Source organism: Bradyrhizobium sp. 62B, assembly GCF_030272265.2.
Lineage (GTDB): Bacteria > Pseudomonadota > Alphaproteobacteria > Rhizobiales > Xanthobacteraceae > Bradyrhizobium.
Window position 1 is genome coordinate 2560376 of the sequence record NZ_CP092841.2, and the last position, 57671, is coordinate 2618046.

Below are 57671 nucleotides of genomic sequence, written 5' to 3' on the forward strand. Positions count from 1 at the left end.
GGTCGCGTCCGCCGCATCCTGCGCCAGCGCCCCGAGAAGGACATTCCGCCGGGGGCGCGCATCGACAGCACCGAGGTTGAAGAAACCGTGGCGCTGATCGATTTCGTCGCGACCTGCCGCAATTATGCGAGCGAGCTTGCGATCAACGAGGTGACGTTGCGCACCTATTCCGATCTCCAGCAATACGTCGAACGCTCGACCGAGCAACTGGTGCAGTCGTTGCGCGCCGCCGATCACAAGGTCCGCACCTACAGGCAACAGCAGGTCGACGCCGCGATTCGCTTCTGCCAGGTGCTGTTTGGCGACGACTACGCCTCGCTGATGAGTCGGGCCGCGCAGAATGCCGCGACGGGCGAGCGCAAATCGTCGCGCGCAAGCTGATTCAAGCGCATCTTATTGTGATCACAATTTGTGGTTGACGGTGCCGGTGGCGCGCCGTACGGTCCCCGTGCAACTCTGGGGAACTTCTATTTGTGGGCGCATGAAACCCGTTATCAGCTCGATCGAAATTGAGAACCGCATCATTGTTGCCAAGTATCAAAGACTGATGGTCGGCGCCAAGGTGGTGCTGGTCGAGAAGGCAAGCGGTCGGCAATTGTCCGAGACCATCACCAGGGTTGCATCTCCGGTTCCGGTCGGCGCGCTGCGCATCAGACTGCCGGAGGCCGTCAAGCCGGGAACATACTTCCTGAAGGCCTTCAACGGGCACGGTGAGGACGCCGCGCAAAGTGCGGATTTCGAGATCAGCTAAGCCGTTGGTCTTCCACCGTTTCGAGACCGTGCGCGGTCGCGCCGAATTGACAATTGTCAATTGCCGCATCGTCCGGCCGTGGTGTAAAGCCACCTATGGGCGCGGTTCGTGCGCTGCCGGAAGCTTGCCAGATGACGCTATGGTTCGTGTTCGCGCTGATGACGGTCGCGGCGATTTTCGCCGTGCTTTGGCCGCTTGGCCGCAAGGGACGCGCGCAAGATCAAGGTAGCGAGGTCGCGGTCTACAAGGACCAGCTGGCCGAGGTCGAGCGTGATCTCGCCGCAGGCTTGATTCCGGCCCCGGACGCCGAGGCTGCGCGCGTCGAGATCAGCCGCAGGCTGCTTGCCGCGGCCGCCAGCGAGCCCGCGGTGGCACCGACGTCGAATCTGAAATGGCGCCGCGCCGCGGCCGTAGCGGCGCTCGCCGGCCTGCCGCTCGTTGCGATCGCCGTCTACATGCCGCTCGGCTCGCCCAGGCTCCAGGACTTCCCGCTGGCACAACGCGAGCGCGCGCCGGGCAAGGCGCAGTCGCTCGAGAATCTCGTCGAGCAGGTCCAGCAGCATCTGGAGAAGAATCCCACCGACGGGCGCGGCTGGAACGTGCTGGCGCCGGTGCTGCAGCGGCTCGGCCGTTTCGACGATGCAGTGCGCGCCTATCGCAGCTCGCTCACCTACAATGGCGAGAGCGCGGAGCGCCGGGCCGATCTCGGCGAGGCGCTCTCGGCCGCCGCCGGCGGCGTGGTGACCGCCGAGGCCAAGTCCGAATTCGACCGTGCCCACGCTCTGGACGCCGACGATCCCAAGGCGAACTACTTCCTGGGCCTTGCCGCCGAGCAGGACGGCCGCAAGGACGATGCTGCCAATATCTGGCGCGCGCTGCTCGCGAAAGCGCCCGCGGATGCGCCGTGGCGTGCCCTGGTGCAGACCTCGCTGGCGCGGGTCGGCGGCGGCGGCACGATGCCCACGCTGCCCGACGAGACGATTGCCGCTTCCAAGGACATGGCCGAAGGCGATCGCAACGCGATGGTGCGCGGCATGGTCGAGCGCCTCGCCACCCGGTTGAAGCAGAACGGCGACGACGTCGAGAGCTGGCTGCGCCTGGTGCGCGCCTATCTCGTGATGGGCGAGCGGGACAAGGCGATGGGGGCATCAGTCGATGCCCGGCAGGCGGTCGCCAGCGATGCCGAGCGGCTTCGCCAGCTCAACGAAGGCCTCAAGACGCTCGGGCTCGGCGGATGACGATGTCGGGACGAGAGCAGCGGAGAACGGATACGCCATGACGCGCAAGCAGCGACGTATGACCATCATCGGCGGCTCGCTCGCCGTGCTCGCGCTCGCGGCCGCGCTGGTGCTCAACGCCCTTCGCGACTCCATCGTGTTCTTCTCGACGCCAACCATGGTCGCCGAGAAGCACGTCGAGCCGGGCAAGCGGTTTCGTCTCGGCGGGCTGGTGCAGCCCGGCTCGCTGCAGCGCGGGGACAATCTCGCGGTGAGTTTCGAGGTCGCCGACGGCAACGCCAAGCTGCCGGTGGCCTACAAGGGCATCCTGCCCGACTTGTTCCGCGAGGGGCAGGGCGTCGTCGCCGAAGGCGCGCTCGACGCCAATGGCGTGTTCAAGGCCGATACCGTGCTTGCCAAGCACGACGAGACCTACATGCCCAAGGATGTTGCCGATGCCCTGAAGAAGCAGGGGCACTGGAAGGACGATTACGGCGGCAAGCCTTCCGATGGCGGCAAGACGTCTGATGCAGGCAAGCCCGCGGCGACGACCGCGCAACGCAATCCGCAGGGAGCAGTGCGGTGATCGCAGAATCCGGACATTACGCGCTGGTGCTGGCGCTTGGGCTCGCACTGATCCAATCCGTCGTGCCCCTGATCGGCGCGCGCCTGCACGACGTCGCGCTCATGAACGTGGCGCGCTCCGCGGCGCTGGCGCAACTGCTGTTCGTCGGCGCCTCGTTCACAGCGCTCGTGATGCTGCACGTGAACTCGGATTTCTCCGTTGCCAACGTCTACGAGAATTCCCACTCGATGAAGCCGCTGCTCTACAAGATCACCGGCGTGTGGGGAAACCATGAAGGCTCGATGCTCCTGTGGGTGTCGATCCTGGCCTTGTTCGGCGGGCTCGTCGCCGCCTTCGGCAACAATCTGCCGCTGTCGCTGCGCGCACATGTGCTCGCCGTCCAGGCCTGGGTCGCCAGCGCCTTCTATCTCTTCATCCTCGTAACCTCGAACCCCTTCCTGCGCATCGCGAGCCCGCCGATCGAGGGACGCGATCTCAATCCGGTGCTCCAGGACATCGGGCTCGCCGTTCATCCGCCGATGCTCTATCTCGGCTATGTCGGCTTCTCGATCTCGTTCTCCTTCGCCATCGCGGCGCTGATGGAGGGGCGGATCGACGCGGCCTGGGCGCGCTGGGTGCGGCCGTGGACGCTGGTCGCGTGGATCTTCCTGACGCTCGGCATCGCCATGGGCTCGTACTGGGCCTATTACGAGCTCGGCTGGGGCGGCTGGTGGTTCTGGGATCCGGTCGAGAACGCCTCGCTGATGCCGTGGCTCTCCGGCACGGCGCTGCTCCATTCGGCGCTGGTGATGGAGAAGCGCAACGCGCTGAAGGTCTGGACCATCCTGCTCTCGATCCTGACCTTCTCGCTGTCGCTGCTCGGCACCTTCCTGGTGCGTTCGGGCGTCATCACCTCGGTGCACGCCTTCGCCACCGACCCCACCCGCGGCGTGTTCATCCTGCTGATCCTCTGCCTGTTCATCGGCGGCAGTCTGTCGCTGTTCGCGGGCCGTGCCACCTCGTTGAAGCAGGGCGGCCTGTTCGCGCCGATCTCGCGCGAGGGCGCGCTGGTCCTGAACAATTTGCTGCTTACGGTCGCCTGCGCCGTCGTGCTGTTCGGCACGCTCTATCCGCTGGCGATGGAGATGCTCGCCGACTTCAAGATGTCGGTCGGTGCGCCGTTCTACAACCTGACCTTCGCGCCGCTGTTCGCCCTGTTGCTGCTTGCCGTGCCGTTCGGGCCGATGCTGGCTTGGAAGCGCGGCGACCTGCTCGGCGTGACGCAGCGTCTGCTGGCTGCAGGCGTTGCCGGGCTCGTTGCGGTCGCCGTCGCCTGGGGCTGGGCAACGGGCGGCAGCACGCTGGCGCCGCTCGCGATCGGGCTTGGCATCTTCGTCATCGCCGGCGCCATCACCGACATCGTCGAGCGAACCGGCCTCGTGCGGCTGCCGTTCGCAACGGTGCTGCACCGGGCCCGCGGCCTGCCGCGCTCGGCCTGGGGCACGGCGTTTGCGCATGCCGGCCTCGGTGTCGCACTGATCGGGATCGTCTGCGAGACCACCTGGAACAGCGAACACATCGCGACGATGAAACAGAACGACGTCGCTCACATCGCCGGCTTCGACGTCAAGCTCGACGGTCTCCTGCAGCGTCAGGGTCCGAACTTTCGCGAGATGATCGCGCAGTTCAACGTCAGCCGCGACGGCGCCCCGCTCAGCGTCATGACGCCGTCCAAGCGCAGCTTCACCACCCGCGGCTCCTCGACCACCGAGGCCGCGCTGCTGACGCGGGGCGCCAGCCAGCTCTACATTTCGCTCGGCGACGCCAATGCCGAGGGCGCCATCGCCGTACGCATCTACTACAAGCCGATGGTGCTCATGATCTGGTGGGGGCCGGTGCTGATGGCGTTCGGCGGCGTGCTGTCGCTGTCCGACCGGCGCCTGCGGGTCGGCGCGCCGAAGCCGGCGCGGGCCAAGCAGCGCCTCCAGCCGGCGGAGTGATCCGATGCGCCGGATGATGGCTGCGTTCGCCGTGCTGATGCTGCTGGCTTTGCCTGCGGCCCACGCGGTGCAGCCCGACGAGATCATGGCGGATCCCGCCAAGGAAGCCCGTGCGCGCGAGCTGTCGCGCGAACTGCGCTGCATGGTCTGCCAGAACCAGTCGATCGACGATTCCGATGCGCCGCTGGCGCGCGACCTGCGGCTCCTGGTGCGCGAGCGCATCGGCGCCGGCGACAGCAATTCGCAGGTGCTCGACTTCCTGGTCGCGCGCTACGGCGAGTTCGTGCTGCTGAAGCCGCGCTTCGAGCGTCAGACCCTGGTGCTGTGGCTGCTCGGGCCGCTGCTGCTGATGGGGGGCGGCGTGGCACTGTGGCTGCAAATCCGACGTCGCGCGCGTGATGGTGCCGATTTACCAGCGCCGCCGCTCACGCCCGATGAACAGGCACGGGTCGCGGCCTTGATGTCCGACGAAGCCAAATCTCCCTAGCAACTCGCGCGCCCTGGTTACGTAATGCTACGTAGACGGGCGGCCCGCCGCCGCGCGGTTCATGGTATTTTGACCTTTGTCTGGAAGCTTGTCGCGAGCTTTGATTCCAGACTCCGAGTCCCCGATGTTCGCGAACAGCAATCTGACGATCCGCTTCCTGGTCGGCGCCGTCGTCGCTGCATTATTGTTTCTGCTGGGCATCGGTGGCGGCACCGGCTTCATCGCGGTGCTCTATCTCAACAACGAGATCACCAGCCTGTCCGCGGACTTCGCGGCGCTGAGCGGTCCTGCGCGCGATCACGCCATGCAGATCTATCAGCAGGCGCAGACCGCGTTCTCGTTTTTCCTGGCCGCCTGCGGCGTGATCGCAATCGTCGCCTTCGCGATCTGCCTCACCACCTGGTTCGCCGTCCGCAACGGCATCCTCAATCCCCTGGCGGCGATCGTCCATGCGATGCGCGAGGTCGCCGACCAGAAGTTCGAGACATCAGTCCCGGGGCTCGGCCGCACCAACGAGATCGGCCTGCTGGCCGGCGCGCTGGAGGTCTTCAAGACCAACGGCATCGAGCGGCGCCATCTCACCGAACGGCAGCTGCACGAAGCGCAGCACCAGGCCGAGCGATCGCAATTCCTGGACGACCGGATCAAGCGCTTCAATGATCTCGTTGCCAGCGTCGTCGACAGCGTGGCGTCGTCGGCGGTGCATCTGAAGAGCAACGCCGAGACGCTGTCGCGAACGGCCAACGACACCAGCACCAAGGCCAATGCGGTGGCGAGCGCCGCGAGCCAGGCCAGCGCCAGCGTGCAGACGGTGGCAGGCTCTGCCGGGGAGATGACGAATTCGATCGGCACGATCAGCCGCCGCGTCACGGACGCGACCCAGCGCGCCGAAGGTGCGGCGTCGCAGGCGGAGAAGAGCCGTGACACTATCCACACGCTGTCCGATGCCGCCGACAAGATCGGCGAGGTCGTCCAGCTCGTGCAGGCGATCGCGTCGCAGACCAATCTCCTGGCGCTGAACGCCACCATCGAGGCGGCGCGGGCAGGGGAGGCCGGCAAGGGATTTGCGGTGGTCGCCTCCGAGGTGAAGAATCTGGCGCATCAGACCAGCAAGGCGACGGAGGAGATCACCTCCCATGTCGCCAGCATTCAGGGCATCACAGCCGAGACCCGCGGCGCGATCGACGCCATCTCCAAGACGCTGTCTGAGATCTCGTCGATCATGTCCGGCATCGAGATTGACACCGCCCAGCAGCGTAACGCGACCCAGGAGATCACGCGCAGCGCCCAGGACGCCGCGCGCGGGACCCTCGACGTTTCCAACCATATCGTCCAGATTACCTCGACTTCCGCGGAAACCGGCCGAATGGCCTCCGAGGCCAGGGATTCGGCGGTCGATCTGTCGCAGCAGGCCGAGACCCTGAAGCGCGAAGTCGACGAGTTCATCGTCAGCGTCAGGGCAAGCTAAGCGCGCAAACAAAAAGGAGCCTTTCGCGCCATCACGGGAACTTGGTTAAGTTCCTGGTGATTCATAATTTTTCGTCTGCGCCGAACTGCCGCATCCCCGTTCCCCGTTCATTACAAAAGTTTAACCCCGCCGCCAGCGCACGGTAAGGCGGGAGCCCCCATCTTCAGGTCCGTAAGGTGCCGCCCTCAGGCATCACATGGATTTCAAGGCCCTGGAGATCTCTGCATGACCGACCGTATCGACCTCTCGAACCTTCCGTCCTATCGGCAGCCGCGCCGGTCGGTGTTCTCCGCGCGCAAATTCGCGCTGATGGCCTCGGTCGTCGCCGGTCTCGGCGCGGCGGTCTACGGCTTCAGCCCGTCGACGTCGCCGGCCGATCTGTTCTCGAGCCCGGCGCATGCGCAGGTCAACAACGAGGTCCGCAAGGTCGAACGTCCCATCGGCTTTGCCGACATCGTCGAGCGCGTGAAGCCGTCGGTGATCTCGGTGAAGGTCAACATCAAGGAGAAGACCGCGAGCAACGACGATGGCGACGATTCTTCCTCGCCGTTCCAGCCGGGCTCGCCGATGGAGCGATTCTTCCGCCGCTTCGGCGGTCCGGACGGTTTCCCCCCGGGCCTCAAAGGGGGTGGCCGTGGTCGCGTGGTGCAGGGCCAGGGCTCCGGCTTCTTCATCTCGGCTGACGGCTTTGCCGTGACCAACAACCACGTGGTCGACGGCGCCGACAAGGTCGAGGTCACCACCGACGACGGGAAGACCTACACCGCCAAGGTGATCGGTACCGACCAGCGCACGGACCTCGCCTTGATCAAGGTCGAGGGCAGCTCGAACTTCCCGTTCGCCAAGCTCGCCGACAGCAAACCGCGGATCGGCGACTGGGTGCTCGCAGTCGGCAATCCCTTCGGTCTCGGCGGCACCGTGACCGCCGGCATCGTTTCGGCGAGCGGCCGCGACATCGGCAATGGTCCCTATGACGATTTCATCCAGATCGACGCGCCCGTGAACAAGGGCAATTCCGGCGGTCCGGCCTTCGACACCAATGGCGAGGTGATGGGCGTCAACACCGCGATCTACTCGCCGTCCGGCGGCAGCGTCGGCATCGCGTTCTCCATTCCGGCGAGCACCGTGAAGAGCGTGGTCGCCCAGCTCAAGGACAAGGGCTCGGTCAGCCGCGGCTGGATCGGCGTGCAGATTCAGCCCGTCACGTCTGACATCGCCGACAGCCTCGGTATGAAGAAGGCCGAAGGCGCGCTGGTGGCGGAGCCGCAGGCGAACGGTCCGGCCGCGAAGGCCGGCATCGAATCCGGCGACGTGATCACGTCGGTCAACGGCGAGACCGTCAAGGACGCCCGCGAGCTCGCCCGCACAATCGGCGGCATGGCGCCCGGCGCGACCGTGAAGCTCAACGTGCTGCACAAGGGCCAGGACAAGGTCATCAACCTCACCCTCGGCCAGTTGCCGAACACGGTCGAGGCCAAGGCCGACAATGACAACGACAGCGGCAAGGGTGCGAGCAAGGGCACCGATGTGCCCAAGCTCGGCATGACCGTTGCGCCCGCCAATTCCGTGGCCGGCGCGGGCAAGGAAGGCGTCGTGGTCACCGAGGTCGATCCGAAGAGCGCCGCGGCCGAACGCGGCTTCAAGGAAGGCGACGTGATTCTCGAAGTCGGCGGCAAGAGCGTCGCCACCGCCGGCGAAGTCCGCGATGCCATCACCGCGGCGCGGGCCGACAACAAGAACAGCGTCCTGATGCGCGTGAAGAGCGGCGGCCAGTCGCGCTTCGTCGCGGTGCCCCTCGCCAAGGGGTAAGCCTTCAGGAGCTTTTGAGATGAAGGGTGTCGCCGGCATCAGTCGCCCCCGCCGTCGGCGCCCTTCGGGGAAGCAGCGTAACGTCAGCTTCCCCTTGCTACCTTCCGGTGGAAAAACGCCCCCCTCCGTCGGAAGGCCTAGGGCGGTGGAGTCCCCCCAGCTTCACCGCCCGCCTTTTTCCCGATGCCAGAGTCTCCCACTCGGCTTGCATGCGATTGCCGCTCGCGCCATGTTTAGAGAAGGTTGACCTCCTTGACCGCCGCCGAACGCACGATGCGCCTCCTCATCATCGAAGACGACCGCGAATCCGCCGACTACCTCGTGAAGGCGTTTCGCGAAGTCGGCCATATTGCCGACCACGCCGCCGACGGCGAGGAGGGCCTCGCCATGGCCGAGAGCGGCGATTATGACGTGCTGGTGGTCGACCGCATGCTGCCCAAGCGCGACGGCCTGTCTGTCATCGGCGCGCTGCGCGACAAAGGCAACACCACGCCGGTACTGATTCTCTCCGCGCTCGGGCAGGTCGACGACCGCATCAAGGGCCTGCGCGCCGGCGGCGACGATTATCTGCCAAAGCCCTATTCCTTCGCCGAGCTGCTGGCCCGGGTCGAGGTGCTGTCGCGCCGCCGCGGCGGGCCGGCCGAGGACACGCTCTACCGCGTCGGCGATCTCGAACTCGACCGGCTCTCGCATCGCGTCGCCCGCGGCAAGGATGAGCTGACGCTGCAGCCGCGCGAATTCCGCCTGCTCGAATATCTCATGAAGCATGCCGGCCAGGTGGTGACGCGGACCATGCTCCTGGAGAACGTCTGGGACTATCATTTCGATCCGCAGACCAACGTGATCGACGTGCACATTTCGCGGCTGCGCTCCAAGATCGACAAGGGATTCGAGCGGCCGCTGCTGCACACGATCCGCGGCGCCGGGTACATGATCCGTGACGGCATTCGGTAAACTCGTCCGCACCACGGCATTCCGGCTGACGCTGGTCTATCTGCTGCTGTTCGCGATGTTCGCGGCCTCGCTGCTGGCTTATTTCGCCTGGAATACGCGGCGGCTGATCACCGAGGAGATCACGCAGACGGTCAATGCCGAGACCTCGGAGATCTCCGAGATCTACGGCCGCCGGGGCCTGCGGGCTCTCGTGCTGGCGATCGAATACCGGGCGCTGCGGCCGGGCGCCAACCTTTATCTCGTGACCACGCCGACCGGGCAGGCGATCGCCGGCAATGTCGGCTCCCTGGCGCCCGGCGTGATGGCGACGCGCGGCTGGTCGGAGACCGCCTACCGGCGGATCGAGGACGCCGACGACCGCGACCATCGTGCGCTGGTGCGTGTCACCGAACTCGAGAACGGCTTCCGCCTCCTGATCGGCCGCGACCTTGCCGAGCGGCGGCGGCTGTTCGGCATCGTCGCCAAGGCCGCGCAATGGTCCGTCCTGATCGTCGTGGTGCTCGGCCTCGGCGGCGGCGTTTTCGTGGCGCGCCGCGTGCTCCGGCGCATCGACGCGATGACCGGGACCGCGCAACGCATCATGACCGGCGATCTCAGCGAGCGCCTGCCGGTCGGGCGCAGCGGCGACGAGCTCGATCGCCTCGCCGAGAACCTCAATGCCATGCTGGAGCGGATCGAGGCGCTGATGGCGGGACTGAAGGAGGTCTCCGACAACATCGCCCACGACCTCAAGACGCCGCTGACGCGCCTGCGCAACCGGGCCGAGGAGGCGCTCGCGAAATCGGGCTGCGAGGCCGATTACCGGGCGGCGCTGGAGCGCACCATCGAGGAATCCGACGGTCTGATCCGCACCTTCAACGCGCTGCTGATGATCGCGCGCGCCGAGTCCGGACAGGCGCGCGGCAACATGGATGATTTCGACGCGGCCGAGGTCGCGGGTGGCATCCACGAGCTCTATGAGCCGCTCGCCGAGGACGACGGCATGACCTTGAAGGTCAAGGCCGACCCGACGCCTGTTCATGCCAACCGCGAATTGATCAGCCAGGCGCTCGCCAATCTGGTCGAGAACGCGATCAAATACGGCAAGCCGGTCGCGCAGGCCGGCGGAACCGTGGTCAGCATGGAGGCCCGGCCGATCCTGATCGAGGCGAGGCGCGACGGCGACAAGGTGCTGCTCAGCGTCACCGATCGCGGTCCCGGGATACCCGAGGCCGACCGCGCGCATGCCGTCGAACGATTCGTCCGCCTGGAAGCGAGCCGCACGCTGCCGGGCTCCGGCCTCGGTCTCAGCCTCGCTGCGGCGGTCGCGACATTGCATGGCGGCGAGTTGAGATTGGACGACGCCCAGCCCGGCCTCGTCGCCACGCTGGTGCTGCCGGCGCGCCTCGGTGCTGGCGACAGGGTTGCTCCGCCAATACCGGATGTGCCACAGAAGGTGGCATGAACCACTCCGCGCCGGGAAACGCGGACAAGCATGGTGAGAAGCTGGCCGCGCGCTTCGCGGAGGCTCCCCATATTGCCGCTTCCACAACCGACGAACGACGTTTCGAAAGCTGGCTGAGCGAGCTCGAGCCGGCCCAATCGGCCCGTCTCGAAACGCTGCTGGCTCATCCCTTTGCCCGGGACATCCTGGCCGGTATCGCGGAATTCTCGCCTTATCTGTTCGATCTGGTGCGCGCCGATGCCTTGCGCCTGATCCGGCTGCTCGAATGCGATCCGGATGCGCATCTGACGGAACTCATCGCGGACGCCAGGGAGGCGGTGCTCGCGGCGGCGGATGAGGCCGAGGTGATGCGGCTGCTTCGCCGCATGAAAGCGGAAGCCGCGCTGCTGACGGCCCTGTGCGACATCGGCGGGGTCTGGCCGGTGATGCGGGTGACGGCGGCGCTGACCGATGTCGCGGTGTCCTCGGTGCAGGCGGCGCTCCAATACCTGCTGCGGCAGGAAGCCGCACGTGGCAAGATCGCGCCACCCAATCCCGAGGCGCCCGAGGAGGGCTGCGGGCTGATCGTGCTCGCCATGGGCAAGATGGGCGCGGGCGAGCTGAACTATTCCAGCGACATCGATCTCATCGTGTTCTTCGATCCCGATGCGACGACGCTGGTCGCGGACATCGAGCCGCAGCCGTTCTTCGTCCGCGTCACGCAAGGCATGGCGCGCATCCTGCAGCAGCGCACCTATGACGGCTATGTGTTCCGCGTCGATCTGCGCCTGCGGCCCGATCCGTCCTCGACGCAGGTCGCGATCTCGCGCGATGCCGCGCTGAATTATTATGAGCGGGAAGGGCGCACCTGGGAGCGCGCTGCCATGATCAAGGCGCGTGCCTGCGCCGGCGATGCCAAGGCGGGCGAGGCGCTGCTGGCCGAGATCGCGCCGTTCGTCTGGCGCAAGCATCTCGACTTCGCCGCGCTCGCCGACGTCCACGACATGAAGCGGCAGATGCAGACCTATCGCGGCCAGAGCGAGGTCGCGGTCGAGGGGCACAACGTCAAGGTCGGCCGCGGCGGCATCCGCGAGATCGAGTTCTTCGCACAGACCCAGCAATTGATCGCCGGCGGCCGCCATCCGGAATTGCGGGTGCGGCCGACGCTGAGGGCGCTCGACATTCTCGCGTCGAGCAACTGGATCACCTCTGCTGCGCGCGACGAGCTGACGACGGCCTACGAATTCCTGCGCCGGGTCGAGCATCGCCTCCAGATGATCGCCGACGAGCAGACCCATGCGCTGCCCGAAGACAAGGACGCGGTCGAGCGCTTTGCGCGCTTCTTCGGCTATCGGGATCGCGAAGCCTTTGCGGGCGACCTGCTGGGGCAGCTCAAGATCGTGCAGGGGCACTACGAAAAGCTGTTCGAGGGCGACGATCCGACCGGCACGGCCAAGCTGCCGGCGCTCGACTACAGCGCCGGTCCCGACGATCCGCGCATGCTGCAGCACCTCGCAGCGCTCGGCTTCAAGAAGCCTGCCGCAGTGGCGCAAACCGTGCGCGACTGGGTCACCGGCGACTATCGCGTGTTCCGCAATGACGCCACGCGGAATGCCTTCGTCGAATTCGTGCCGGCGTTGATCGACGGGCTTGCCCATGCCGAGGAGCCGGATCGCGCCGTCGTGGCGTTCGATCAATTCCTGGGCGCACTGCAGCGCGGCGGCCGGCTGTTCACGCTGCTTGGCCAGAACCGCGAGCTCGTCGCGCTGGTGGCGCTGGTGCTGGGCGCGGCGCCGCGGTTAGGCGAGATGCTGGCGCGGCAACCGCAGCTGATGGATGGCCTGATCGATCCGCGCTTCTTCGGCGCCATGCCGGACCGGCAGGAATTGTCGGGACGGCTGGCTGCGACCGTGCAGGATGCCGGCTCCTACGAAGAGTTTCTCGATCGCCTGCGCCTGTTCGGGCAGGAGAGCCTGTTCCTGATCGGCACGCGGATTCTCTCCGGCACCGTCTCGGCGCAGCAGGCGAGCACCGCCTTTGCCGACGTCGCCGAAGGCATCGTCCACACCGTGCATGGCCTCGTGGCCGACCGCTTCGCCGCCCAGCACGGCCGCATCAAGGGGCAGGAGACCGCGATCATCGCGATGGGCCGGCTCGGCAGCCGCGAGATGACCGCGTCCTCCGATCTCGACCTGATCCTGCTCTACGATTTCGACGCCGACAATCCGGACTCCGATGGGCCGAAATCGCTGCAGGGTGCGCATTATTTCGCACGGCTGACCCAGCGCCTGATCAGCGCCTTCACGACGCGCACCAATTACGGCGTGCTCTACGAGATCGACATGCGGCTGCGACCCTCGGGACGCGCCGGCCCCGTGGCCTCGAGCCTCGTCTCATTCGCCGATTACCAGGCCAACGAGGCCTGGACCTGGGAGCATATGGCGCTGACGCGCGCCCGCGTGGTGTCGGCTTCGCCGGAATTCCGGCAACGGATCGAGCGCGTCATCCGCGACGTCCTGACCCGCCACCGCGATCCCGTCATCACCGCCAACGACGTCGCCGACATGCGGCGCGCCATCGCCCAGGAGAAGGGCGAGGCCGATTGCTGGGATCTCAAGCATGCCGCCGGCGGCATGGTCGACATCGATTTCATCGCGCAATTTCTCCAGCTCGTGCACGCGCACGACAAGCCGGAGATCCTCGACGTCAGCACCATGCAGGTGCTCGACAATGCCTGCAGGCTCGGCGTGCTCCCGCAATCGGAGACCGGGATATTGCGTGCCGCCGCGCGGCTCTATCACGACCTGACGCAGATCCTGCGGCTGTGCGTCAGCGACCGCTTCAAGCCCGAAACCGCCGGCAACGATCTGCAGCGCGTGATGGCGCGGGCCGGCGACGCGCCGGATTTCTCGTCGCTGGAGGCGCGCGTGAAGGAGACGCAGAGCGAGGTGCGGCGGGTGTTCAGGGCGCTGCTGGAAGGGGCGTAGCCTGCTTCAGCGAGGCGAGCGCCTCGCGCACGTCGGGCTCCAGGCCCGCGCCGCCGGCGTCGAGATGGGCGAAGATCGCGCGCTTCATCCGGGGATCCCAGAACTTCTTGATGTGCTCGGCGATCCCCGGCACGGCCTTGCCGTGGCCCTGGCTGCGGAAGAACGTGCCGATCTGGTTGGCCATGTAGATCAGGCGGTCAGGCGACATCGGCAACCTCCGTGGCATGGCGAGCCGCGACCCGGCTGCCGTGCGTGAAAATTTCGAATCCGTCCTGCCGGGCGATCGCGACCAGCGTGATGCCGGCGGTTTCCGCGGTGCGCGCCGCGAGCGCGGTCGGCGCGGAGACCGCGATCATCACCGGTGCGCCGATCGCGGCGGCCTTCTGCACCATCTCGACCGAGACGCGGCTCGTCAGCAGCACCATGCCGCCGGCGGCGTCGGTGCGGCTGCGCGCCAGCGAGCCGGCGAGCTTGTCCAGCGCGTTGTGGCGGCCGACGTCCTCGCGCAACGCGACGATGTTGCCGGCGGGAGACCAGAATGCGGCGGCGTGCACCGCGCGGGTTTGCAGGTTGATCGACTGCAAGGGCGCGATGGCCTGCATTGCCGCCATGATCTCTTCCGGCGTGAAGCGCTGGCCCTGCGACACGACCGCCGCAGGCCGCACGGCTTCGGCAATGGACTCGATGCCGCAGATGCCGCAGCCGGTCGGCCCGGCAACGTGGCGACGGCGCTCGCTGATGAGCGCGGCATCCTCGGGCGCCAGCCACATCCTGAGCTCGATGCCGTCGTCCAGGCGAACCACTTCGAGCGAGCGGATATCGTCGACCGACTTGACGATGCCCTCGCTGAGGCTGAAGCCGACCGCGAAGTCTTCCAGGTTCTGCGGCGTCCCCATCATGACGGCGTAGGTGCCGCCATTGTAGGTCAGCGCCAGCGGCGTCTCCTCCGGAATGAAACGCGTTCCTTCGGACGCCACGCCGTTGCGCCAGATTCCGCGATCGATCGCCTGAACCGCGACGTGCATGCCGTTACTCCGCGGCCTCGGCCGGCGCGATGCGACGCGACTGCCGCGCCTGCGCGTCATAGGCTTTCTGCCAGTCCGACGGGCCGTTCGAGGGCGAGACCTCGACCGCCGTGACCTTGTATTCGGGACAATTGGTCGCCCAGTCCGAATAGTCGGTCGTGATGACGTTGGCCTGCGTGTCCGGGTGGTGGAAAGTGGTGTAGACGACGCCGGGCGCGACGCGGTCGGTGATCTCCGCGCGTAGCGTGGTCTCGCCGGCACGGCTCTTGAGCCGCACCCAATCGCCGTCGCGCACGCCGCGCTGCTCGGCGTCGTGCGGATGGATCTCGAGGCGATCCTCGGCATGCCAGACCACGTTCTCGGTACGCCTCGTCTGCGCGCCGACATTGTACTGGCTGAGGATGCGGCCCGTCGTGAGCAGCAGCGGATAACGCGGGCCGGTGCGCTCGTCGGTCGCGACATATTCGGTGACGACGAACTTGCCCTTGCCGCGAACGAAGCCGTCGATATGCATCACCGGCGTGCCTTCGGGCGCCTTCTCGTTGCAGGGCCACTGCACCGAGCCGAGCTCGTCGAGCTTGGCGTAGGAGACGCCGGCGAAGGTCGGCGTCAGCGCCGCGATCTCGTCCATGATCTCGGAGGGGTGGCTATAGTTCATCTCGAAACCCATCGCCTTGGCGAGGCCGATCGTGACCTCCCAGTCGGCCATGCCGTTCTTCGGTGTCATCACCTTGCGCACGCGCTGGATGCGGCGCTCGGCGTTGGTGAAAGTGCCGTCCTTCTCGAGGAAGCTCGAGCCGGGCAGGAAGACGTGGGCGTAGTTCGCGGTCTCGTTGAGGAAGAGGTCGTGAACGATGACGCATTCCATCGCCGACAGCGCCGCGACCACGTGGCTGGTGTTGGGGTCGGACTGGAGGATGTCCTCGCCCTGCACGTAGATCCCCATGAACGTGCCTTCGACCGCGGCGTCGAACATGTTGGGAATGCGCAAGCCCGGCTCGGGGTTGAGTTTGACGTTCCACAGCGCCTCGAACTGGTCGCGCACGGCATCGCCGGAGATGTGGCGATAGCCGGGCAGCTCGTGCGGGAACGAGCCCATGTCGCACGAACCCTGCACGTTGTTCTGGCCGCGCAGCGGGTTCACCCCGACGCCGGGGCGGCCGATATTGCCGGTGACCATCGCGAGGTTCGCGATCGCGATCACGGTGGTCGAGCCCTGGCTGTGCTCGGTGACGCCGAGACCGTAATAGATCGCACCGTTGCCGCCGGTGGCGTAGGTGCGGGCGGCTTCGCGCAGGTCCTTCGGATCGACGCCGGTGAGGATGGCGGTGGCTTCGGGGCTGTTCTTGGGCTGCGCGACGAAGGCCGCCCATTCCTCGAACTCGCTCCAGTCGCAGCGCTCGCGCACGAAGGTTTCGTTGACGAGGCCTTCGGTGACGATGACATGCGCCAGCGCTGTTATAACCGCGACGTTGGTGCCGGGCATCAGGGGCAAGTGCAGCGCCTTCACATGCGGCGATTCCACCATCTCGGTGCGGCGCGGATCGATCACGATCAGCTTGGCGCCCTGGCGCAGCCGCTTCTTCAGCCGCGAAGCGAACACCGGGTGAGCAGACGCCGGATTGGCGCCGATGACCACGACGACATCGGTGTCCTCGACCGAGTCGAAATCCTGCGTGCCTGCGGAAGTGCCGAAGGTGGTGGCAAGGCCATAGCCGGTCGGGGAGTGGCAAACGCGGGCGCAGGTGTCGACATTGTTGTTGCCGAAGCCGGCGCGGATCAGCTTCTGCACCAGATAGGTCTCTTCGTTGGTGCAGCGGGACGAGGTGATGCCGCCGATGGCATCGCGGCCGTACTTCGTCTGGATGCCGCGCATCCTGGTCGCGGCGAACGAGAACGCCTCGTCCCAGGACACTTCCTTCCAGGGATCCTCGATCCGGTTGCGGATCATCGGCTTGAGAATGCGTTCCCCGTGGTTGGTGTAGCCCCAGGCGAAGCGGCCCTTGACGCAGGAATGACCGCGATTGGCCTTGCCGTCCTTGTAGGGCACCATGCGCACGACTTCCTCGCCGCGCATCTCGGCCTTGAAAGTGCAGCCGACGCCGCAATAGGCGCAGGTGGTGACGACGGAGTGCTCGGGTTGGCCGATCTCGATCACGGATTTTTCGGTCAGCGTCGCGGTCGGGCAGGCCTGCACGCAGGCGCCGCAGGAGACGCATTCCGAGCCGAGGAAGCTCTCGCTCATGCCAGGCGAGACGCGGCTGTCGAAACCACGGCCGGAGATGGTCAGCGCGAAGGTGCCTTGCACCTCCTCGCAGGCGCGGACGCAGCGCGAGCAGACGATGCACTTGGAGGGATCATAAGTGAAGTACGGGTTGGACTCGTCCTTCGGCATCCAATGGTCGTTGTCGCAGCCATGGGATTTGGCGAAAACATGGTTCTCGCCCTCATAGCCGTAGCGCACGTCGCGCAAACCCACCGCGCCGGCCATGTCCTGCAATTCGCAGTCGCCGTTGGCGCCGCAGGTCAGGCAGTCGAGCGGGTGGTCGGAGATGTAGAGCTCCATCACGCCCTTGCGCAGCTTCTTCAGCCGCTCGGTCTGGGTGTGCACGACGAGGCCGTTCATCACCGGCGTGGTGCAGGACGCCGGCGTTCCGGCGCGGCCCTCGATTTCGACGAGGCAGAGACGGCAGGAGCCGAACGCGTCGACCATATCGGTCGCGCAGAGTTTCGGGATCTGGTGACCGGCATCCATCGCGGCGCGCATGATCGAGGTGCCCTCGGGCACCGTGACCTCATTGCCGTCGATGGTCAGCGTCACCATCGTTTCCGACTTCGAGCGCGGCGTGCCGTAGTCGATTTCTTCGATCAGAGACATCGTCGTTCTCCTATTCCGCGGCCTGAAGCGTGGTCGGTGCCGGGATGAAGTCCTCCCGGAAGTGCTTCAATGCGCTCAGCACGGGGTACGGCGTGAAACCGCCGAGTGCGCAGAGCGAGCCGAATTTCATGGTGTTGCAGAGGTCTTCGACCAGCGCGAGGTTTTCATGGACGCGCTCGCCGTTGATGATCTTCTCGATGGTCTCGACGCCGCGGGTCGAGCCGATCCGGCAGGGCGTGCACTTGCCGCAGGATTCGACGGCGCAGAACTCCATGGCGAAGCGCGCCTGCCTGCGCATGTCGACGCTGTCGTCGAACACGACGATGCCGCCATGGCCGATCAGGCCGTCGCGGGCGGCAAACGCCTCGTAGTCGAACGGCGTGTCGAACAGCGCGCGGGGGAAATAGGCGCCTAAGGGCCCGCCGACCTGCACGGCGCGAACCGGGCGGCCGGTGAAGGTGCCGCCGCCGATATCGTCGACGAGCTCGCCGAGCGTCACGCCGAACGCCGTCTCGAACAGCCCGCCATGGCGGATGTTGCCGGCAAGCTGGATCGGCATGGTGCCGCGCGAACGGCCCATGCCGTAATCCGCATAGGCCTTGGCGCCTTCGGCGAGGACGAAGGGGATAGCCGCGAACGACAGCACGTTGTTGATGACGGTCGGCTTGCCGAACAGGCCGTGATGCGCCGGCAGCGGCGGCTTGGCGCGCACGATGCCGCGCCGGCCTTCGAGGCTTTCCAGCAGCGAGGTTTCCTCGCCGCAAACGTAAGCGCCGGCGCCGACGCGGACTTCGAGATCGAAGCTGGAGGTGGAACCGCTTATCCTGTCGCCGAGATAGCCGCCTCGCTTGGCGGCTGCGATAGCCGCATTCATCGCCTCGACCGCGTGCGGGTATTCGCTGCGGATATAGATGTAGCCCTTGGTCGCGCCGACGGTGAGGCCGGCGATGGTCATGCCCTCGATCACCAGCAAAGGATCGCCTTCCATGATCATGCGGTCGGCGAAGGTGCCGCTGTCGCCTTCATCGGCGTTGCAGACGATGAACTTGCGGTCGGCCTTGGCCTGCGCGACGGTCTTCCACTTGATGCCGGTCGGGAAGCCCGCGCCGCCGCGGCCGCGCAGGCCCGATGCCGTGACTTCGCTCAGGATCGCATCGGGTCCGAGCGAGAGGGCGCGCTCAAAGCCCTTGTAGCCGCCATGGGCGCGGTAGTCGTCGAGCGAGCGCGGATCGATCACGCCGCAGCGGGCGAAGGTGAGGCGGGTCTGGCGCTTCAGCCAGGGAATCTCGTCGGTTGCCCCCAGCCGCAACACATGCGGCGTGTTGCTGGCGAGCGCGTCGAGCAGCGAGGGCACGTCGGCTTCCGTGACCGAACCGAAGGCGATCCGGCCCTGCGGGGTCGCCACCTCGACCAGCGGCTCGAGCCAATACATCCCGCGCGAGCCGGTCCTGACGATCTCGATTCCTACGCCGCGCTTGCTTGCTGCCTGCTTCAGCGCCAGGGCAACTTCGTCGGCGCCGACGGCGACTGCGCCGGCGTCACGTGAGACGAACAGACGCAAGCTCATCGCTGGGCCTCCGCAACGAGGGCATCGAGGCGCTTTTGATCGAGCCGGCCGATCAGGCGGCCGTCGAGCATCGCGGACGGAGCGGTCGCGCACAGGCCGAGGCAGTAGATCGGCTCCAGCGTGACGCGATCGTCGGCCGTGGTGTTGCCAAGCGACACGCCGAGCTTTGCTTCTGCGCGCGCGGCCAGCGCATCGCCGCCCGCGGCCTGGCAGGCCTCCGCGCGGCACAGCTTCAGCACGCGGCGGCCGGCCGGCTTGTGGCGGAAGTCGTGGTAGAACGTGAACACGCCATGCACTTCGGCGCGCGACAGATTGAGCGCCTGCGCCACCATCGGGATAGCGGCCTCCGGCACATAGCCGAAGGCTTCCTGCAACGCATGCAGGATGACGAGCGTCGCGCCCTCTTGGTTGGCATGTTCGGCGATGATCTCGCCGCCGCGCGTCTCGTTCCAAGGCTCAAAAAGCGCTGTCATTCTTCGTTCTCAACCTGAGCGTTTCCTCAGCGCAAACTAGTTGGAATCATTCGAAGATCAATAAAGCCGTCCCGTGCTGCGATTGCGAATTCAGATCGATTTGCAACCGCAATCGATCGATACGAATTGGTAATGAAAACTGGATCGGCTGCCGGTTTTCGCGTGTTGGTGCAGGCCAGGCGTGCTAGCTTGCATGCCACGATGGATCCGAGGGGACTGGCGGTTGATCGACAAGCTTGAACTATTGCTGGCGCTGGCGAAGGAGCGGCATTTCGGACGCGCAGCGGAGGTTTGCGGCGTGACGCAGCCGACGATGTCGACCGGGCTGAAACAGCTCGAGGAGATCCTCGGCGTGATGCTGGTCCAGCGCGGGTCGCGCTTCCAGGGCTTTACGCCGGAAGGCGAGCGGGCGCTCGACTGGGCGCGGCGGATCGTGGGCGATGCCCGCGCGATGCGCGAGGAGATCAACGGGCTGAAGCACCAGCTCTCCGGCGAGATCCGCATCGCGGCGATCCCGACCGTGCTCGGCATGGTGGCCGCGCTGACGACGCCGTTCCGTGCCAAGCATCCGGAAGTGCGCTTCCGCATCCAGTCCACCACCTCGTCCGAGGTGCTCGGGCTGCTGGAAAATCTCGAGGTCGATGCAGGGCTGACCTATATCGAGAACGAGCCGATCGGAAAGGTGCGGACCATTCCGCTCTACAACGAGAGCTATCGTCTTCTGACCGCGCCGGATGCGATGTTCGGCGACCGCGAGACGGTGACCTGGACCGAGGTCGGGCAGGTGCCGCTCTGCCTGCTGACGCCCGACATGCAGAACCGCCGCATCATCGACCGCGCGCTACGTTCCGTCGGCGCGGAGGCGACGCCGACGCTGACCTCGAACTCGCTGCTGGTGCTGTTCACGCATGTCAAGACGGGGCGCTGGGCGAGCGTGATGCCGGCCAAGCTCGCCGAGACGCTCGGTCTGTCCGACACGGTGCGCTCGATCCCGATCGTCGATCCCGACGTCAATTACAGCATCGGCATGGTCATCCCGCAGCGCGATCCGATGACGCCGCTGATCGCGGCGCTCGTCAATGTCGCACGGGAAGTGGCGCCGTCGCTGCAATTGTAGAGCAGAGTGCAGTTGAGTTGAATTAAGCGGCCGCGCGCTCGGTGCACCTCTCCCGCTTGCGGGAGAGGTAGGCGCAACGCGCCGGGTGAGGGTTCTCTCCTCTTGGGGGTTCTCGATTGCGGAGATACCCTCTCCCCAACCCTCCCCCGCAAGCGGGGGAGGGAGCGCACTTCCCTCGTTGCAGCTGTAGGGCCTCAGGCCGCGGCCGATATCCCGGACGCCGCCTTGATCGCGTCGCGCGGCAGGGTCACGCGCACGACGGTGCCGACCTCGAGCTTGGAGCGCAGCCGCATCGAGCCGCCGTGGAGCTGGGCCAGCGAGCGGGCGATCGCAAGGCCGAGGCCCGAGCCGTGATAGGTCTTGGTGAGCTGGCTCTCCACCTGCTCGAACGGGCGGCCGAGCCGTGCCAGCGAATGTGGCGCGATGCCGATGCCGGTGTCGGCGATCATCAGCACGATCCGGTCGTCGAGCTGCCGGCTGCGCACCACGACGCGCCCGCCGTCGGGCGTGAACTTCACCGCATTGGAGAGCAGGTTGACGATGATCTGCTTGGTGGCGCGGCGGTCGGCGACGACGGCGATGGATTTGGCGATGTCGGCGTCGAGGGTGATGTGCTTGTCCTGGGCCCGGCCGGTAACCACCCGCAGGGATTCCGCCAGCGTCCGCGACAGGTCGAGCTGTTCCATGTCGAGCTTCATGCGGCCGGCCTCGATCTTCGACATGTCGAGGATGTCGTTGATGACCTCGAGCAGATAGTGGCCGCTGGTCAGGATGTCCTGGCAATATTCCTGGTACTTCTCGCTGCCGAGCTCGCCGAACATGCCCGAGCCCATGATCTCGGAGAAGCCGATGATGGCGTTGAGCGGCGTGCGCAGCTCGTGGCTCATATTGGCGAGGAATTTCGACTTGGTCTGGTTGGCTTCCTCGGCGCGGGTCTTTTCGCGCTGGTATTTCTCGGCGAGGTCGGCGAGCTCGACCGCCTGGCGCTCCAGCGCGGCCTGCGAACGCTTCAGGTCGATGACGGTGGCGCGCAGGCGCAGGTCGTTGTCGACCAGCTTCTGCTCGTGTTCCTTGATGCGGGTGATGTCGGTGCCGACCGAGACGTAGCCGCCGTCCTTGGTGCGGCGCTCGCTGATGTGCAGCCAGCTGCCGTCGTCGAGCTGCGCCTCGAAGGTGCGCGCGCCGGGCCCTTGGGCGGCGGTCTCGTTGTGGCGGGTGCGCACCTCCGGCATGCGGCCGACCTCCAGCACGGTCTCGTAGGAGGTGCCGGGAATGACGGCGGTCTCGGGCAGCTTGTGCAGGCGCTGGAAGTGCGAATTGCAGAGCACGAGGCGGTCGCTCGCGTCCCAAAGCACGAAGGCTTCCGGGATCGTCTCGATGGCGTCGCGCAGGCGAAGGTCGGCTTCCACCGTCTTCTCGGCGAGGCTCTTCTGCTCGGTGATGTCGACGGCGATCCCGATCAGGTGCACGCTGGAATCGGTGGCGCCGCGGGTCTTCTCGCAGCGGACGCGCAGCCAGATCCAGTGGCCGTCGACGTGCTGCATGCGAAAGGTCTGGTCGATGTGGTCGATCTTCTCGGAGATGAGCTGGTCGGCGATCGCGAACAGGTCGATGTCGTCGGACTTCACCAGCGCATTGACCTCGCCGAAGGTGAGCAGCTCGTTGCGGCCGTCGAGGCCGAGCATCGAGAACATCGACTGCGACCAGAAGATCCGGCCGCGCGACAGGTCCCAGTCCCACAGCCCGCAGCGGCCGCGGTTGAGCGCGGTGTCAATGCGTCCGCGCACGGCGTCGTTGATGAGGTCGCCCTCGCGGGCGCGGGTGGACTGCCAGTGGAAGGCGAAGCCGAGGATCAGGACGACGAATCCGGTCGTCGCCGACAGCGTCACCGAGAGCGCGGCGTCCGAGCCCCAGATCGGCTCGTTGCGCTCCTGGATCACGGTGACGAAACCGGGCATCGACTTGATCTGCCGAGAGGTCGCCATCGCGGCGTTGCCGTTCGGCAGCGTCATGTCGGAGATATTGCCGTCGCGTGTCGGCGCCGCGAGCAATTGTGCCGTCGTGATGGCATCGAGCAGACGGTCGTTGCCCGAGGGGGCGCTGTCGACCGGAACGCGGGCGAGGACGCGTCGGTCGATGCCGGCCGACGTGACGATGACGTGGCGGCCCGAGGCCGTGCCCCAGGACGGGATCAGGTCCGGCAGCAGCGTCGGCAGGCTCTCGATGTTCTTCAGCCGCTCCTGCCGCACGGAGGTGAGGCGGTCGATGCGCTCGGCCAGCAGATCGGCGAGCGCCGAGATGTCGTGGCGGATCACCAGCCGCTTCTGACGCGTCTGGTCGACGACCTGAACGAACGCGCCGAGACAGATCGTGATCAGGAAAGCGATGATCAGCGTCGGCACGGCGCGACGAAGCGCCGGCTCCGCGATCAAGAGCCGATGATAGGCAGGTTTCGCGATCGATTGCGCCAATCCTTTGATCGAATCGGATTGGACGCACGCGTTCGCGGCGTCTGCACGCGACATGCCTTCGGCCCCCTGAAAACCAGCTTGCAACTGAAGTCCGGAAGCAGCCCCACATCGCTTCCGAATCACAGCGATTTGAATCCAGTTTTCGCGGGCTGTCGAGAGTCAACGAATCGTTAACGCGAAATTATTCTTATCCAACGCGAGATTTGTGCATCGCGCGTCCGCAAACTCACGGGCGGGAGGAGTCCGAAACGGGAACGTGTGACTCCTCGCGCATTCTTCGTGTCGTGCGCCTTGTCACGCGCGCGGCGGTTCGGCGTGACTGATGACGCGCTTGACGCTCGGGAACGCGCGCCGCAACGCGCGCTCGATCGCATCGACCTGCTCGTGCACCTTGATCACGCTCATCGAGGGTGTCGCGCGGCAGTGGAAGTTGACGATCTCGCCGGCATCGGTGTTGCGGACACGGACATTGTGGATGTCGTGGATCTCGCCGCCGGCGGCATAGTCCGCCAGCGCGGTGGCGATCGTCCGCACCCGCTCCGGCGCGGCATCGATGCCGAACGGAAGTTCCGGTTCCAGCGGCTCGATATGGACGTCGACCTCGACGTCCTCGCCGAACTCCACCTGGATGTTGCGCTCCAGCGTGTTGGCGATGTCGTGGGCGGCGTCGAGCTGCATGCCGCCATCGACCTCGAGGTCGATGCTGACGATCAGCTTGCCGCCGAGATCGTGCACCGTGACGTGGTGGATGGCGAGCCCCGAATTGCGCGCGATGACCATGATGCGGTCGCGCACGGTCTCGTTGTCGCGCGCCACGGGCACCGCAGCGAAAGTGAGGTCGGCATCACCGAAGGTCTTGGTGACGGCGGCCTGCGCGTTGCGCTTGATGTCCTCGACACGGTCGATCGGATAGGTCCGCGGCACCTTGGCGATGGTGTCGATGAAGGTCGTCGCCCCGACCATGCGTACGCGCAGGCGCTCGACGGCGATCACCCCGGGCACGCCGCAGATCGCGGCCGTGGCCTTTTCCTGCGCACCCTCGGGAGCGCGGTCGACCAGCGTCTGCACGGTCGAGCCGGCCATGCGCAGGCCGAGAGCCGCGATCATCACGGCGACCGCCGCCGCCGCCGCGGCATCGCCCCACCAGAAGCCGAGGGCGGCGAGGATCAGGCCCGCGATCACGGCGAACGAGCCCATCACGTCGGAAGCAAAGTGCAGCGCGTCGGCCGCGAGCGCCTGGCTCCGCGTCGCGCGCGCGGCGCGGTGCAGGGCTCGGGCGCGCCAGAGATTGACGATGATGTCGATCACCAGCACGACGAACGGCACGGCCGAAATGGTTGGCGGCGGCGCCCCCTCGCGGAGCCGGCTATACGCCTCGACCAGGATGCCGCCGGCGAGCACGTAGAGCAGGGCGGTGACGCCGAGCGCGGAGATGCTCTCCAGCTTGCCATGGCCGTAATGGTGCTCATCGTCCGCCGGCTTGTCGGACACCCGCACCACCGCCCAGGTGATGATGGTCGCGACCAGGTCGATCGAGGAATGCAGGGCCTCGGAGATCAGCGCGAGCGAGCCGATCGCGATTCCGACCACGAACTTGGCCGCCGCCATGGCGCCGCTGGCAAAGATCGAGATCGCCGCGACCGAGGTCTTGTCGTGCTGGGAGGTCATGGCGGGGGATTTAGCAGCCCGGGGCCGAACATCAAGCGGCGATCCACAGGAGTAGTCGCGAGTGAGTTGCAGGAGCGGGGCGATGTCATTCCGGGTTCGGTCCCGCGGACCGCCCCGGAATGACTTTCCTCACACCGTCACCACGATCTTCCCCAGATGCCTGTTCGCCTCCATGTGCTCGAACGCCCGGTCGATGTCGTCGAAGGAAAATACCTTGTCGATCGGCAGCTGCAGCTTTCGCGACTCCACCGCGCCCCAGATGTCCTTGCGGACCTCCGCGAAGATCTCGCGGACCTCCTCGATGGTGCGGGTGCGGAAGGTGACGCCGACATAGTCGATGCGGCGCGCTGCATGCAGGTCGAAGTTGAAATCGGCATGGGTGCCGCCGAGCCGGCCGACATTGACGATGCGGCCCTTCACCCTGGTCGCGGCGAGGTTCTGGTTGGCGACCTTGCCCGAGACCTGGTCGATGATGAGATCGACGCCTTCGCCGTTCGTCGCCTTCAGCACTTCGTCGACCCATTTGGGATCGGATGAGTCGACCGCGAGGTCGGCGCCATAGTCCTTCAGCCGGCCGCGCCGGGTGGCATCGGTGGAGGAGCCGATCACGAGCTTTGCGCCCTTGAGCCTGGCGATCTGCATCGCCATCAGGCCGACGCCGGAGCTGGCGCCCTGGATCAGCACGCTCTGGCCTGGCTTGACCCCACCGACAGTGACCACGGCGTTGTGCATGGTCGCGAGCGCGACGGGCAGGGTGGCCGCCTCCTCGAAATTCATGTTCGAGGGCGCGTGGAACAGCCGGCCGTGATCGGCCAGCGTGTATTCGGCGAAGGCCGCGCCGCCCGAGCCCATGACGCGGTCGCCGATCTTGACGCCCTTCGCATCCGGCCCGAGCTCGGCGACCTCGCCCGCCCATTCCATCCCGAGCACGGTGCCGACGCCGCCGGCCGCGCCATGGGCGTGGCCCTTGCGCATGCCGGTGTCGGCGCGGTTGAGGCCGCAGGCGCGGACCTTGACGAGAACCTGCGTGCCTTTCGGCTTGGGTTGAGCGACGTCGGAAATCCGAGCGCCTTCAGGGCCGTAGACATAGGCTTTCATGAAATCCTCTCGCCTCCTGAAGTGATTATTCCGCTGCTTCGCGTTGCGGCTGAACGATCATGCCTTCGAGCCGGCTGCGAATGATCGCCTCCGCCTCGCGCACGATGCGGGAGATCAGCTCGGCGCAGCTCGGGATGTCCTGGATCAGGCCCTGAACCTGGCCGGCCGACCAGATGCCTTCATCGGAATTGCCCGTCGCATAGACCATCTTGCCGCGGGCACCGGCGACGAGCTCGCGGATGTCCTCGAATTTTGCGCCTTCCTTCTCCATCGCGACCACCCTGGTCGAGATCTCGTTCTTGGCGACGCGCGAGGTGTTGCGCATGGTGCGGAAGATCAGCTCGGTCTCGCGCTCGTCATTGGCGACGATCTTCTCCTTGATGAGCTGGTGGATCGGGCTTTCCTTGGTGGCCATGAAACGCGTGCCCATGTTGATGCCGTCGGCGCCCAGCGCCAGCGCGGCGACGAGGCCGCGGGCATCGGCAAAGCCGCCGGAGGCGATCATCGGGATCTTGATCTTGTTGGCGGCGGCCGGGATCAGGATCAGGCCGGGCGTGTCGTCCTCGCCGGGATGGCCGGCGCATTCGAAACCGTCGATCGAGATGGCATCGACGCCCATGCGTTCGGCTGAGAGCGCGTGACGCACGCTGGTGCATTTGTGCACGACCTTGACGCCGTGCTTCCTGAACTCGTCGACATGCTCCTGCGGCTTGTTGCCGGCAGTCTCGACCACCTTGATGCCGCTCTCGATGATGGCGGCGCGGTATTCGGCATAGGGCGGCGGCTTGATCGCCGGCAGGATGGTGAGGTTGACGCCGAACGGCTTGTCGGTGAGGTCGCGGCAGCGCGCGATCTCCTTCCTGAGATCCTCCGGCGTCGGTTGGGTCAGCGCCGTGATGAAGCCGAGCGCGCCGGCATTGGCAACGGCGGCGACCAGCTCGGCACGCCCGACCCACTGCATGCCGCCCTGGACGATCGGGTGCTCGACCCCGACGAGTTCAGTGAACCGTGTCTGCAGCATGATAAGTTTCCCCCAGCGATGGCCCGCAGGCTCTGTTGTCGGTTGATGCCGCAAGGATGCCGCCGGGGGTGGGAAAAGTCTATCAGCCGAGCGTGCGGTGGAGGCGGGGCGGCATGCGGGGGACGAGGAGATTCCGCGAGGCGGATAATTGGGGTGTGCCGCCTTTGCAGGAGCGTCCGCCAAGGCGACGCTGAGGCTGCTTTCTGGATTGATTCGTCGCTACGCTCCTCGCAAGGAGGGGAAAGCTACTCCGCCGACAGCCGCACCATCTGGCGGCCACCGTTCATTTCCTTGAGGCGGTTGACGAAGTTTTCCGGGCGCTGCCAGCGGTTGGGGACCTCGAGGCCCATGAACTCGGCGATGTCGCCGATGAAGCCGGTGCAGTTGGCGGTCTCGGCGTTCCAGACCGGCGAGTTCGTCTGCAATTTCTTGATATAGGCGAACACGCGCTTGGCGTCGGCCTCGTTCAGATAGACGCGGTAGCTGGCGGTCAGATATTCCGGATCGAGGTCGCCATAGCTCGCGCCGGTTTCCGACGGCACGAAGGTGATGTGGCCGAGCACGTAAGCGAGCGTGTCGCCGGCGGGCGTCAGCCCTGCGACCTCGACGGCCTTCTCGCTGGTCTTGCCGTACCAGACGAAGGCATGGCCCCAGCTCGCGGCCGTGCGGGCGCGGAAGTCGACGTAATAGGGACCTTTCTCCGCGCGCGCGAGCGAGCGCCGCGTCGATGGCGGCGCCGGCCGTGACGTGGAGTCGGTCGTGGCAAGCGCATTGGCATCTGCAGCGCGCTTGTTGGCTTCGTGGGCCGAAGCCGAGGGCATCAGGCAGGCGATCATCGCCGCGAGAGCGAGCCCGGCAAGAATGCAGGATCCCGATCGATCAGGTTTGTTCGTCACGCTGTGCCCCTCGACTGTCGGCCGCTAACGCTGGTCTTGCGCGCTAAAGCGTCAGTAGCGCGCCGCAACCGGGCCCGGTGCCTTGCCGATCGGGGCCTTTCCAACCGGGCTCTTGCCAATCGGCATCTTGCCGATCGGCGCCTGCTCGGAATAGACCGGCACGGGCTGGCGGCGCGGCAGATCCGCAGCGTTCGCGGCCGTCACCAGAGCAAGCGTGGCACCCAGAGCAATTACAATCTTCTTCACAGTGATACCCCTCGAAGGTTTGGCACAAACACGGCCATGCCGTGCCCCCAGACACGCCTCACAAAAGGGCGTCCGAATGCGACCAAGTTGCGGCGCGCGCGGGGCATGTCAGCGGCATATGTCTGACGCGCAAAGATGTGATGTGTCTGGATGTTTCGGGACGGCGTGAAGCGCCTCACCCGATCCGATTGAGGCCATTCCTGATCGTCGCGAAGATGCCGCCGATGTCCTTGCGCAGGGCGTCGAGCGCGTTGAAATTGTCGAAGATGCGGGCGAGGCGGTCTTCGACCTCGCGCTTGCTCCGGGTCAGGGTCTCGACGCGCGAGGCCAGCGTCACATCGCCGTTGGCCTCGATCTCGCTGACGGTCTTGGCGAGGAGATCGCGGGTGGCGCCGACCTCCGCGATCATGGCCTCGATGCCGAACACCGGCGCCTTGAGCGGGACGAGGTCGGCCTGCGACTTCGACAGCTCCGTCTTGAAGGCGTTCAGCGTCGCCAGTGTCTCCTGCAAGGCAGCCAGACGCTGGCGTGACTGGAGGACGAATTCGTTCAGCGCGTTCTGGCGGTCTGCGAGGGTCTTGCCGTCGGAATCGGTTTCGACGTCGGCGAGCGCGCGTTCGAGCTGGGCCTGGCGCTGGCCGAGCTCCTCGAAATCGAGCCGGATGCTTTTCAGGATGTCGAAGCTGTCGTCGATGCGGGCGAGGCGCTGCTCGATCTCGATCTTGTTCTTCGAGAGTGTTTCGACGCGCGTCGCGAGCGGCGTCTCGCCGCCGGTCTCGAGCTCGTCGATGGTCTTGGCGAGACGGTCGTGGCTGAGGCTGAGCTCGCCGATCAAGGCGTTGATGCCGGCATCCGAGGACCGCAGCGGCGCCAGCTCGGCGTGGGATTTCGCCAGATCCTCCTTGTGCCGGTTGAGGGTCGCGAATGTGTCCTGGACCGCGTTCACCCGCCCCAGAAGCGCCGACACGTCGCGCGCGATATCCCGCTGCCGGTCGGCGAGGTTGTTCTTGCGGTCGTCGGTCTCGAGGTCGTGCAGCGAGCGTTCGAGCTGGTTCTGGCGGTCACGGATCTTGGTGAAGACGGGCTCGACCGCGCGGCGCTGATCGGCGACCTTGCCGACCATCTCGCGCAGTGCCTGCTGGCGGCGGCGGATCTCGGCGAGCTGGTCGTGCATGTCGGTGGATTCGTTGCGGCCCTGCTGCAGCAGCGCGCGCTGCTCGGTCTCGCCGAGCTTGTCGTGGAGGGCGGAGACCGCTTCCCGGGGATCGTTCTCGATCAAATGCTGGACGGTGGCGTCGAGATGGTTCTGCAGGGCGTGGGCGACGACGACGTCCTCGCGGGTCTTCTTGAGACGGTCACGTAGCGTCTTCAGCCTGCGGTCCTGGCGTGACAGCCGCCAGGCAGACGCGCCGATCAGGGTCAGCGTCCCCGCCAGGATCGCGCCGACAGTGATGCGTTGCGGCATGGGAAGCCCCGCGAACCAGGCGGGCAGATAGGCAAAGTCGTAACCAAACGTCTGCTGGGCGAGAAACGCGATGACGGCCAGCAGCACCAACCAGGCAATCAGGAAAAACAGCCACATCGTGAATTCCTCACGCCGGCACACATTTTCGCCATGATTGCTATTGGAGAGCCGAACACCGCGCAAGGGGCTGTCGGAGGTGCATGATGCCTCAGGACGCGCGATCCACTGCTGATTGAGGGAAAGACGGCACGGCGGGTGCCGGGTTTTCCCGCAGCCGTGGGGGCTCCGCCCCGGAATGACGGAGCGAGCATTTCTGTAGCCCGTATGGGCGCATGCGGGAGCATCGCGCGCGGAGCCGGACTACGCTCCATTCCACGCAGACTTCGTCACTCGCCTCAGCCGCCGACGCGACGCGGAGCGCTCATTTGCCGAGGAAGCTCGCGCGTATCTTGTCGGCGAACCAGACGACGAAGATCGCGCCGAATGCGAGCGCAAAGTACAGAGCCGTCCACAAAAGTGCATTATTGGCATTTGTCATGGCGTCCTCCCTGGCATGAGACATCGATCTCTTGCCGGAAAGGATAGTGGCGGCCGGGACGGCGCGATTTGCGCAGGATCAATTTTGCCGCGCTGCGGCGACGATGGCGATAGCCTGTAGCCCGGATGGAGCGAAGCGCAATCCGGGACCTGTGCATGACGATGGACTGCCGGATTACGCTTCGCTCCATCCGGGCTACTCCATCCGGGCTACGGCATCGCAGCTACAGCCGAAACTCGTTGGTGAGCTCGCCGATGCCGTCGATCGCGACGGTCACAATGTTCATCTCTTCCTTCATCACGCCGACGCCGACCGAGGTGCCGACGGCGACGAGGTCGCCGGGGAGCAGGGTCATGTCATGGGAGATTTTGCTGACCAGATCCTGCGCCGAGAAGATCATGTCGGAGATCGGGTAGTTCTGCCGCTCCGCGCCATTGAGGATGGTACGGACCGTGAGCTTCGCCGGATCGAGGCCGGTTGCGATCACGGGGCCGAACGGGCCGTAATCGTCGATGCCCTTGGCGCGGGCCCATTGCGGGAAGGTAGGGTCGCTGGTCAGGATGTCGTTGGCGGTGATGTCGTTGACGCAGGTATAGCCGAAGATGAAGCTGTCGGCTTCTGCCGGCGAGACGCGCGCGCAGGTCTTGCCGATGACGATGCCGAGCTCGCCCTCGTAGGTGGTCTTGCCGTCGTAATAAGAGGGACGGCGGATCACGGCGCCCGGCGTCGTGATGCTCGTGGTTGCCTTGAGGAGATAGAGCGGCTCCGGCGGCTCTGGCTGGTTCAGCTTGGCGGCGAGCGCGTGGAAATTATTCCAGAGCGCGACGATCTTGCTGGGCGCGCAGGGCGCGAGCAGCTCGACCTCCGACAGCGCCAGCGTCCTGGCCGTGGCGGCGTTGCGGCCGAACATCTCGCCCTCATGCACGCTGATGCCCGATGAGGTCAGGGTGCCGAAACCGGTCGTGCCATTATTCCGGAAGCGCAGCCACTTCTTGATCTCGCCAGCCATCATGCCACCGCCAGTGCGCGGGGATCTGCCGGCGTCGAGACGCCGTCATAGAGCCCGGCGATGCGGGCGCGCTGGGTCACCATCGCCAGCACCGAGTCGAGTGCGGGCGTCGGGATGCCGGTGAGGCGGCCCATCTCCTGCACGACGGTGACGAGCGGGTCGATCTCCATCGGGCGGCCGCGCTCGAGATCCTGGAGCATCGAGGTCTTGTGGGCGCCGACCTTGCGGGCGCCCTCGATGCGGCGCTCGACGTCGACGCGGAACTTGACCCCGAACGTCTCGGCGATCGCCTGCGTCTCCACCATGATCGCGCGCGACAGCGCACGCGTGGACGGATCGGTGCAGATCACGTCGAGCGTTGCGTGCGTGAGCGCGCTGATCGGGTTGAAGCAGACATTGCCCCAGAGCTTCAGCCAGATCTCGTCGCGGATGCGATCGAGCACCGGGGCCTTCAGCCCGGCGGCGACGAACAGATCGGCAAGGCGCTGCACGTCTGGTGTGATCTCGCCGGAGGGCTCGCCGAGCGGGAAATTGTTGCCGTAGACGTGACGGATCACGCCGGGCGCCTCGATCTCGGTGGCGGGATAGACGATGCAGCCGATGGCGCGCTCGGCGCCCAGCTCGCGCCACTGCCGCCCGCCGGGATCGATGCTCTCCAGCGTCGAGTTCTCGTATCGGCCGCCGTGCTTGTGGAAGTACCAATAGGGAATGCCGTTGACGGCGGTGACGATGCGGGTGTGCGGCCCGAGCAGCGGCTGCATCTTCTCGATCACGCCCGTGATCGAATGCGCCTTCAGCGTGATGATGATGTAGTCCTGCACGCCGAGCTCATTGGGGTCGTCGGTGCAGCGCGGATGCACGGTGTACTTCTCTTCGCCCGCGAGCAGCGTCAGGCCGTGCTCGCGCATGGCGGCGAGGTGTGCGCCGCGTGCGATGAGGCTGACATCGGCGCCTGCGCGTGCGAGCTGAACCCCGAGATATCCGCCGATCGCGCCGGCGCCGTAGATACAGATCTTCATGAAATCCTCGCGGAGGGAGCCGAAGTCCGATTTTTGGGACGAAAGATCCGGTCCGGCTCGGAAGGATCCGAGCCGGGGCCGGTAGTCGCAGGGGAAGGGTCGTATCGTTTAGGCGGCCGCTTGCGGCGTGCCGTTGAGGGCCTCGTCGATGGCAGCTGCGATGTCGCGCATGCTGATGACGGAGACGAGGCTGTAATCGTCGATCACCGGCAGGTGGCGGATGTGGTGCCGGTTCATCAGGTGGCGGACGTCATCGATCGTGTCGCTCGAGGTGCAGGACACCAGCTGCTGCACCGAGACGAGCTGCGAGACCTTGACGTTGACGGCGTTCGCGCCGTGCTCGGCGACGGCGCGCACCACGTCGCGCTCGGTGAACATGCCGACCGCGGTGTTACCCTCGGAGCGGACCACGTCCTTGACCACCAGTGCGCTGATGTTGTTGGCGCGCATCAGCTTGGCGGCGATACCCACCGTTTCGTTCATTCGCACCGTGACAACGCGCGGCGTCTTCTTGCGCAGAATGTCTCCGACCAGCATTGCAACCTCCCTGGGTGAATGTTGGGAGAAGTGTGGTATACATAATGCCAATCGTCAAGCGCTGGATTTGGCCGATCCGAAAAATCTTGCGACAGCGATACTGACGTTTGCCGTCGGGACAAAAAGAGAAGGGGCGCATCGCTGCGCCCCTTCTCGTTGTTGCGAATATGCGGCGGCTACGCCGTCTCGGTCTTTGCACTTGTCTTGGCACTGCCGGTCGCGGTCTCGGTGCTCTCGGCTTCCTTGCCGAGGATGAAGGAGCGGCGCAGCGGCTTGATCACGAACAGCGCCATCAGCGCTGCCGTCGCATTCAAGGCCACTGCGACCACGAACACGGCCTTCCAGCCATAGGCCGCCGAGATCACGCTTGCGAGCGGAACGAGCAGGGAGGCGGTGCCCTTCGCGGTGTAGAGCATGCCGTTATTGGTGGTTGCGAATTTCGAGCCGAAGGTGTCGCCGCAGGTCGCGGGGAACAGCGAGTAAATCTCGCCGAACACGCCGAAGTAAACCGCGGTCGCCAGCACGAAGACGAGCGGGATATGACCGTAGGCCGATAGCGTCAGCAGCATCAAGGCGGCGGTGCCGAACGCGATGAACATGGTGTGCTCGCGGCCGATCGTATCGGAGACGAAGCCGAAGAACGGGCGGCCGAAACCGTCGAAGATGCGGTCGAGCGAGATCGCGAAGGTCAGTGCCGCCATCTGGAAGCCCGCGAGCGTGACTGGCGTGCTCGCGATCTTGAAGTCGTGCGCGATCGGGGCGATCTGCGCCGCGGTCATCAACCCGCCCGAGGCGACCATGACGAAGACGAGATACATCACCCAGAAAATAGGCGTCCGCAGCACTTGCGGCGGGGTGAAGTCGATCTTGGTCTGCGGCAAATTGAGCTGCTTCTTCTTCGGCGGGATCGAGAGCCGCGGCGGCTGGATGAAGAAGGCGAGCACGAACACGATCACGCCTTGGCCGATGCCGAAGGTGAGGAAGGCGTGCTGATAGCCGCTGGATGCGATCATGGCTGCGATCGGCACCACGGTGAGCGCAGCGCCCGCACCGAAGCCCGCGGCGGTCGCGCCGGCGGCAAGGCCGCGGCGATCGGGAAACCATTTCAGCGCGTTGCCGACGCAGGTGCCGTACACCGCGCCAGCGCCCATGCCGCCGATGACCGCAGCCGCGTAGAGCAGCGTGAGCGAGTCGGCATAGGAGTTGAGGATCCAGGACAGCGCGATCATCACGCCGCCGAACATGATGACGATGCGCGGGCCGTATTTGTCGACGAACCATGCCTCGACCGGCACCAGCCAGGTCTCGGTGACGACGAAGATGGTGAAAGCAAGCTGGATCGCGGCGCGTCCCCAATGATGGGCGGCATCGATCGGATCGACGAACAGCGTCCAGCCATATTGCAGATTGGCGATCATCGCCATGCAGACGATGCCCATGGCGAGCTGGAACCAACGGAAACCGGTGCGAAGAGGCGCGGCCGTGACGGCGCCATCCGTGCTGGAAATCATCAAGAACCTCCCAACGCGCCTGATTGATTGCGACTGTGGATTGCAAGATGACCCAGTGTCGCAAATGTTGTGGCTTATCGTCGCAAGCGCGGGGGAGAGCTTGGTATACCATATTCCAGAAAGCAAGTGCTAACTGCGGCGGATTGTCACAAATATTCGGTTCCAGCGGGGAGCGGGCGCCGCAAGCTTTCCCCAAACGAAAACGCCCGGCCGCAAGGCCGGGCGTCTGCTCGATGAAGCTGTGGTGGGGCGTCAGGCGACCGTCGATTTTGCGACGACGACCTTGCGCCAGGGCTTGAGCACCGCGATCGCCAGCAGCGAGGCCAGGATGTTGGCGCCGGCTGCGATGATGAACACGCTGTCCCAGGTGCCCGACGATTGCTGCATGTAGTTTGCGATCGGTACCAGCAGCGCGGCAGTGCCCTTGGCGGTGTAGAGCAGGCCGGCGTTGGTGGTCGCGAACTTGGCGCCGAATGTGTCGGTGCAGGTCGAGGGGAACAGCGAGTAGATCTCACCCCAGGCGAAGAACACGAAGCCCGAGAGCAGCACGAACCAGATCGGATCGTGACCCCAGAGGTAGAGCATCCAGATGCCGAAGCCTTCCATGCCGAAGGCGATGAACATCGTGTTCTCGCGGCCGATCATGTCGGAGATCCAGCCGAAGAACGGACGCGTCAGGCCGTTGAGCACGCGGTCGATCGTGGCCGCGAAGGTCACTGCCGTCATCGTCACCGCCATCAGCGTGACCGGCACGTTGTCGACCTTCCAGTCGGCCGCGATCGGCTTCAGGTTGGCCGTCACCATCAGGCCGCCGGCGCCGACGATCACGAACATGAAGTACATCAGCCAGAAGATCGGCTGACGCAGAACTTCGGTCGGCTGGTAGTTGCGGCGGGTCTGCAGCAGATTGGCGTTCGCCACCACGTTCGGCACCTGGCCCGCCTTCGGCGACAGCAGGAAGAAGGCGAGGATGCAGATGATGATGCCTTGGCCGAGGCCGAAATAGAGGAAGGTGGTCTGGAAGCCACTGTCCTTGATCATGGCCTGGATCGGCGCGACCGTCAGCGCAGAGCCTGCACCGAAACCTGCCGCTGTGATGCCCGCGGCGAGGCCGCGCTTGTCCGGAAACCACTTCAGCGCGTTGCCGACGCAGGTGCCGTAGACGCCGCCGGCCCCGATGCCCGCGACGATCATGCCGAGGTAATAGCCGTTGAGCGTGGTGGCCTGTGCGTTGATCGCCCAGCCGATGGCGCAGAGCACGCCGCCGACCAGCACGACGATTCGCGGACCGTATTTATCGACGAACCATCCTTCGATCGGCACCAGCCAGGTCTCGAACAGCACGAAGAGGGTAAAGGCCCATTGGATCGACGCGCGATCCCAGCCGAACTTCTTCTGGATGTCGGGGACGAAGAACGTCCAGCCGTATTGATAGTTGGCGATCATCACCATCGCGCCTACACCGATCGCCAGTTGCGCCCAGCGATACGTGTCGCTAACGCGCGCGGTAGTAGGGGCGGTTGCCTGCACCATGTCCGTCATAAAGCCTCCCGTGGCGCCTCTAATTTTTCTGCGAGCGCTGGAGAGGCATTCTTGTATGCATTATGCCAAGCTTCAAGCGCTGGTCCGGCCACCGTGCGCAAATGTCGCAGCCTTGTTCAGCGGCAACTGTGACTCGGAACAGCACAAGTAGAAATGGCCCCGTCGTGCGGGGCCATTCATCAAAAGTAGCATGTGGATCGTTCTGAAACCGTCGCGCTGCATGGCAGCGCGGGAAGTAACGGCTTACAGGCCGAAGCGCGGCAGGTCGCCGTTGTGGTTCGAGATCTCGGCGCTCGCCATCAGGAAGCTGTCGATCGCGGCCATCAGACGGGCGAACAGCGAGGCGGAGGGGGCGAAAGCAACGGAAGCGGTCTTGGACATTGGATTCCCTTTCTCGAGACGGCAGTCTTGCGTCTCATGTCTGGGAACAATCTATGTATACCAGATGCCACTGTCCATGCGTTTGTTTGCATGGCAGCATGTAATGCGCCGCATTGCAGCATAATGCCAGGTTAATGCGGCCGGTTCGAGCATAAAATTGCCCATCTTGAGCCGTTGAGCGGGCCCTATCATTGCCGAAAGGCGCGAAAGCCTGGGCGGAATCCTGGAATCTCGTCGCGGTGGGCGCCAGGCTCCGGCCGCACTGCAGCGGACGGGCTTGGCAGGACAAGTCAAAGCGGCTAGTGGTCCGCCCCCTTATCCAATCAACCGTCAGAGTGGTTCATGTCGAGCGCCTCGCCCGCCGTCTCGATCGGCATCGATTTTGGGACCAGCAATACGGTCGTCGCGCTCGCGGCGGACGACCGCCGGGTCGAGGCCATCCGGTTCGACCATGGCGGCCAGCGCCACAGCACCTATGTCTCGGCGCTGTGCTTCTGGGAGGACCGGCCGGGCGCCGGGGCCCAGGCCGAGGGCGGCCCGTGGGCGATCGAGACGTTCCTCGAAGGCCGCCACGTCTACCGGTTCCTCCAGTCGTTCAAGACTTTTGCCGCCAGCAGCAGCTTCCAGACCACGCAAGTGTTCCGGCAGCGCTTCAAGTTCGAGGACATCCTGGCGGCATTCCTGCGCACGCTGGCGCGCCATGGCGGTGAGAAGTTCGGCTTCGAGGCGTCCAACATCACGGTTGGCCGGCCCGTGCGCTTTGCCGGCGGCAATCCGGACGAGGCGCTGGCAATGCAGCGCTACCGTGCCGCCTTCGAGCGCCTCGGCGCCGGCCACGCGCGCTATGTTTACGAGCCGGTAGGCGCCGCGTTCTCCTTCGCCCGAAAGCTCGAGCGCGATGCCACCGTGCTGGTTGCGGATTTCGGCGGCGGCACCAGCGATTTCTCCGTGATGCGCTTTTCGCGCAAAGGCGGTGCCCTTCGCGCCGAGCCGCTCGGCCATGCCGGCATCGGGATTGCCGGCGACACGTTCGACTACCGCATCGTCGATCACGTGGTCTCGCCGCGCCTGGGCAAGGGCTCCAGCTTCCGCTCCTTCGACAAGGTGCTGCCGATCCCCAGCGGTCATTACACCAACCTGGCCCGCTGGCACCAGCTGGCGATGATGAAGAGCAATGGCGATCTGCGCGAGCTCCGGGAGCTTGCGCGCACCGCGCTGAAGCCTGAACTGCTCGAGGATTTCATCACCATCGTCGATCTCGACCTCGGCTTTGCGCTGTACCGCGCAGTGTCCGACGCCAAGGTTGCGCTCTCAGTGCAGGACGAGGTGGATTTCCGTTTCAGAGGCGGCGGCGTCGATATCGGATCGACCGTCACGCGAAAGAATTTCGAATCCTGGATCGCCGACGACATCGCTCGCCTCGGCGCCACCGTCGACAAGGTGCTGGGCGAAGCCGGCATCACCGCGCGCGAGGCCGAGAAGGTGTTCCTGACCGGCGGCACCTCGTTCGTGCCGGCGGTGCGAAAATTGTTCGCCGAACGCTTCGGCAACGAACGGCTGATGTCGGGCGACCAGTTCGAGTCGATCGCCTACGGGCTCGCGCTGATCGGGCACAGTCCCGAGCCGGATCGCTGGACCGCCGATGGCGGGATCGGGAAGAAGGCGGGCGCATAGCGCTCGCTCCCATTCTCCGCCATTGCGGGCGCAGCGCCGTAGGGTGGGCAATGCGAAGCGTGCCCACGTCCTGTACGCGACCAAAGACGAATGGCGGGCGCGGCGCCAGTGCGCCTTGCCCACCCTACCATACTGATGTCGCCGCTACTGATTGATCTCGGGCTCGACGAGCTTCGCCAGATTGCGCAGCGATTCCTGCCAGCCGAGATAGCAGGCCTCCGGCGGGATGACGTCGGGAATGCCGGCCTGCGTGATGTCGATCTCGGTGCCGACCGAAACTTTCTTCAGGATCACGGTGACCTGGATTTCGCCGGGCAGGTTGGGATCGTCGAACTTGTCCGTGTAGCGCAGGCGCTCGCCGGGCACGAGCTCGAGATATTCGCCGCCGAACGAGTGGCTGTTGCCCGTCGTGAAGTTCCGGAACGACATCTTGAACGTGCCGCCCACCTTGGGCTCGAAATGATGCACGGTGCAGGTGAAGCCGTTCGGCGGCAGCCATTTCGCCAACGCGTCCGCTTCCAGGAAGGCGCGATAGACCTTCTGCGGGCTGGTGGCGAGAACGCGGTGCAGGCGGATCGTGCTGGGCATGGTTGGCATCCTCATTGATTGATGGGCCCGAGATTGGCGTCTATGGCCCCTTCATGTCACGAGGACGAACGGGACACCGCCGATCCGACACGAGGTCTCGAGTTTTTTGGCGGGTGACCGGCCGCCGGCAATCTGCATCCGCTTCAAAACCGAAGCCACAATTCCGCTGTCCTTCTTCGTTCAACTCTAGCGCGAAACCAGGGGACTTCCGTTGCGCAGGATGCTTTGGGCTTTTGCCGTCATCTTCTGCTGTTTCACGTCGACCGCGGAGGCTGCGGGCATTCAGCTCCTTGAATCCGGCCCGGCGCTGTCGGGCGCGATCTGGTATCCGTGCGCGGCCGAGCCGGCGCATGTGGCGTTGGGCAGCCTTGCGGTCGGCGCCGATTTCGACCTGAAGGGGGCGAGGGATTGTCCTGTCACCGGCGCGAAACTCCCGCTCATCATCTTTTCGCACGGTCGGGGCGGCTGGTTCGGCCAGCATCACGACACCGCGGAGGCGCTGGCTGATGCGGGCTTCGTCGTTGCGGCCATCAACCATCCCGGTGACACCGCAAACGATTCCTCGCGGCGCGATACGCTGTCCCTCTGGGGCTCGCGTCCGGCGGATATCGTTCGTTTGCTCGATTTCATGCTGAAGAACTGGAAGGACCGGGCGGTGATCGATCCCGCCCAGGTTGGGTTCTTTGGTTTCTCGAGTGGCGGTGCGACCGGCTTCGTGCTGATGGGGACCAAGCCGGATTTCGCGAGGATCGCCAGCTTCTGCAAGGAGACGAGCGGCGCTTGCGCGCAGCTTCACAATGGCGAGACGCCGCCCGAGCCGATCCAGGATGCGCGCATCCGCACCGCTGTCATCGTTGATCCCGCGCCAGGCACCCTGACGCGGGAGAATCTCGCCGTCGTCAAGGTGCCGTTCCAGTTCTGGCGCTCGCAGTTCGGTGGCCCCGGTGTCGGCGACGGCTCGGGCACGGAGCGCGTCGCGCAGGGATTGCCGGGCAAGCCGGAGATTCATGTCGTGCCGGCCGGCCATTTTGCGTTCCTCGCGCCGTGTTCGGCCGAGCTCGCGGCAGCCGTCCCCCGCATCTGTACCGACACGCCGGCCGGGTTCGACCGGGTGGGCTTTCACCGCGAGTTCAATGCAGCGGTGGTGAAGTATTTTCGCGATCAGCTCGGAGAGCACTAAGCTCGAAATCGGGATCGAACAAAAAGGCCGCCGAATCCGGCGGCCTTCGTCATTCGCTGTTGTGTCCGCTTACTCCGCGGCCTGCTTCTGCGGCGGGTCGAGCGCGCCGGACTTGTGGATCTCGGCGACCTGGTGGTCGCTGAAGCCGAGCACCGAGCGCAGGATCTCGTCGGTGTGCTCGCCGAGCAGCGGGGAGCGCTCCACCTCGCTCGGTGAATCCGACAGCTTGATCGGGTTGCCGACCGAGATGTACTTGCCGCGGGTGGGGTGATCGACCTCGACCACGGTCCCGGTCGCGCGCAGCGACTGGTCTTCGGCGATTTCCTTCATCGACAGGATCGGGCCGCAGGGGATGTCGTCCTTGTTGAGGATTTCCATCGCCTCGAACTTGGTCTTGGTCATCGTCCACTGCTCGATGCGGGCGAAGATCTCGTTGAGGCGCGGCAGGCGGGCCGCAGGCTTCGCGTAGTTCGGATCGGTCTTCCAGGTGGGCTCGCCGATCACGTCGCAGATCTTCTCCCAGACCGGAGCCTGGGTGATGAAGTAGATGTAGGCGTTGGGATCGGTCTCCCAGCCCTTGCACTTCAGGATGCGGCCGGGCTGGCCACCGCCCGAGTCGTTGCCGGCGCGCGGCACGGCATCGCCGAACGGAATGCCTTCGCCGAACTGGCTGTATTCCTTGAGCGGGCCGTGGGCAAGGCGCTGCTGGTCGCGCAGCTTGACGCGGGCGAGGTTGAGCACGCCGTCCTGCATCGCGGCGGTGACGCGCTGGCCCTTGCCCGAATGCGTGCGCTGATAGAGCGCGGTGACGATGCCCAGCGCCAGGTGCAGGCCGGTGCCGGAATCGCCGATCTGCGCGCCGGTGACGAGCGGCAGGCCGTCGCGGAAGCCCGTGGTCGAGGCGGCGCCACCGGTGCACTGCGCGACGTTCTCATAGACCTTGCAGTCTTCGTACGGTCCGGGGCCAAAACCCTTGATCGAGGCGACGATCATCTTCGGGTTGATCGCCTGGATCTTCTCCCAGGGAAAGCCCATGCGGTCGAGCACGCCGGGGCCGAAATTCTCGACCAGCACGTCGCACTTCTTGATCAACTCGGTGAGGACTTCCTTGCCCTTGGGGTTCTTGGTGTCGAGCGTGATCGAGCGCTTGTTGTGGTTGAGCATGGTGAAATACAGGCTGTCCACGTTCGGGATGTCCTGCAGCTGGCCGCGGGTGATGTCACCCACGCCCGGACGTTCCACTTTGATCACGTCGGCGCCGAACCACGCCAGGAGCTGCGTGCAGGTCGGCCCGGACTGGACGTGAGTGAAATCGAGAATGCGAACGCCCGTGAGCGCTTTGGTCATCTTGTTGCTCCGTACTCTGTGTCTGCCCCTGCACCCGGCAGGGAATAAAGGGTTGAGGGGTGGACTTACTTCTTCTTCTGCAGAACGCTCTGCGGATTGAGGTTGCCGATGCGGCCGCTTTCCGAGCCGGCGGCCGGATCGATCACCGCGTTGATGAGCGTCGGCTTGCCGGACTTCATGGCCTCGTTGACGGCGCGCTTCAGCTCGTCGGGCGAGGTCGCGTTGACGCCGACGCCGCCAAAGGCTTCCATCATCTTGTCGTAGCGCGCGCCCTTGACGAACACTGTGGTCGCCGGATCGGAATTGGCGCCGTTGACGTCGGTGCCGCGATAGATGCCGTCATTGTTGAAGATGACGACGCAGATCGGCAGGTTGTAGCGGCAGATGGTCTCGACCTCCATGCCGGAGAAGCCGAAGGCCGAGTCGCCTTCCACGGCCAGCACGGGATGGCCGGTCTCGAGCGCGGCCGCGATCGCCTGGCCCATGCCGATGCCCATCACGCCCCAGGTGCCGACGTCGAGACGCTTGCGCGGCCGGTACATGTCGATGACGCCGCGGGCGAGATCGAGCGTGTTGGCGCCCTCGTTGACGAGGATCGCCTCGGGGTGCTCCTTGATGACGTTCTTCAGCACGCCGAGCGCGCCGTGATAGTCCATCGGCGATTTGTTGTTCATGAGCTTCGGCGCCATCTTGGCGACGTTCTCTTCGCGCTTGGACGAGATCGCCTTGGTCCAATCGGCGGGCGGTGCGGTCCAGCCAGTTCCCATCGCCTGGTTGAAGGCGGAGACGACCGAGCCGATGTCGCCGACCACGGGCGCGACGATCTCGACATTGGAGTCCATCTCACGCGGCTCGATGTCGACCTGGATGAACTTCTTCGGGGATTCGCCCCAGCTCTTGCCCTTGCCGTGCGAGAGCAGCCAGTTCAGCCGCGCGCCGATCAGCATGACGACGTCGGATTCCTTCAGCACCGTCGAGCGGGCCGCGCCGGCGCACTGCGGATGGGTGTCTGGGAGCAGGCCCTTGGCCATGCTCATGGGGAGGAACGGCACGCCGCTCTTCTCGACGAAATTCTTGATCTCTTCGTCGGCCTGCGCGTAGGCCGCACCCTTGCCGAGGATGATGAGCGGACGCTTGGCGCTCTTGAGCACGTCGAGCGCACGCTTGACCGAAGCGGGCGAGGGGATCTGCGCGGGCGCCGCGTCGATCACCTTGACCAGCGACTTCTGGCCGGCATCGGCGCTCATGACCTGGCCGAACAGTTTTGCGGGGAGGTCGAGATAGACGCCGCCCGGACGGCCCGAGACCGCAGCGCGGATCGCGCGGGCGAAACCGATGCCGATGTCCTGGGCGTGCAGCACGCGATAGGCCGCCTTGCACAACGGCTTGGCGATCGCGAGCTGGTCCATTTCCTCGTAGTCGCCCTGCTGCAGGTCGACGATCTCGCGCTCGGAGGAGCCCGAGACCAGGATCATCGGGTAGCAGTTGGTGGTGGCGTGCGCGAGCGCAGTCAGACCGTTGAGGAAGCCGGGCGCGGAGACCGTGAGGCAGACGCCGGGCTTCTTGGTGAGATAGCCGGCGATGCCTGCGGCGTAACCGGCGTTCTGCTCGTGGCGGAAGGAAATCACGCGAATGCCTTCGGCTTGCGCCATGCGGCCCAAATCCGTGATCGGGATGCCCGGCACATTATAGATAGTGTTGATGCCGTTCAGCTTGAGCGCGTCGATGACGAGATGGAAGCCATCCGTCAGTTCCTGCTCGGTGCCCGGTGCCTCGGACTTGGTCGCGGTATTCAGCATGGGCCTTCTCTCCCTGGTCTCAAGTAGCGGGGCGAATTGTTCGCCCTTCTGGTGAACCTTGCTAGGTGAACAGTTACGTGAACAATTCCTGGCCATGCGCTTCGACGTAAGCGGCAAGGCCGAGGGTGTGGTCGCGGGCGCGCTTCTCCGCAAGTTCGGTATCGCGCGCTTCGAGTGCTTCGATCATCGCGAGATGCTCGGGGAGCGAGGTCGCGGTGCGGTCCTTGCGTCCGATGGTCAGCTGGCGATAGCCGCGCACGTGCAGCAGCAGGTCATTCGTGAGATCGACCAGCACCGGCGATTCCGACAGCGAGATCAGCGCCTGGTGGAAGGCGATGTTGGCGCGCGAATATTCCTCGACATGATCCTCGGGCAGGCGGTCCTTGCCGAAGTCCTTGAAATAGTCGCGCAGCGCCGTGATGTCCTTCTTGCGCGCGGTGGTGGTGATGAGGCGCGCGGCCATGCTCTCCAGCGCCGCCCAGGCGCGGATCATGTCGACGATCTCGCTCTTGGTCCGGCGCACCACCATGATGCCGCGGCGCGGAACCGTCTTCACGAAACCGTCCTGCTCGAGCATCGCGATGGCTTCGCGGATCGGGGTGCGGCTGACACCCAGGCGTTCGGACAGCGCGCGCTCGTCCAGCATCACCGGCTCGGGCGTCGAATAGATGTCCATCTTGAGGATGGCTTCCTTCAAGGCGTCATACGCCTTGTTCTTGAAGCTACTCTCCGGGGCAATACGAACGATTGCGATGTCTGCCTCGGCCATGTTCGGCAACGCCTTGGTTGGTTTCCGTAGTGACACGACGAATCTCCTCCAGTGGGAGTCGTCTTTTACAGGAATATTAACGGGAAAGTTTTTGGCATACCACATGCCAGAATGTCAAGGCGGCTATTTTTTGCGGCGTTCTAGGCCATGCTGCAGCTTGACAAGTTGGCTTCTGGCATACCAAATGCCATCGCCAGCCATTTTTGATCCAAAGCGGCGGAGTAGTCTTGGGCTTTATGCCGCTCCGGCCCGCGACATGGAACAGAGCGCGGCGAATGGCAAGCATCACGGGCAGCCGCAAATACGCGCGCGCTTTGAAAAGAACGAACTGAGGTCAAGGGAGAAGCCACATGTCCAATTCCAAAGAAGCCGTCCGCAAGGTGCTTGACCAGGTCAAGGCGGACAACCGCACCAGCCTGACGGCCCCGGAAGGCAAGCTGGTCTGCGACGCCTACGGCATTTCGGTTCCGAAGGAGGGCGTGGCCAAGTCGGCGGGCGAGGCCGGCAAGATGGCCTCCTCGATGGGCTTCCCGGTCGTGATGAAGATCGTCTCGCCGGACATTCTCCACAAGACCGAAGCCGGCGGCGTCATCGTCGGCCTCAAGACGGCTGAGGACGCCGAAAAGGCCTACGAGACCATTCTGTCCAACGCCAGGAAGTACAAGGCTGATGCCAAGATCGAGGGCGTCCAGGTGCAGCAGATGCTGGCCGGCGGCACCGAAGTCATCGTCGGCTCGATCACCGACGGCTCGTTCGGCAAGCTGGTCGCCTTCGGCCTCGGCGGCGTGTTGGTCGAGGTGCTCAAGGACATCACCTTCCGCCTCGCGCCCGCGACCAAGGAAGACGCGCTCTCGATGCTCGACGGCATCCAGGCCCACGAGATTTTGAAGGGTGTGCGCGGTGGCGAAGCGGTGAACCGTACGGCGCTGGCCGATGTCATCGTCAAGGTTTCGCAGCTCGTCACCGATTTCCCAGAGATCGTCGAGCTCGACCTCAACCCGGTGTTCGCGACGGCGAAGAGCGCGATCGCGGCCGACGTCCGTATCGTTGTCGACTTCGCCTATGTTCCGAAGCCGAAGCCGCGCCCGACCGAAGAGATCGTCGCGGCGATGAGCCGCATCATGCAGCCGAAGGCCGTCGCCGTGGTCGGCGCCTCCGCCGAGGACGGCAAGATCGGCAACTCCGTGATGAAGAACCTCATCAACGGCGGCTACAAGGGCGACATCTATCCGATCCACCCCAAGGCCGCCGAGATCCTCGGCTACAAGGCCTACAAGAGCGTCAAGGACGTGCCCGGCGTGATCGACACCGCCGTGTTCGCGATCCCTGCCAAGTTCGTCGCGGCGGCGCTGACCGAATGCGGCGAGAAGAAAATCCCGGGCGCGGTGCTGATCCCGTCGGGCTTCGCGGAAGCCGGCGCGCCGGAGCTGCAGGCCGAGATCGTCGAGGTCGGCAAGAAGTACGACATCCGCCTGATGGGGCCGAACATCTACGGCTTCTATTATACGCCGGCCAATCTCTGCGCGACTTTCTGCACGGCCTACGACGTCAAGGGCCACGCGGCGCTGTCGTCGCAGTCGGGCGGCATCGGCATGGCCATCATCGGCTTCTCGCGTTCGGCGAAGATGGGCGTTTCGGCCATCGTCGGCCTCGGCAACAAGTCCGATATCGACGAGGACGATCTGCTCGCCTTCTTCGAGCAGGATCCGAACACGAACCTGATCGCGCAGCACTGCGAAGACCTCAAGGACGGTCGCGCCTTTGCGGAAGCGGCAAAGCGCGTCTCCAAGAAGAAGCCGGTCGTCGTGCTCAAGGCCGGCCGCACGTCGGCCGGCGCCAAGGCGGCCTCGTCGCACACCGGCGCGCTTGCCGGCAACGACAAGATCTACGAGGACGTGCTGGCGCAGTCGGGCGTGATCCGGGCCCGCAGCTTGCGGCAATTGCTCGAATTCGCCCGCGGCGTGCCGGTGCTGCCGACGCCGAAGGGCGAGAACGTGCTGATCATCACCGGTGCCGGCGGCTCGGGCGTGCTGCTGTCGGACTCCTGCGTCGACAACGGCCTGTCGCTGATGTCGATGCCGCCGGATCTCGATGCGGCCTTCCGCAAGTTCATCCCGCCGTTCGGCGCGGCCGGAAATCCTGTGGATATCACCGGCGGCGAGCCGCCGATCACCTACGTCAACACGGTCAAGCTCGGCCTCTCCGATGAGCGCATCCACTCGCTGATCCTCGGCTACTGGCACACTATCGTCACCCCGCCGATGGTGTTCGCCCGCAATATGGTCGAGGTGAAGAAGGAGATGGAGGCCAAGGGCTTCGTGAAGCCAATCGTCGCCTCGCTCGCGGGCGACGTCGAGGTCGAGGAAGCCGCCGAATATCTCTACCAGAACGGCATCCCGGCCTATGCCTATTCGACCGAGCTGCCGGTCGAGGTCCTCGGCGCCAAGTACAAGTGGGCGCGCGGGGCAGGGCTGCTCTGACGATCTTCGCCTCTCCCCGCTTGCGGGGAGAGGCCGGAATTTGCGCAGCAAATTCCAGGTGAGGGGTACTCTCCGCGAGTTTATCTGCCACTGTCCTTGCGGAGACTCCCTCACCCTGACCCTCTCTGAGCGAGCGAAGCTCGTCTCGGCCCCACAAGCGGGAAGAGGGGAAAGAAGAGATGCAGGTCGCGATGAGCAAGAACGTGATCCGGCGCAAATCACTTGAGCCTCGATCGTCATCGGAGGCTGACCATGACGCACGCGACGGCGGCGTGCAGTCGGTCGACCGCGCACTGTCGATCCTGGAAACACTGGCCGAGGACGACGAAGGCTACCGCCTCAGCGATCTCGCCATCCGCACCGGCCTGTCGGCCTCGACCGTGCACCGCTTGCTGGCGACACTGGAAAGCCGCCGCTTCGTCCAGTTCGACCGTGCAGCATCCAAATGGCACGTCGGCTCGCGCGCCTTCACGGTCGGCGCAAGCTTTGCGCGGCGGCGCAATTTCTCCACGCAGGCAATTCCCTACTTGCGCAAGCTGCGCGATCTCACCCGCGAGACCGCCAATCTCGCCGTCGTCGACGACGAATTCATCATCGTGCTGACCCGGATGGAGAGCCGCGAGATCATGCGCTCGCTGACCCAGGTCGGCGGCCGCGTCGCCATGGTGACATCAGGTGTCGGCAAGGCGGTGCTCGCGACCTATTCGGACGAGGACGTCGGCGCCGTCATCCGCCATCACGGCATGCCCCGCCTGACCGAGAAATCGATCGTGCGCCCGAGTGACCTGTTCAAGGAGCTCGAAAAGATCCGCAAGCAGGGGTTTGCGCTCGACGATGAAGAGGCCTGCATGGGCCTGCGCTGCATTGCTGCGGTGGTATACAACGACTGCGCCGAGCCGCTGGCGGCGATTTCGGTCTCAGGCATGACCAGCCGCCTGACCGACGACAGATTGCCGGAAGTGGGCCAAATCGTGCGCGACGTCGCCGGCGAGCTGACCCTTGCGCTCGGCGGGGTGATGCCGACGCCCCGCTAATTGGAAAATCCGGGCACTGTCGCTGGACAGCATCGGTCGTTTTGGCTGATATGCGACCAAACGACACAATGCGGCAAACGTCCGCATGAGCCTGGAGATGCCCAATGTTTCGATTTTCCACGCGCCTTGCCGGCGCAGCCGTCGCGCTGACCCTTGCGGCAGCGACGCCTTCTCTTGCCCAGCAGCTCGAACTCAAGCTGATGGCGCCGGCGGCCCCGGGCGGCGGCTGGGACCAGACCGCGCGCTCGATGCAGCAGGCGCTGGTGGCTTCGGGCGTTGCGCGCAGTGTGCAGGTCACCAATGTTCCCGGTGCGGGCGGCAGCGTCGGCATCGCCCAGTTCGTCAATGGCGCCAAGGGCGACGGCAACCAGATGATGGTCAACGGCTTCGTCATGGTGGGCGCGCTCGCCATGAACAAGTCGCCGGTGACGCTGGAACAGGTGACGCCGATCGCGCGTCTCACCGAAGAAATCCAGGTGATCGTGGTGCCCGCGAATTCGCCAATCAAGACCGCGCAGGATCTCGCTGCCGCGGTGAAGGCCGATATCGCCAAGGTGACCTTCGCCGGCGGCTCTGCCGGCGGCGTCGATCATGTGATGGCGGCACTGTTCGCCGGGGCCGTCGGCGCCGACGCCAAGAAGATCAACTACATCCCGTTCTCCGGCGGCGGCGAGTCGCTCGCTGCGATCCTCGGCGGCAAGGTCACCGCGGGCATTTCGGGCCTCAGCGAATATGAAGGGCAGATCAAGTCCGGCAAGTTGCGCGCGATCGGCGTGACCTCGGAGAAGCGCATCCCGGGCAGCGACATCCCGACCTTCAAGGAGCAGGGCATCGACCTCGTGATTGCCAATTGGCGCTCGGTGGTCGCGCCTCCCGGCATCACGCCGGAGCAGAAGAAGACCTTGAGCGACGCAGTCGAGAAGATGGTGAAGTCGGATGCCTGGAAGGAGATCCTCAAGCAGAAGGGCTGGGAGGATGCCTATCTCGGCGGCGACGCCTTCGCCGACTTCCTGAAGAAGGAAACCGTGCGGGTCACCGACGTGCTGAAATCGGTCGGCCTGGTCAAGTCATGACCTCGGGCGGTCCCACCCAGCCGCCGCGGCGCGTCGATCGCGCCGGTATCGTCATCGCTGCGCTGCTCGCCGTGCTCGCCGCGGTGCTGGTCTGGGACGCGCGCGGCCTGTCATCCACCGCGATGTACGGCATGGGGCCGGAGGCGACGCCGGTCGTGATCGCCTGCGGCCTTGCGCTGCTCGCGATCGGCAATTTCATCGACGCGGTGCGCGGCAATCTGCCGGCGCGCGAGAGCACCGATCCGGTTCCGGTGTTTCTGATCCTCGTCGGCCTGGCGCTGTTGATCGCCATCATCGGCTTCGGCGGCGGCTTCATCCTTGCGACCTCGGCGCTGTTCGTGACGACGTCGGCGGCCTTCGGACGCCGTGCCATCCTCGTCGACAGCATCATCGCCGTTGTGATGTCGACCCTCATCTATCTCGCATTCGACCGATTGTTGACGTTGAGCCTTCCGACCGGCCCGCTGGAGCGACTGCTGTGATGGACACTTTTGCGGCGCTGGGGCACGGCATGGTCGTCGCCATTCAGCCGATCAACCTGCTCTATGCGCTGATCGGCGTGTTCCTCGGCACGGCCGTCGGCGTGCTGCCCGGCATCGGCCCCGCGCTGACGGTCGCGCTGTTGCTGCCGGTGACCTACAAGCTCGATCCCGGCGGCTCGCTGATCATGTTCGCGGGCATCTATTACGGCGGCATGTATGGCGGCTCGACCACCGCGATCCTGATCAACACGCCCGGCGAGAGCGCTTCCATGGCGACCGCGCTCGAGGGCAACAAGATGGCCAAGGCCGGCCGCGGCGGGCCGGCGCTTGCGACCTCCGCGATCGGCTCCTTTGTAGCCGGAACCATTGCCACCATCGGTCTTGCCTTCCTCGCGCCGTGGCTGGTCGATTTCGCCGTGCGCTTCGGCCCCGAGGACTATTTCGCGCTGATGTGCGTCGCTTTCGTCACGGTGTCGGCGACCTTCGGCGATTCCCCGATCCGCGGCCTGACCAGCCTGTTCATCGGTCTGACGCTCGGCCTCGTCGGCATCGACAAGCTGACGGGACAGGCGCGGCTTGCATTCGGCGTTCCTGAATTGCTCGACGGCGTCGAGGTGACGACGCTGGCGGTCGGGCTGTTCGCAGTCGGCGAGGCGCTCTATGTCGCGTCGCGCCGCCACCACAGCGAGGAGAAGCTGGAGGCGGTGCGTGGCTCGCTGTGGATGACAAAGGAAGATTGGAAGCGCTCGTGGAAGCCCTGGCTGCGCGGCACCATGTTCGGCTTCCCGATCGGCGCGCTGCCCGCGGGCGGCGCGGAAATCCCGACCTTCCTGTCTTATTCGACCGAGAAGCGCCTCACGAAGTACCCCGAAGAATTCGGCAAGGGGGCGATCGAAGGCGTCGCGGGGCCGGAAGCCGCCAACAACGCCTCCGCGGCCGGCACGCTGGTTCCGCTCTTGACGTTGGGGCTGCCGACCTCGGCGACGGCCGCGATGATGCTGGCGGGCTTCCAGCAATACGGCCTCAACCCGGGCCCGCTGCTGTTCGCCGAGCGGCCGGACCTCGTGTGGGGCCTGATCGCCAGCCTGTTCATCGCCAACCTGATGCTGCTGGTGCTGAATCTGCCGCTGGTCGGGCTCTGGGTGCGGTTGCTCGCAATCCCGCAGCCCTGGCTTTATGCCGGCATCCTCGTGTTCGCGACCATGGGCACCATCGCGGCAAAGCCGTCGGTGGTGGAATTGTCGATGCTATCAGGCTTCGGCGTGCTCGGCTTCTTGATGCGCCGGTTCGATTTTCCGATCGCTCCCGTCGTGGTCGGCCTGATCCTCGGCCCGATCGCCGAGAGCCAGCTGCGTCGCGCGCTCGCGATCAGCCTCGGCGATCCCATGACGCTGCTGCAGAGCCCGATCTCGGCGACGCTGCTCGGCCTCGCGCTGGTTGCGCTGCTGGCCCCATTCGTGCTGAAGGGGCTGGGGCGGTTCAAGGCGAACGAGGACTGACCGTCCTGGCGCACTTGTCGTCTCGTGTCGCGGCCATTCGTGGAGAACTGTCATGCCTTCCGAGCTCCGCTCGCCGCGTCTTGCGGTTTTGATCGACGCCGACAATGCCTCCGCGAAGATTGCGGACGGACTGTTCGAGGAGATTGCCAAGATCGGCGAGGCCAGCGTTCGCCGTATCTACGGCGACTTCTCCAACGCGCGATCCAGGGGCTGGGCCGACATCCTGTCGAAGCACGCCATCATCCCACAGCAGCAGTTCGCCTATACCACCGGGAAGAATGCGTCAGACATCACGCTGGTCATCGACGCGATGGACCTGCTTCACAGCGGCCGGTTCGACGGCTTCTGCCTGGTGTCATCCGATAGCGACTTTACCCGCCTCGCGGCCCGCATCCGGGAGCAGGGCGTCGATGTCTTTGGGTTCGGCGAACAGAAGACACCGGAGAGCTTCAGACAGGCCTGCCGAAGGTTCGTCTACACCGAGAACCTCCTTGCCGGCACCGCGACCACCCAGGACGCAGCCTCGAAGTCTGCGCCGCTTCTGCCGCCCGATGCGGCCACGCCCATCATCAAGAAGGTCATCACCCAGATGGAAAGCGAGGACGGCTGGGTCGCGCTCCGTGAACTCGGGCAGCGGCTTGCCAACCTGGCTTCCGATTTCGATCCGAGAACGTTCGGTTTTCGCAAGCTGAGCGACCTCGTCCGAAAGACCAATTCGTTCGAGATCGATGAGACAAACGGGCGGTCGGTGCGGATCAGGGTCAAGGTTGCCGCGCCAGCGCCGACAGTACAGAAGTCGCGCAGGCGTCCAAGGTCGAGGGCGGCAGGCGGTTCGACGCCTAAGGCGTAAGCAGAGCGTGCCGCTATATTTGAGTTTGCCCGGTTTGGCGTAGGGCGTAACTATCGTTCGGCCGTAACGCCAAGCGAGGGTTCCCATGACCAAACTCACGCGCTTTTCCGTCGCGCCGCTGCACAGCATGACCCAGCGTCTGGCCGATGTGGCCTCGGCGCGCGTCGCGCCTGATCTCGTCATCACCGGTGCGCAGGTGCTCTCGACTTATTCGGAGCGCATCCATGGGAACCGCGAGGTCTGGATATCAGGCGGCCGCATTGCGGCGGTGAAGCTGGCCGGCGTGGCGAAGAAGATCTGGAGCGGCGCTGCGACTTACGACGCCGCCGGCGGCATCGTCGCGCCGGGTCTGGTCGATCCGCACATCCACATCGAATCGTCGATGGTGACGGCCTGTGCCTACGCGGAAGCGGCGCTGCTGAACGGCACCACCACGATCTTCTGCGACAGCCACGAGATCGGCAACGTCATGGATGTTGCCGGCGTCGAGGCGATGCTGGAGGACGCGCGGCAGGCGCCGCTCTCGATCTTCCTGACGGTGCCTTCGACGGTCCCTGCGACCTCGGCCGAGCTGGAGACCGCTGGCGGCGATCTCACACCGGACAAGATCGCCGGCCTGTTCGATCGCTGGCCGGAGGCCGTGGCGCTCGGCGAGAAGATGGATTTTGTGCCTGTTGCGATGGGCGACGAGCGCAGCCACGCCATCCTCGCGGCCGCCTTGAAGCGTGGCCGTCCCGTCTCTGGCCACGTCTACGGCCGCGAATTCGTCGCGGCCTATGCGGCGTCAGGCGTCACCGACACCCACGAAGCGATCGACCGCGACATCGCGGACGATCTGCTCGACGCCGGCGTCTGGGTATTTTTACGCGGCGGCCCGCCGACGACGCCCTGGCATTCGCTGCCGCAGGCGATCCGCACCATCACCGAGCTCGGAGCCTCGCACAAGCGCACGGCGGTGTGCACCGACGACCGCGACGCCGACGATCTCCTGCTGTTCGGTCTCGACTGGGTGGTGCGCGAAGCGGTGAAGGCGGGGATGTCGCCGGAGCAGGCCTGGTCGATGGGCTCGCTGCATGGCGCGACGCGCTTCGCCATGGATGGCGACATCGGAGGGCTCGGTGGCGGGCGCCGCGCCGATCTCGTGCTGATGGACGATCAGCTCAAGCCGCAATGCACCTGGTATGGCGGCGAGCTCGTGGTCGAGCATGGCAAGATCACCGATAGCCTCGATCGGGCGCTGTCGCAGCGCTATCAATATCCCAAAGCGGCTTACGCGACGGTGAAGCTGCCGGAGAAGCTGAAGCTGACGCCGGAGCTGCCGGCGAAGGCCTGTACGGTCAACGCGATCAAGACCGCGCTGCCCGGCATCACGCTGATCCACGAGAAGGTCAAGATCGAGCCGGCCAAGGACTGGCCGGCGCTGTTTGAGCGCCATGGCCTCTGCTTCGTCGCGGTGGTCGAGCGCCACGGCAAGTCGGCTGGCAACGTCGCGCACGGCCTCTTGAAGGATTTTGGCCTGAAGCGCGGCGCGGTGGCCTCCAGCGTCGGCCACGACAGCCACAACATCATCGTCGCCGGCACCAACGAGCCGGATATGCAGGCGGCGATCGCCGCCATCAAGGCGCAGCAGGGCGGCGTCTGCGTCGTCGCCGACGGCGAGGTGAGGGCGCTGGTCGCGCTGCCGATCGCGGGCCTCCTGTCCGACAAGCGCGTCACGGAAGTGGCCGAAGACGTTAAGGCCCTGAAGAAAGAGTGGGCCAAGGCCGGCTGCACCATCCCCTACATGGGCTTCAATTTGATTCCGCTATCGGTCATTCCGGAAATTCGCATCACCGACAAGGGCCTCGTGCTGGTGCCGCAAATGGAGCTGGCGCCGCTGTTCGAGTGATGGCTTTCACGCGTGCCTCAGCCTAACTGACTGAAGCTGCCGCGTTTTTTCCACGGCTGCCGCATCGTGGAAAATAAAATCGATCTCGTTGAGATCGTATGCTGCGCGCCCGATGATCTCGCTCGCTGACGCAACTCGAGCGAGGTCCGATATGGCGAAGATGCGAGCTATCGATGCTGCCGTGCGAATTCTGGAAAAGGAGGGTGTCTCCACCGCCTTCGGAGTTCCCGGGGCTGCGATCAATCCGCTTTACTCGGCGCTGAAGAAGCGCGGCTCGATCCGCCACATCCTGGCGCGGCATGTCGAGGGTGCCTCGCACATGGCCGAGGGCTACACGCGCGCCAAGGCCGGCAATATCGGGGTCTGCATCGGAACCTCGGGCCCGGCGGGCACCGACATGATCACCGGGCTTTATTCCGCGATCGCCGATTCCATCCCGATCCTCTGCATCACCGGGCAGGCACCGCGCGCGCGGCTCTACAAAGAGGATTTCCAGGCCGTCGACATCGAGTCGATCGCCAAGCCCGTGACCAAATGGGCGGTGACCGTGCGCGAGCCGGCGCTGGTGCCGCGGGTGTTCAGCCAGGCGTTTCATGTGATGCGCTCGGGCCGGCCGGGGCCGGTGCTGATCGACATGCCGCTCGACGTGCAACTCGCCGAAATCGAGTTCGACGATGAGACCTATGAGCCGCTGCCGGTCTACAAGCCCACCGCGACCCGCAAGCAGGTCGAGAAGGCACTGGAGATGCTCAACGCCGCCGAGCGGCCGTTGATCGTCGCGGGCGGCGGCATCATCAATGCCGACGCGTCGGATCTCCTGGTCGAATTCGCCGAGATCGCCAACGTGCCTGTGGTTCCGACCCTGATGGGGTGGGGCGCGATCCCCGACGATCACGTGCTGATGGCCGGCATGGTGGGGCTTCAGACCAGCCATCGCTACGGCAATGCCACGATGCTGGAGTCCGATTTCGTGCTCGGCATCGGCAACCGCTGGGCCAACCGCCACACCGGCTCGGTCGAAACCTACACCAAAGGCCGCACCTTCGTGCATGTCGACATCGAGCCGACGCAGATCGGGCGCGTGTTCAATCCCGATCTCGGCATCGTCTCGGACGCGAAGGCCGCGCTCGAGCTGTTCGTCACCGTCGCCAGGGAGTGGCGCCGGGTAGGCAGGCTTCGCGAGCGCCAGGCGTGGCCCGCTGCCTGCCGCGACCGCAAGAAGACCATGCTGCGCAAGAGTCATTTCGACAATGTCCCGATCAAGCCGCAGCGCGTCTATGAGGAGATGACCAAGGCCTTTGGTCGCGACACCTGCTACGTCACCGTGATCGGCCTGTCGCAGATCGCTGGCGCCCAGTTCCTCGGCGTCTATCGCCCACGTAACTGGATCAATGCCGGGCAGGCGGGGCCGCTCGGCTGGACCTTGCCCGCCGCCCTCGGCGTGCGTGCCGCGTGCCCGGATCGCGACATCGTCGCGCTATCGGGCGACTACGACTTCCAATTCCTGATCGAGGAGCTCGCGGTCGGGGCGCAGTTCAATCTGCCCTACATCCACGTCGTCGTGAACAACTCCTATCTCGGCCTGATCCGTCAGGCCCAGCGCGGCTTCGACATGGACTATCACGTCCAGCTCTCCTTCGAGAACGTCAATGCGCCGGAGCTCAACGGCTACGGCGTCGACCATGTCGCGGTCGCCGAGGGCCTCGGCTGCAAGGCGATCCGCGTCACCGATCCGAAGGACGCACAGGCGGCATTTACGACCGCGCGCGAATTGATGGCCAAGCACCGCGTGCCTGTCGTGGTCGAGTTCATCCTCGAACGCGTCACCAACATCGCGATGGGCACCGAGATCGACAACATCGTCGAGTTCGAGGAGGTGCTGGATCTACCGCTCGACGAGGTCGGGACCGTCAGGCCCGGCGTGTTGCAGCCGGCTGAATAAGGGGAGAAGCATCATGCCGAAGTTTGCCGCCAACCTCACCATGCTCTTCAACGAGATGCCGTTCCTCGACCGCTTCGCAGCGGCGAAGGCGGCGGGCTTCTCGGGGGTCGAATATCTCTTCCCCTATGATTTCGACAAGGCGCAGCTGCGCGAGCAGCTCGAGGCCCACGAGTTGACGCAGGTGCTGCACAATCTGCCGGCGGGTAACTGGGCAGGCGGCGAGCGCGGCATTGCGATCCTGCCCGATCGCACTGCTGAATTCCGTGACGGCGTATTTCGTGCCATCGACTATGCCAAGGCGCTCGATTGCGAGCAGCTCAACTGCCTCGTGGGTATTGCGCCTGCCGACGCCGATCCGCGCGAGCTGAACGAGACGCTGGTCGGAAACCTGCGCTTTGCCGCCTCGACGCTGGCAAGGGAAAACATCAAGCTGCTGGTCGAGCCGATCAATACGCTCGACATTCCCGGCTTCTTCCTCAACGGCACCGAGCAGGCGATACAGCTGATCTCGGAGGTGCGGTCGAACAATCTGTTCGCCCAGTACGACATCTATCACATGCAGATCATGGAGGGCGATCTCGCCCGCACCATGCAGGAATATCTGCCGCAAATCGCCCATATCCAGCTCGCCGACAATCCCGGCCGGCACGAGCCCGGCACCGGCGAGATCAACTATCCCTTCCTGTTCCGCCATCTCGACACGATCGGCTATCGCGGCTGGATCGGCTGCGAATACAAGCCGCGCACTACGACGCTGGAAGGGCTTTCGTGGCACGCCGCGCAGACGTTTGAGACGTAGGAGCTCGGGCTCAGATGCAGCTGCGATGACGGTGCGCTCCCGCGCCCGCAAGCGGGGGAGGTGTACCGAGCCAGTGGATACGACTTCGCCCAAATCGAGAGGAAACCCAGACATGATCGACATCGGCTTCATCGGACTTGGCACCATGGGACGGCCGATGGCCGGCCACCTCCTGAGCGCAGGCCATCGCGTTCTCCTGCACGACGTCGCGCCGGTTTCGCCGGAGCTGATTGCCGCGGGCGGCGTTGCGTGCAAGTCGGCCAAGGAGGTCGCGGAAGGGGCGGATGCCGTCATCATCATGGTGCCTGATACGCCGCATGTTGAGGCGGTGCTGTTCGGCAAGGACGGGGTTGCGAGCGGCATCTCCAAGGGCAAGATCGTCGTCGACATGAGCTCGATCTCGCCGTTGGCGACGAAAGAGTTCGCGAAGAAGATCGAGGCGCTCGGCGCGGACTATCTCGACGCGCCGGTCTCGGGCGGAGAGGTCGGCGCCAAGGCGGCGAGCCTCACCATCATGGTCGGCGGGCCGGAACGGGCCTTCAACACCATGAAGCCGGCTTTCGACAAGATGGGGAAGAACGTCACCCGCGTCGGCGCCAATGGCGACGGGCAGACGACCAAGGTCGCCAACCAGATCATCGTCGCGCTGACGATCGAGGCGGTGAGCGAGGCACTGCTGTTTGCATCGAAGGCCGGGGCCGATCCGGCGCTGGTGCGGCAAGCGCTGATGGGCGGATTCGCCTCCTCGCGGATCCTCGAAGTGCACGGCGAGCGCATGGTGAAGCGCAATTTCGATCCCGGCTTCCGCATCGAGCTGCACCAGAAGGATCTCAACCTCGCGCTGGAAGGCGCTCGTGCGCTCGGCCTGTCGCTGCCGAGCACGGCGGTGGCGCAGCAATTGTTCTCGGCCTGCGCCGCGCATGGCGGCAAGGGCTGGGATCATTCGGCGATGGTGCGGGCGCTGGAACTGATGGCGAGCCACGAGATCGCCGCAGCCTGAACTGTTACGCGGTAACAGTCTTCGTGTTTGCTGCGTCTTTCGCCACGGGGAACCGGAACAATGCTTCGGCCCCGCGGTTGAAGGCGCAGGACAATCACCGGAGACAAAACAACATGAAAACCCGTCTTGCGATTACGTTGGCTGTCGCGTCGCTGCTGGCGTCGAGCGCAGCCTTTGCCCAGTCGACGACCGAGCAGGGCGCCAGGGATGGCGCGCGTGCGGGCGGCGACATCGGCGGTCCGATCGGAGCGATGGTCGGCGGCACCGTCGGCGCGGCCGTCGGCGCCGGTCTTGAAATTCCGAATGCGGTCCTCGGCGGAATTCCTCGCAGCGACTCCGTCGTGGTCGAGGAGCGCGTCGTGGTCGGTGAGCCGCTGCCACCCACCGTCGTGCTGCGGCCCGTGCCGAACTACACCGAGTATCGCTATGCGGTCGTGAACGATCGCCGCGTGATTGTGGAGCCACGCACGCGCCGCGTCGTCAAGATCATCGACTGATCGGCAATTCCATATGCTGAAAGCTGGGCCCTGCGGAGTATCACTCCGCGGGGCCTTCGCTTGTGACGGCGGGGCCACCGCGAAAGCGCGTCAGCAGCCAATCGGCCACGGCCGCGAGCGCAAAGCCGAGGCAGGCGGTGAGCGCGTCGACCAGAAAATCCTCCAGCCGGGCATGGCGTCCGGGTGCCCAAAACTGCATCAGCTCGAGCACCCCGATCAGGACGATCGCGGCCGCTGTACTGAGCAGGCGCCGGCGCGGATAGGCGAGGCCGAAGGCCAGCCCCACCAGGATGAATGCGACTGCATGTTCGCCGTCCTGGCCGAGGTCGGAATGAGGCCGTAGGCCGGGGGGACCGAGAGTCGCGAAGGTCACGGCGGCCGCGAGCAGCCAGGCGAAGGAACGTATCAAAATGGACATCCGTTTCGCTTAGCACAGATCTGCGGCGGGCCGGTACAGTCCCTCCATCAGATCGCTGTGTAGTTAATGACGAAACGTTAAAGTGGCTCGCGCACGCCGAGCCCATGCATGAACCGCTCCCGGATCTGCACGGGATCACGCCTCGTGGCGCCGACGCCGGGCTTGTCGTCGATCCGGACCGCGATCAGGTGTGGCTCGGCGGCGGACATGGCTGCATCAACCAGCCGTT

At 65.4% G+C, this 57671-nt stretch carries 49 protein-coding genes (2 of these 49 running past the window's edge); 25 read left to right on the forward strand and 24 right to left on the reverse strand.

Annotation, left to right across the window (positions count from 1 at the left end):
* The 11 genes from ML401_RS12015 to ML401_RS12065 form a co-directional block, all read left to right on the forward strand.
* A protein-coding gene (locus ML401_RS12015) for a hypothetical protein (RefSeq protein ID WP_194407193.1) crosses the window boundary here: on the forward strand, window positions 1–381 show its final stretch. Its footprint begins 1020 nt before the window's first position; only the last 381 of its 1401 coding nucleotides appear in the window; the start codon falls outside the window, past its left edge; its stop codon occupies window positions 379–381.
* Between the two features lie 100 nt (window positions 382–481).
* The gene (locus ML401_RS12020; protein ID WP_285812665.1) at window positions 482–751 is read left to right on the forward strand and encodes a hypothetical protein; all 270 of its coding nucleotides are present in this window, start codon (window positions 482–484) and stop codon (window positions 749–751) included.
* A 131-nt stretch (window positions 752–882) separates the two neighbouring features.
* Window positions 883–1989, forward strand: a complete 1107-nt coding sequence (ccmI, locus tag ML401_RS12025; RefSeq protein ID WP_285812048.1) for a c-type cytochrome biogenesis protein CcmI — start codon at window positions 883–885, stop codon at window positions 1987–1989.
* Window positions 1990–2026: 37 nt separating this feature from the next.
* A complete protein-coding gene (gene ccmE / locus ML401_RS12030) occupies window positions 2027–2554 on the forward strand; it encodes a cytochrome c maturation protein CcmE (RefSeq protein WP_285812049.1) in 528 nt (175 codons plus the stop codon).
* Window positions 2551–4533 carry a heme lyase CcmF/NrfE family subunit gene (locus ML401_RS12035; protein WP_285812050.1) on the forward strand — a complete coding sequence of 661 codons (1983 nt, stop codon included), beginning with the start codon at window positions 2551–2553 and terminating at the stop codon, window positions 4531–4533. Before ccmE ends, ML401_RS12035 begins: the two co-directional genes overlap by 4 nt.
* A gap of 4 nt (window positions 4534–4537) precedes the next feature.
* Window positions 4538–5020, forward strand: coding sequence for a cytochrome c-type biogenesis protein (locus ML401_RS12040; RefSeq protein WP_211417607.1), 483 nt, complete (start codon window positions 4538–4540; stop codon window positions 5018–5020).
* A 124-nt stretch (window positions 5021–5144) separates the two neighbouring features.
* Window positions 5145–6488: a methyl-accepting chemotaxis protein gene (locus tag ML401_RS12045; protein WP_211417606.1), complete on the forward strand. Its 1344-nt coding sequence runs from the start codon at window positions 5145–5147 to the stop codon at window positions 6486–6488.
* 225 nt (window positions 6489–6713) lie between these two features.
* The gene (locus ML401_RS12050; RefSeq protein ID WP_211417605.1) at window positions 6714–8297 is read left to right on the forward strand and encodes a Do family serine endopeptidase; all 1584 of its coding nucleotides are present in this window, start codon (window positions 6714–6716) and stop codon (window positions 8295–8297) included.
* Window positions 8298–8570: 273 nt separating this feature from the next.
* Window positions 8571–9251: a response regulator transcription factor gene (locus tag ML401_RS12055; RefSeq protein ID WP_194407201.1), complete on the forward strand. Its 681-nt coding sequence runs from the start codon at window positions 8571–8573 to the stop codon at window positions 9249–9251.
* The gene (locus ML401_RS12060; RefSeq protein ID WP_212067117.1) at window positions 9235–10695 is read left to right on the forward strand and encodes an ATP-binding protein; all 1461 of its coding nucleotides are present in this window, start codon (window positions 9235–9237) and stop codon (window positions 10693–10695) included. The genes ML401_RS12055 and ML401_RS12060 overlap by 17 nt, the downstream gene beginning before the upstream one ends.
* Complete coding sequence (locus ML401_RS12065; RefSeq protein WP_285812051.1) at window positions 10692–13661, forward strand: bifunctional [glutamine synthetase] adenylyltransferase/[glutamine synthetase]-adenylyl-L-tyrosine phosphorylase; 2970 nt, start codon at window positions 10692–10694, stop codon at window positions 13659–13661. The genes ML401_RS12060 and ML401_RS12065 overlap by 4 nt, the downstream gene beginning before the upstream one ends.
* Here the strand turns inward: ML401_RS12065 and ML401_RS12070 are convergent.
* The 5 genes from ML401_RS12070 to ML401_RS12090 are packed head-to-tail and all read right to left on the reverse strand — an operon-like array spanning window position 13636 to window position 19604.
* Complete coding sequence (locus ML401_RS12070; protein WP_194407204.1) at window positions 13636–13869, reverse strand: formate dehydrogenase subunit delta; 234 nt, start codon at window positions 13867–13869, stop codon at window positions 13636–13638. The two genes, ML401_RS12065 and ML401_RS12070, sit on opposite strands and share 26 nt — an antisense overlap.
* Window positions 13859–14686, reverse strand: coding sequence for a formate dehydrogenase accessory sulfurtransferase FdhD (fdhD, locus tag ML401_RS12075; protein ID WP_285812053.1), 828 nt, complete (start codon window positions 14684–14686; stop codon window positions 13859–13861). Before fdhD ends, ML401_RS12070 begins: the two co-directional genes overlap by 11 nt.
* 4 nt (window positions 14687–14690) lie before the next feature.
* Entirely contained in the window at window positions 14691–17564 is a 2874-nt protein-coding gene (gene fdhF / locus ML401_RS12080) for a formate dehydrogenase subunit alpha (RefSeq protein ID WP_285812054.1), read from the reverse strand.
* A 10-nt stretch (window positions 17565–17574) separates the two neighbouring features.
* A complete protein-coding gene (locus tag ML401_RS12085) occupies window positions 17575–19131 on the reverse strand; it encodes an NADH-quinone oxidoreductase subunit NuoF (protein WP_212067113.1) in 1557 nt (518 codons plus the stop codon).
* Entirely contained in the window at window positions 19128–19604 is a 477-nt protein-coding gene (locus tag ML401_RS12090; protein WP_211417599.1) for a formate dehydrogenase subunit gamma, read from the reverse strand. Before ML401_RS12090 ends, ML401_RS12085 begins: the two co-directional genes overlap by 4 nt.
* A gap of 223 nt (window positions 19605–19827) precedes the next feature.
* Here ML401_RS12090 and ML401_RS12095 point away from each other — a divergent pair, with 223 nt between their 5' ends.
* Window positions 19828–20721 (forward strand): LysR family transcriptional regulator, encoded by an 894-nt coding sequence (locus tag ML401_RS12095; RefSeq protein WP_194407209.1) that lies wholly within the window; start codon window positions 19828–19830, stop codon window positions 20719–20721.
* A 194-nt stretch (window positions 20722–20915) separates the two neighbouring features.
* On the opposite strand, the gene ML401_RS12100 is transcribed toward ML401_RS12095, so the two are convergent.
* The 13 genes from ML401_RS12100 to ML401_RS12160 form a co-directional block, all read right to left on the reverse strand.
* Window positions 20916–23246 carry a PAS domain-containing sensor histidine kinase gene (locus ML401_RS12100; protein WP_285812058.1) on the reverse strand — a complete coding sequence of 777 codons (2331 nt, stop codon included), beginning with the start codon at window positions 23244–23246 and terminating at the stop codon, window positions 20916–20918.
* Window positions 23247–23486: 240 nt separating this feature from the next.
* On the reverse strand, window positions 23487–24860 hold the full coding sequence (locus ML401_RS12105) for a cation-efflux pump (RefSeq protein ID WP_285812059.1): 1374 nt from the start codon (window positions 24858–24860) through the stop codon (window positions 23487–23489).
* Window positions 24861–24989: 129 nt separating this feature from the next.
* On the reverse strand, window positions 24990–25958 hold the full coding sequence (locus tag ML401_RS12110; protein ID WP_285812060.1) for a zinc-binding dehydrogenase: 969 nt from the start codon (window positions 25956–25958) through the stop codon (window positions 24990–24992).
* 25 nt (window positions 25959–25983) lie between these two features.
* A complete protein-coding gene (locus ML401_RS12115; protein ID WP_194407213.1) occupies window positions 25984–26979 on the reverse strand; it encodes a nitronate monooxygenase family protein in 996 nt (331 codons plus the stop codon).
* Between the two features lie 245 nt (window positions 26980–27224).
* Window positions 27225–27875, reverse strand: a complete 651-nt coding sequence (locus tag ML401_RS12120) for a hypothetical protein (RefSeq protein ID WP_259205424.1) — start codon at window positions 27873–27875, stop codon at window positions 27225–27227.
* A gap of 51 nt (window positions 27876–27926) precedes the next feature.
* Window positions 27927–28127 carry a hypothetical protein gene (locus ML401_RS12125; RefSeq protein WP_049820038.1) on the reverse strand — a complete coding sequence of 67 codons (201 nt, stop codon included), beginning with the start codon at window positions 28125–28127 and terminating at the stop codon, window positions 27927–27929.
* 169 nt (window positions 28128–28296) lie between these two features.
* Window positions 28297–29703, reverse strand: coding sequence for a hypothetical protein (locus ML401_RS12130; RefSeq protein ID WP_285812061.1), 1407 nt, complete (start codon window positions 29701–29703; stop codon window positions 28297–28299).
* Between the two features lie 644 nt (window positions 29704–30347).
* Window positions 30348–31136 carry a fumarylacetoacetate hydrolase family protein gene (locus tag ML401_RS12135; protein WP_285812062.1) on the reverse strand — a complete coding sequence of 263 codons (789 nt, stop codon included), beginning with the start codon at window positions 31134–31136 and terminating at the stop codon, window positions 30348–30350.
* On the reverse strand, window positions 31133–32152 hold the full coding sequence (locus tag ML401_RS12140; protein ID WP_285812063.1) for a 2-dehydropantoate 2-reductase: 1020 nt from the start codon (window positions 32150–32152) through the stop codon (window positions 31133–31135). Before ML401_RS12140 ends, ML401_RS12135 begins: the two co-directional genes overlap by 4 nt.
* Window positions 32153–32260: 108 nt before the next feature.
* Window positions 32261–32689: a CBS domain-containing protein gene (locus ML401_RS12145; RefSeq protein ID WP_211417590.1), complete on the reverse strand. Its 429-nt coding sequence runs from the start codon at window positions 32687–32689 to the stop codon at window positions 32261–32263.
* Between the two features lie 176 nt (window positions 32690–32865).
* Window positions 32866–34200, reverse strand: coding sequence for an oxalate/formate MFS antiporter (oxlT, locus tag ML401_RS12150; RefSeq protein WP_194407219.1), 1335 nt, complete (start codon window positions 34198–34200; stop codon window positions 32866–32868).
* 252 nt (window positions 34201–34452) lie between these two features.
* Complete coding sequence (oxlT, locus tag ML401_RS12155) at window positions 34453–35742, reverse strand: oxalate/formate MFS antiporter (protein ID WP_211417589.1); 1290 nt, start codon at window positions 35740–35742, stop codon at window positions 34453–34455.
* Between the two features lie 243 nt (window positions 35743–35985).
* On the reverse strand, window positions 35986–36123 hold the full coding sequence (locus tag ML401_RS12160) for a hypothetical protein (RefSeq protein WP_211417588.1): 138 nt from the start codon (window positions 36121–36123) through the stop codon (window positions 35986–35988).
* A 342-nt stretch (window positions 36124–36465) separates the two neighbouring features.
* Here ML401_RS12160 and ML401_RS12165 point away from each other — a divergent pair, with 342 nt between their 5' ends.
* The gene (locus ML401_RS12165; RefSeq protein WP_285812064.1) at window positions 36466–37797 is read left to right on the forward strand and encodes an Hsp70 family protein; all 1332 of its coding nucleotides are present in this window, start codon (window positions 36466–36468) and stop codon (window positions 37795–37797) included.
* A 144-nt stretch (window positions 37798–37941) separates the two neighbouring features.
* On the opposite strand, the gene ML401_RS12170 is transcribed toward ML401_RS12165, so the two are convergent.
* On the reverse strand, window positions 37942–38385 hold the full coding sequence (locus tag ML401_RS12170) for an SRPBCC family protein (RefSeq protein WP_259205429.1): 444 nt from the start codon (window positions 38383–38385) through the stop codon (window positions 37942–37944).
* Between the two features lie 220 nt (window positions 38386–38605).
* Here ML401_RS12170 and ML401_RS12175 point away from each other — a divergent pair, with 220 nt between their 5' ends.
* Entirely contained in the window at window positions 38606–39565 is a 960-nt protein-coding gene (locus ML401_RS12175) for an alpha/beta fold hydrolase (protein ID WP_259214831.1), read from the forward strand.
* A 69-nt stretch (window positions 39566–39634) separates the two neighbouring features.
* Here the strand turns inward: ML401_RS12175 and frc are convergent, their stop codons facing one another.
* From frc to ML401_RS12190, 3 genes are all read right to left on the reverse strand, one after another.
* Entirely contained in the window at window positions 39635–40912 is a 1278-nt protein-coding gene (gene frc / locus ML401_RS12180; protein WP_063195930.1) for a formyl-CoA transferase, read from the reverse strand.
* Between the two features lie 65 nt (window positions 40913–40977).
* Window positions 40978–42711, reverse strand: coding sequence for an oxalyl-CoA decarboxylase (gene oxc, locus ML401_RS12185; protein ID WP_194407223.1), 1734 nt, complete (start codon window positions 42709–42711; stop codon window positions 40978–40980).
* A gap of 73 nt (window positions 42712–42784) precedes the next feature.
* Window positions 42785–43480, reverse strand: a complete 696-nt coding sequence (locus ML401_RS12190) for a GntR family transcriptional regulator (RefSeq protein WP_200495029.1) — start codon at window positions 43478–43480, stop codon at window positions 42785–42787.
* A 350-nt stretch (window positions 43481–43830) separates the two neighbouring features.
* Here ML401_RS12190 and ML401_RS12195 point away from each other — a divergent pair, with 350 nt between their 5' ends.
* The 11 genes from ML401_RS12195 (at window position 43831) to ML401_RS12245 (ending at window position 57024) form a co-directional block, all read left to right on the forward strand.
* Window positions 43831–45960 carry an acetate--CoA ligase family protein gene (locus ML401_RS12195; RefSeq protein WP_211417584.1) on the forward strand — a complete coding sequence of 710 codons (2130 nt, stop codon included), beginning with the start codon at window positions 43831–43833 and terminating at the stop codon, window positions 45958–45960.
* A 191-nt stretch (window positions 45961–46151) separates the two neighbouring features.
* Window positions 46152–46994 carry an IclR family transcriptional regulator gene (locus ML401_RS12200; RefSeq protein WP_194408242.1) on the forward strand — a complete coding sequence of 281 codons (843 nt, stop codon included), beginning with the start codon at window positions 46152–46154 and terminating at the stop codon, window positions 46992–46994.
* 104 nt (window positions 46995–47098) lie between these two features.
* Complete coding sequence (locus ML401_RS12205) at window positions 47099–48067, forward strand: tripartite tricarboxylate transporter substrate binding protein (RefSeq protein WP_285812067.1); 969 nt, start codon at window positions 47099–47101, stop codon at window positions 48065–48067.
* Window positions 48064–48549 (forward strand): tripartite tricarboxylate transporter TctB family protein, encoded by a 486-nt coding sequence (locus tag ML401_RS12210; RefSeq protein ID WP_285812068.1) that lies wholly within the window; start codon window positions 48064–48066, stop codon window positions 48547–48549. The genes ML401_RS12205 and ML401_RS12210 overlap by 4 nt, the downstream gene beginning before the upstream one ends.
* Window positions 48549–50048: a tripartite tricarboxylate transporter permease gene (locus tag ML401_RS12215; RefSeq protein ID WP_211417581.1), complete on the forward strand. Its 1500-nt coding sequence runs from the start codon at window positions 48549–48551 to the stop codon at window positions 50046–50048. The genes ML401_RS12210 and ML401_RS12215 overlap by 1 nt, the downstream gene beginning before the upstream one ends.
* A gap of 52 nt (window positions 50049–50100) precedes the next feature.
* The gene (locus ML401_RS12220) at window positions 50101–50898 is read left to right on the forward strand and encodes an NYN domain-containing protein (RefSeq protein ID WP_285812069.1); all 798 of its coding nucleotides are present in this window, start codon (window positions 50101–50103) and stop codon (window positions 50896–50898) included.
* A gap of 85 nt (window positions 50899–50983) precedes the next feature.
* A complete protein-coding gene (locus ML401_RS12225) occupies window positions 50984–52786 on the forward strand; it encodes an adenine deaminase C-terminal domain-containing protein (protein WP_285812070.1) in 1803 nt (600 codons plus the stop codon).
* 151 nt (window positions 52787–52937) lie between these two features.
* Window positions 52938–54728, forward strand: a complete 1791-nt coding sequence (gene gcl, locus ML401_RS12230; protein ID WP_259205437.1) for a glyoxylate carboligase — start codon at window positions 52938–52940, stop codon at window positions 54726–54728.
* 13 nt (window positions 54729–54741) lie between these two features.
* A complete protein-coding gene (hyi, locus tag ML401_RS12235) occupies window positions 54742–55527 on the forward strand; it encodes a hydroxypyruvate isomerase (protein ID WP_285812071.1) in 786 nt (261 codons plus the stop codon).
* Window positions 55528–55639: 112 nt separating this feature from the next.
* On the forward strand, window positions 55640–56527 hold the full coding sequence (locus ML401_RS12240) for a 2-hydroxy-3-oxopropionate reductase (protein WP_259205439.1): 888 nt from the start codon (window positions 55640–55642) through the stop codon (window positions 56525–56527).
* 113 nt (window positions 56528–56640) lie between these two features.
* The gene (locus ML401_RS12245; RefSeq protein WP_285812072.1) at window positions 56641–57024 is read left to right on the forward strand and encodes a DUF1236 domain-containing protein; all 384 of its coding nucleotides are present in this window, start codon (window positions 56641–56643) and stop codon (window positions 57022–57024) included.
* Between the two features lie 40 nt (window positions 57025–57064).
* Here the strand turns inward: ML401_RS12245 and ML401_RS12250 are convergent, their stop codons facing one another.
* Window positions 57065–57442: a VanZ family protein gene (locus tag ML401_RS12250; protein ID WP_285812073.1), complete on the reverse strand. Its 378-nt coding sequence runs from the start codon at window positions 57440–57442 to the stop codon at window positions 57065–57067.
* Between the two features lie 77 nt (window positions 57443–57519).
* A protein-coding gene (locus ML401_RS12255; protein ID WP_194407233.1) for a thiamine pyrophosphate-dependent enzyme crosses the window boundary here: on the reverse strand, window positions 57520–57671 show its 3' portion. 457 nt of this gene lie beyond the right edge of the window; only the last 152 of its 609 coding nucleotides appear in the window; its start codon lies off the right edge, out of view — the gene reads right to left on this strand; the stop codon is at window positions 57520–57522.

What these genes read in the sequence shown, in the direction of transcription:
- ML401_RS12045 (WP_211417606.1), top strand. Translation starts at nt 5,145, where the DNA reads ATGTTCGCGAACAGCAATCTGACGATCCGCTTCCTGGTCGGCGCCGTC.
- ML401_RS12090 (WP_211417599.1), bottom strand. Translation starts at nt 19,604, where the DNA reads ATGACAGCGCTTTTTGAGCCTTGGAACGAGACGCGCGGCGGCGAGATC.
- ML401_RS12145 (WP_211417590.1), bottom strand. Translation starts at nt 32,689, where the DNA reads ATGCTGGTCGGAGACATTCTGCGCAAGAAGACGCCGCGCGTTGTCACG.
- ML401_RS12055 (WP_194407201.1), top strand. Translation starts at nt 8,571, where the DNA reads ATGCGCCTCCTCATCATCGAAGACGACCGCGAATCCGCCGACTACCTC.
- ML401_RS12115 (WP_194407213.1), bottom strand. Translation starts at nt 26,979, where the DNA reads ATGCTGCAGACACGGTTCACTGAACTCGTCGGGGTCGAGCACCCGATC.
- fdhF (WP_285812054.1), bottom strand. Translation starts at nt 17,564, where the DNA reads ATGTCTCTGATCGAAGAAATCGACTACGGCACGCCGCGCTCGAAGTCG.
- ML401_RS12040 (WP_211417607.1), top strand. Translation starts at nt 4,538, where the DNA reads ATGCGCCGGATGATGGCTGCGTTCGCCGTGCTGATGCTGCTGGCTTTG.
- ML401_RS12250 (WP_285812073.1), bottom strand. Translation starts at nt 57,442, where the DNA reads ATGTCCATTTTGATACGTTCCTTCGCCTGGCTGCTCGCGGCCGCCGTG.
- ML401_RS12070 (WP_194407204.1), bottom strand. Translation starts at nt 13,869, where the DNA reads ATGTCGCCTGACCGCCTGATCTACATGGCCAACCAGATCGGCACGTTC.
- ML401_RS12210 (WP_285812068.1), top strand. Translation starts at nt 48,064, where the DNA reads ATGACCTCGGGCGGTCCCACCCAGCCGCCGCGGCGCGTCGATCGCGCC.
- hyi (WP_285812071.1), top strand. Translation starts at nt 54,742, where the DNA reads ATGCCGAAGTTTGCCGCCAACCTCACCATGCTCTTCAACGAGATGCCG.
- ML401_RS12240 (WP_259205439.1), top strand. Translation starts at nt 55,640, where the DNA reads ATGATCGACATCGGCTTCATCGGACTTGGCACCATGGGACGGCCGATG.
- ML401_RS12205 (WP_285812067.1), top strand. Translation starts at nt 47,099, where the DNA reads ATGTTTCGATTTTCCACGCGCCTTGCCGGCGCAGCCGTCGCGCTGACC.
- ML401_RS12085 (WP_212067113.1), bottom strand. Translation starts at nt 19,131, where the DNA reads ATGAGCTTGCGTCTGTTCGTCTCACGTGACGCCGGCGCAGTCGCCGTC.
- gcl (WP_259205437.1), top strand. Translation starts at nt 52,938, where the DNA reads ATGGCGAAGATGCGAGCTATCGATGCTGCCGTGCGAATTCTGGAAAAG.
- ML401_RS12135 (WP_285812062.1), bottom strand. Translation starts at nt 31,136, where the DNA reads ATGATGGCTGGCGAGATCAAGAAGTGGCTGCGCTTCCGGAATAATGGC.
- ML401_RS12050 (WP_211417605.1), top strand. Translation starts at nt 6,714, where the DNA reads ATGACCGACCGTATCGACCTCTCGAACCTTCCGTCCTATCGGCAGCCG.
- ML401_RS12225 (WP_285812070.1), top strand. Translation starts at nt 50,984, where the DNA reads ATGACCAAACTCACGCGCTTTTCCGTCGCGCCGCTGCACAGCATGACC.
- oxlT (WP_194407219.1), bottom strand. Translation starts at nt 34,200, where the DNA reads ATGATTTCCAGCACGGATGGCGCCGTCACGGCCGCGCCTCTTCGCACC.
- ML401_RS12220 (WP_285812069.1), top strand. Translation starts at nt 50,101, where the DNA reads ATGCCTTCCGAGCTCCGCTCGCCGCGTCTTGCGGTTTTGATCGACGCC.
- ML401_RS12110 (WP_285812060.1), bottom strand. Translation starts at nt 25,958, where the DNA reads ATGAAAGCCTATGTCTACGGCCCTGAAGGCGCTCGGATTTCCGACGTC.
- ccmI (WP_285812048.1), top strand. Translation starts at nt 883, where the DNA reads ATGACGCTATGGTTCGTGTTCGCGCTGATGACGGTCGCGGCGATTTTC.
- ML401_RS12105 (WP_285812059.1), bottom strand. Translation starts at nt 24,860, where the DNA reads ATGACCTCCCAGCACGACAAGACCTCGGTCGCGGCGATCTCGATCTTT.
- frc (WP_063195930.1), bottom strand. Translation starts at nt 40,912, where the DNA reads ATGACCAAAGCGCTCACGGGCGTTCGCATTCTCGATTTCACTCACGTC.
- ML401_RS12245 (WP_285812072.1), top strand. Translation starts at nt 56,641, where the DNA reads ATGAAAACCCGTCTTGCGATTACGTTGGCTGTCGCGTCGCTGCTGGCG.
- ML401_RS12200 (WP_194408242.1), top strand. Translation starts at nt 46,152, where the DNA reads ATGAGCAAGAACGTGATCCGGCGCAAATCACTTGAGCCTCGATCGTCA.
- ML401_RS12020 (WP_285812665.1), top strand. Translation starts at nt 482, where the DNA reads ATGAAACCCGTTATCAGCTCGATCGAAATTGAGAACCGCATCATTGTT.
- ML401_RS12130 (WP_285812061.1), bottom strand. Translation starts at nt 29,703, where the DNA reads ATGTGGCTGTTTTTCCTGATTGCCTGGTTGGTGCTGCTGGCCGTCATC.
- ML401_RS12065 (WP_285812051.1), top strand. Translation starts at nt 10,692, where the DNA reads ATGAACCACTCCGCGCCGGGAAACGCGGACAAGCATGGTGAGAAGCTG.
- ML401_RS12160 (WP_211417588.1), bottom strand. Translation starts at nt 36,123, where the DNA reads ATGTCCAAGACCGCTTCCGTTGCTTTCGCCCCCTCCGCCTCGCTGTTC.
- ML401_RS12195 (WP_211417584.1), top strand. Translation starts at nt 43,831, where the DNA reads ATGTCCAATTCCAAAGAAGCCGTCCGCAAGGTGCTTGACCAGGTCAAG.
- ML401_RS12165 (WP_285812064.1), top strand. Translation starts at nt 36,466, where the DNA reads ATGTCGAGCGCCTCGCCCGCCGTCTCGATCGGCATCGATTTTGGGACC.
- fdhD (WP_285812053.1), bottom strand. Translation starts at nt 14,686, where the DNA reads ATGCACGTCGCGGTTCAGGCGATCGATCGCGGAATCTGGCGCAACGGC.
- ML401_RS12140 (WP_285812063.1), bottom strand. Translation starts at nt 32,152, where the DNA reads ATGAAGATCTGTATCTACGGCGCCGGCGCGATCGGCGGATATCTCGGG.
- ML401_RS12215 (WP_211417581.1), top strand. Translation starts at nt 48,549, where the DNA reads ATGGACACTTTTGCGGCGCTGGGGCACGGCATGGTCGTCGCCATTCAG.
- ccmE (WP_285812049.1), top strand. Translation starts at nt 2,027, where the DNA reads ATGACGCGCAAGCAGCGACGTATGACCATCATCGGCGGCTCGCTCGCC.
- ML401_RS12100 (WP_285812058.1), bottom strand. Translation starts at nt 23,246, where the DNA reads ATGTCGCGTGCAGACGCCGCGAACGCGTGCGTCCAATCCGATTCGATC.
- oxc (WP_194407223.1), bottom strand. Translation starts at nt 42,711, where the DNA reads ATGCTGAATACCGCGACCAAGTCCGAGGCACCGGGCACCGAGCAGGAA.
- ML401_RS12170 (WP_259205429.1), bottom strand. Translation starts at nt 38,385, where the DNA reads ATGCCCAGCACGATCCGCCTGCACCGCGTTCTCGCCACCAGCCCGCAG.
- ML401_RS12175 (WP_259214831.1), top strand. Translation starts at nt 38,606, where the DNA reads ATGCTTTGGGCTTTTGCCGTCATCTTCTGCTGTTTCACGTCGACCGCG.
- oxlT (WP_211417589.1), bottom strand. Translation starts at nt 35,742, where the DNA reads ATGACGGACATGGTGCAGGCAACCGCCCCTACTACCGCGCGCGTTAGC.
- ML401_RS12190 (WP_200495029.1), bottom strand. Translation starts at nt 43,480, where the DNA reads ATGGCCGAGGCAGACATCGCAATCGTTCGTATTGCCCCGGAGAGTAGC.